The organism is Streptomyces sp. NBC_00670, from assembly GCF_036226765.1.
GTDB lineage: Bacteria > Actinomycetota > Actinomycetes > Streptomycetales > Streptomycetaceae > Streptomyces.
The window spans coordinates 6,551,093-6,607,473 of the sequence record NZ_CP109017.1 but is presented as its reverse complement, the minus strand read 5'-3'; the positions used below and the strand labels follow the sequence as shown (position 1 = coordinate 6,607,473).

51 protein-coding genes (1 of these 51 cut by a window edge) are annotated in these 56,381 nt (G+C 72.8%); 22 read left to right on the top strand and 29 right to left on the bottom strand.

Annotated elements, in window-relative coordinates; genetic code table 11:
- Positions 1–531 precede the first annotated feature (531 nt).
- The 3 genes from OIE12_RS29090 to OIE12_RS29080 all read right to left on the bottom strand — a co-directional run bounded on the left by OIE12_RS29090 (position 532) and on the right by OIE12_RS29080 (position 3,840).
- The gene (locus OIE12_RS29090) at positions 532–1,395 is read right to left on the bottom strand and encodes a carbohydrate ABC transporter permease (RefSeq protein ID WP_329140394.1); all 864 of its coding nucleotides are present in this window, start codon (positions 1,393–1,395) and stop codon (positions 532–534) included.
- Positions 1,392–2,366, bottom strand: coding sequence for a carbohydrate ABC transporter permease (locus tag OIE12_RS29085; RefSeq protein WP_329140392.1), 975 nt, complete (start codon positions 2,364–2,366; stop codon positions 1,392–1,394). The genes OIE12_RS29090 and OIE12_RS29085 overlap by 4 nt, the downstream gene beginning before the upstream one ends.
- A gap of 151 nt (positions 2,367–2,517) precedes the next feature.
- Entirely contained in the window at positions 2,518–3,840 is a 1,323-nt protein-coding gene (locus tag OIE12_RS29080) for an ABC transporter substrate-binding protein (RefSeq protein ID WP_329140390.1), read from the bottom strand.
- A 268-nt stretch (positions 3,841–4,108) separates the two neighbouring features.
- Here OIE12_RS29080 and OIE12_RS29075 point away from each other — a divergent pair, with 268 nt between their 5' ends.
- Positions 4,109–6,589 carry a glycoside hydrolase family 2 protein gene (locus tag OIE12_RS29075; RefSeq protein WP_329140388.1) on the top strand — a complete coding sequence of 827 codons (2,481 nt, stop codon included), beginning with the start codon at positions 4,109–4,111 and terminating at the stop codon, positions 6,587–6,589.
- Positions 6,586–7,614 carry a LacI family DNA-binding transcriptional regulator gene (locus OIE12_RS29070; RefSeq protein WP_329140386.1) on the top strand — a complete coding sequence of 343 codons (1,029 nt, stop codon included), beginning with the start codon at positions 6,586–6,588 and terminating at the stop codon, positions 7,612–7,614. Before OIE12_RS29075 ends, OIE12_RS29070 begins: the two co-directional genes overlap by 4 nt.
- A 325-nt stretch (positions 7,615–7,939) precedes the next feature.
- Here the strand turns inward: OIE12_RS29070 and OIE12_RS29065 are convergent, their stop codons facing one another.
- Both OIE12_RS29065 and manA read right to left on the bottom strand, forming a co-directional pair.
- Positions 7,940–8,884 carry an ROK family protein gene (locus tag OIE12_RS29065; RefSeq protein ID WP_329140384.1) on the bottom strand — a complete coding sequence of 315 codons (945 nt, stop codon included), beginning with the start codon at positions 8,882–8,884 and terminating at the stop codon, positions 7,940–7,942.
- A 165-nt stretch (positions 8,885–9,049) separates the two neighbouring features.
- Positions 9,050–10,255 carry a mannose-6-phosphate isomerase, class I gene (gene manA, locus OIE12_RS29060; protein ID WP_329140382.1) on the bottom strand — a complete coding sequence of 402 codons (1,206 nt, stop codon included), beginning with the start codon at positions 10,253–10,255 and terminating at the stop codon, positions 9,050–9,052.
- Positions 10,256–10,386: 131 nt separating this feature from the next.
- On the opposite strand from manA, the gene OIE12_RS33540 reads away from it, so the two are divergent.
- Complete coding sequence (locus OIE12_RS33540) at positions 10,387–10,614, top strand: DUF6420 family protein (protein ID WP_443053949.1); 228 nt, start codon at positions 10,387–10,389, stop codon at positions 10,612–10,614.
- A gap of 356 nt (positions 10,615–10,970) precedes the next feature.
- On the opposite strand, the gene OIE12_RS29055 is transcribed toward OIE12_RS33540, so the two are convergent.
- Positions 10,971–11,936: a pirin family protein gene (locus tag OIE12_RS29055; protein ID WP_329140379.1), complete on the bottom strand. Its 966-nt coding sequence runs from the start codon at positions 11,934–11,936 to the stop codon at positions 10,971–10,973.
- A gap of 100 nt (positions 11,937–12,036) precedes the next feature.
- Here OIE12_RS29055 and OIE12_RS29050 point away from each other — a divergent pair, with 100 nt between their 5' ends.
- Positions 12,037–12,384, top strand: a complete 348-nt coding sequence (locus OIE12_RS29050) for a tetratricopeptide repeat protein (protein ID WP_329142297.1) — start codon at positions 12,037–12,039, stop codon at positions 12,382–12,384.
- 100 nt (positions 12,385–12,484) lie between these two features.
- Entirely contained in the window at positions 12,485–13,141 is a 657-nt protein-coding gene (locus tag OIE12_RS29045; protein WP_329140377.1) for a peptide deformylase, read from the top strand.
- 561 nt (positions 13,142–13,702) lie between these two features.
- Here the strand turns inward: OIE12_RS29045 and OIE12_RS29040 are convergent.
- Complete coding sequence (locus tag OIE12_RS29040; protein ID WP_329140375.1) at positions 13,703–15,181, bottom strand: dihydrolipoyl dehydrogenase family protein; 1,479 nt, start codon at positions 15,179–15,181, stop codon at positions 13,703–13,705.
- Positions 15,182–15,335: 154 nt separating this feature from the next.
- Between OIE12_RS29040 and trxA the strand changes: the two genes are divergently transcribed.
- Positions 15,336–15,725 (top strand): thioredoxin, encoded by a 390-nt coding sequence (trxA, locus tag OIE12_RS29035; protein ID WP_329140373.1) that lies wholly within the window; start codon positions 15,336–15,338, stop codon positions 15,723–15,725.
- A 303-nt stretch (positions 15,726–16,028) separates the two neighbouring features.
- Here trxA and OIE12_RS29030 read toward each other — a convergent pair whose 3' ends face one another.
- Positions 16,029–17,075, bottom strand: a complete 1,047-nt coding sequence (locus OIE12_RS29030; protein WP_329140371.1) for a LacI family DNA-binding transcriptional regulator — start codon at positions 17,073–17,075, stop codon at positions 16,029–16,031.
- A gap of 130 nt (positions 17,076–17,205) precedes the next feature.
- On the opposite strand from OIE12_RS29030, the gene OIE12_RS29025 reads away from it, so the two are divergent.
- Entirely contained in the window at positions 17,206–17,658 is a 453-nt protein-coding gene (locus OIE12_RS29025) for a type II toxin-antitoxin system PemK/MazF family toxin (RefSeq protein WP_329140370.1), read from the top strand.
- 62 nt (positions 17,659–17,720) lie between these two features.
- On the opposite strand, the gene OIE12_RS29020 is transcribed toward OIE12_RS29025, so the two are convergent.
- Positions 17,721–18,647, bottom strand: a complete 927-nt coding sequence (locus OIE12_RS29020) for a TIGR02452 family protein (RefSeq protein WP_329140368.1) — start codon at positions 18,645–18,647, stop codon at positions 17,721–17,723.
- Positions 18,648–18,917: 270 nt separating this feature from the next.
- On the opposite strand from OIE12_RS29020, the gene egtA reads away from it, so the two are divergent.
- From egtA to OIE12_RS28980, 8 genes are all read left to right on the top strand, one after another.
- Positions 18,918–20,201, top strand: coding sequence for an ergothioneine biosynthesis glutamate--cysteine ligase EgtA (egtA, locus tag OIE12_RS29015; RefSeq protein ID WP_329140366.1), 1,284 nt, complete (start codon positions 18,918–18,920; stop codon positions 20,199–20,201).
- The gene (gene egtB, locus OIE12_RS29010) at positions 20,198–21,547 is read left to right on the top strand and encodes an ergothioneine biosynthesis protein EgtB (protein ID WP_329140364.1); all 1,350 of its coding nucleotides are present in this window, start codon (positions 20,198–20,200) and stop codon (positions 21,545–21,547) included. The genes egtA and egtB overlap by 4 nt, the downstream gene beginning before the upstream one ends.
- Positions 21,547–22,353: an ergothioneine biosynthesis protein EgtC gene (gene egtC, locus OIE12_RS29005; protein ID WP_329140362.1), complete on the top strand. Its 807-nt coding sequence runs from the start codon at positions 21,547–21,549 to the stop codon at positions 22,351–22,353. Before egtB ends, egtC begins: the two co-directional genes overlap by 1 nt.
- A complete protein-coding gene (egtD, locus tag OIE12_RS29000) occupies positions 22,350–23,312 on the top strand; it encodes an L-histidine N(alpha)-methyltransferase (protein ID WP_329140360.1) in 963 nt (320 codons plus the stop codon). Before egtC ends, egtD begins: the two co-directional genes overlap by 4 nt.
- A 99-nt stretch (positions 23,313–23,411) precedes the next feature.
- Complete coding sequence (locus OIE12_RS28995; RefSeq protein WP_329140359.1) at positions 23,412–23,627, top strand: dodecin; 216 nt, start codon at positions 23,412–23,414, stop codon at positions 23,625–23,627.
- 89 nt (positions 23,628–23,716) lie between these two features.
- The gene (locus OIE12_RS28990) at positions 23,717–24,415 is read left to right on the top strand and encodes a response regulator transcription factor (RefSeq protein ID WP_329140357.1); all 699 of its coding nucleotides are present in this window, start codon (positions 23,717–23,719) and stop codon (positions 24,413–24,415) included.
- Positions 24,412–25,992, top strand: coding sequence for a sensor histidine kinase (locus OIE12_RS28985; protein ID WP_329140355.1), 1,581 nt, complete (start codon positions 24,412–24,414; stop codon positions 25,990–25,992). Before OIE12_RS28990 ends, OIE12_RS28985 begins: the two co-directional genes overlap by 4 nt.
- Positions 25,993–26,550: 558 nt before the next feature.
- Positions 26,551–27,924, top strand: a complete 1,374-nt coding sequence (locus OIE12_RS28980) for a carbohydrate-binding protein (protein WP_329140353.1) — start codon at positions 26,551–26,553, stop codon at positions 27,922–27,924.
- 112 nt (positions 27,925–28,036) lie between these two features.
- Here the strand turns inward: OIE12_RS28980 and OIE12_RS28975 are convergent, their stop codons facing one another.
- Entirely contained in the window at positions 28,037–28,825 is a 789-nt protein-coding gene (locus OIE12_RS28975; protein ID WP_329140351.1) for a helix-turn-helix transcriptional regulator, read from the bottom strand.
- Between the two features lie 120 nt (positions 28,826–28,945).
- Between OIE12_RS28975 and OIE12_RS28970 the strand changes: the two genes are divergently transcribed.
- From OIE12_RS28970 to folE, 3 genes are all read left to right on the top strand, one after another.
- On the top strand, positions 28,946–29,494 hold the full coding sequence (locus OIE12_RS28970; RefSeq protein WP_329140349.1) for a DUF2231 domain-containing protein: 549 nt from the start codon (positions 28,946–28,948) through the stop codon (positions 29,492–29,494).
- Between the two features lie 79 nt (positions 29,495–29,573).
- Complete coding sequence (locus OIE12_RS28965) at positions 29,574–30,020, top strand: hypothetical protein (RefSeq protein WP_329140347.1); 447 nt, start codon at positions 29,574–29,576, stop codon at positions 30,018–30,020.
- 1 nt (position 30,021) lies between these two features.
- Positions 30,022–30,678: a GTP cyclohydrolase I FolE gene (gene folE, locus OIE12_RS28960; RefSeq protein ID WP_329140345.1), complete on the top strand. Its 657-nt coding sequence runs from the start codon at positions 30,022–30,024 to the stop codon at positions 30,676–30,678.
- A gap of 16 nt (positions 30,679–30,694) precedes the next feature.
- On the opposite strand, the gene OIE12_RS28955 is transcribed toward folE, so the two are convergent.
- From OIE12_RS28955 to fusA, 6 genes are all read right to left on the bottom strand, one after another.
- The gene (locus OIE12_RS28955) at positions 30,695–31,768 is read right to left on the bottom strand and encodes a serine hydrolase domain-containing protein (protein WP_329140343.1); all 1,074 of its coding nucleotides are present in this window, start codon (positions 31,766–31,768) and stop codon (positions 30,695–30,697) included.
- A complete protein-coding gene (locus OIE12_RS28950; RefSeq protein ID WP_329140341.1) occupies positions 31,765–32,685 on the bottom strand; it encodes a DUF6895 family protein in 921 nt (306 codons plus the stop codon). Before OIE12_RS28950 ends, OIE12_RS28955 begins: the two co-directional genes overlap by 4 nt.
- Positions 32,682–33,662 (bottom strand): DUF6895 family protein, encoded by a 981-nt coding sequence (locus tag OIE12_RS28945; RefSeq protein ID WP_329140339.1) that lies wholly within the window; start codon positions 33,660–33,662, stop codon positions 32,682–32,684. The genes OIE12_RS28950 and OIE12_RS28945 overlap by 4 nt, the downstream gene beginning before the upstream one ends.
- Positions 33,659–34,348 carry a hypothetical protein gene (locus OIE12_RS28940; protein WP_329140337.1) on the bottom strand — a complete coding sequence of 230 codons (690 nt, stop codon included), beginning with the start codon at positions 34,346–34,348 and terminating at the stop codon, positions 33,659–33,661. Before OIE12_RS28940 ends, OIE12_RS28945 begins: the two co-directional genes overlap by 4 nt.
- Before the next feature lie 12 nt (positions 34,349–34,360).
- Positions 34,361–34,549: a hypothetical protein gene (locus tag OIE12_RS28935; RefSeq protein WP_030378491.1), complete on the bottom strand. Its 189-nt coding sequence runs from the start codon at positions 34,547–34,549 to the stop codon at positions 34,361–34,363.
- A 135-nt stretch (positions 34,550–34,684) separates the two neighbouring features.
- Entirely contained in the window at positions 34,685–36,829 is a 2,145-nt protein-coding gene (gene fusA / locus OIE12_RS28930) for an elongation factor G (RefSeq protein WP_329140334.1), read from the bottom strand.
- Positions 36,830–37,314: 485 nt separating this feature from the next.
- On the opposite strand from fusA, the gene OIE12_RS28925 reads away from it, so the two are divergent.
- Positions 37,315–38,337: an MsnO8 family LLM class oxidoreductase gene (locus tag OIE12_RS28925; RefSeq protein WP_329140332.1), complete on the top strand. Its 1,023-nt coding sequence runs from the start codon at positions 37,315–37,317 to the stop codon at positions 38,335–38,337.
- 142 nt (positions 38,338–38,479) lie between these two features.
- On the opposite strand, the gene OIE12_RS28920 is transcribed toward OIE12_RS28925, so the two are convergent.
- From OIE12_RS28920 to OIE12_RS28900, 5 genes are all read right to left on the bottom strand, one after another.
- A complete protein-coding gene (locus tag OIE12_RS28920) occupies positions 38,480–39,262 on the bottom strand; it encodes a lysophospholipid acyltransferase family protein (protein WP_329140330.1) in 783 nt (260 codons plus the stop codon).
- Positions 39,262–40,074: a GNAT family N-acetyltransferase gene (locus tag OIE12_RS28915; protein WP_329140327.1), complete on the bottom strand. Its 813-nt coding sequence runs from the start codon at positions 40,072–40,074 to the stop codon at positions 39,262–39,264. The genes OIE12_RS28920 and OIE12_RS28915 overlap by 1 nt, the downstream gene beginning before the upstream one ends.
- A 274-nt stretch (positions 40,075–40,348) precedes the next feature.
- Positions 40,349–41,098: a succinate dehydrogenase/fumarate reductase iron-sulfur subunit gene (locus tag OIE12_RS28910; RefSeq protein WP_329140326.1), complete on the bottom strand. Its 750-nt coding sequence runs from the start codon at positions 41,096–41,098 to the stop codon at positions 40,349–40,351.
- Positions 41,095–43,080, bottom strand: a complete 1,986-nt coding sequence (locus tag OIE12_RS28905) for a fumarate reductase/succinate dehydrogenase flavoprotein subunit (RefSeq protein ID WP_329140324.1) — start codon at positions 43,078–43,080, stop codon at positions 41,095–41,097. The genes OIE12_RS28910 and OIE12_RS28905 overlap by 4 nt, the downstream gene beginning before the upstream one ends.
- 2 nt (positions 43,081–43,082) lie before the next feature.
- On the bottom strand, positions 43,083–43,754 hold the full coding sequence (locus OIE12_RS28900) for a succinate dehydrogenase (protein ID WP_329142295.1): 672 nt from the start codon (positions 43,752–43,754) through the stop codon (positions 43,083–43,085).
- 130 nt (positions 43,755–43,884) lie between these two features.
- On the opposite strand from OIE12_RS28900, the gene OIE12_RS28895 reads away from it, so the two are divergent.
- A complete protein-coding gene (locus OIE12_RS28895; protein WP_329140322.1) occupies positions 43,885–44,778 on the top strand; it encodes a LysR family transcriptional regulator in 894 nt (297 codons plus the stop codon).
- 231 nt (positions 44,779–45,009) lie between these two features.
- On the opposite strand, the gene OIE12_RS28890 is transcribed toward OIE12_RS28895, so the two are convergent.
- The 8 genes from OIE12_RS28890 to OIE12_RS28855 all read right to left on the bottom strand — a co-directional run bounded on the left by OIE12_RS28890 (position 45,010) and on the right by OIE12_RS28855 (position 55,247).
- Positions 45,010–47,628 (bottom strand): ABC transporter permease, encoded by a 2,619-nt coding sequence (locus OIE12_RS28890; protein ID WP_329140320.1) that lies wholly within the window; start codon positions 47,626–47,628, stop codon positions 45,010–45,012.
- Positions 47,625–48,392, bottom strand: coding sequence for an ABC transporter ATP-binding protein (locus OIE12_RS28885; RefSeq protein ID WP_329140318.1), 768 nt, complete (start codon positions 48,390–48,392; stop codon positions 47,625–47,627). Before OIE12_RS28885 ends, OIE12_RS28890 begins: the two co-directional genes overlap by 4 nt.
- 25 nt (positions 48,393–48,417) lie before the next feature.
- The gene (locus tag OIE12_RS28880) at positions 48,418–48,882 is read right to left on the bottom strand and encodes a hypothetical protein (RefSeq protein ID WP_329140315.1); all 465 of its coding nucleotides are present in this window, start codon (positions 48,880–48,882) and stop codon (positions 48,418–48,420) included.
- A gap of 225 nt (positions 48,883–49,107) precedes the next feature.
- The gene (locus tag OIE12_RS28875) at positions 49,108–49,800 is read right to left on the bottom strand and encodes a response regulator transcription factor (RefSeq protein WP_329140314.1); all 693 of its coding nucleotides are present in this window, start codon (positions 49,798–49,800) and stop codon (positions 49,108–49,110) included.
- On the bottom strand, positions 49,797–51,050 hold the full coding sequence (locus OIE12_RS28870; protein WP_329140312.1) for a sensor histidine kinase: 1,254 nt from the start codon (positions 51,048–51,050) through the stop codon (positions 49,797–49,799). The genes OIE12_RS28875 and OIE12_RS28870 overlap by 4 nt, the downstream gene beginning before the upstream one ends.
- 9 nt (positions 51,051–51,059) lie before the next feature.
- Entirely contained in the window at positions 51,060–53,252 is a 2,193-nt protein-coding gene (locus tag OIE12_RS28865; RefSeq protein ID WP_329140310.1) for a putative bifunctional diguanylate cyclase/phosphodiesterase, read from the bottom strand.
- Positions 53,249–54,061, bottom strand: a complete 813-nt coding sequence (locus OIE12_RS28860; protein ID WP_329140309.1) for an SAM-dependent methyltransferase — start codon at positions 54,059–54,061, stop codon at positions 53,249–53,251. The genes OIE12_RS28865 and OIE12_RS28860 overlap by 4 nt, the downstream gene beginning before the upstream one ends.
- Before the next feature lie 250 nt (positions 54,062–54,311).
- Positions 54,312–55,247 (bottom strand): SCO0930 family lipoprotein, encoded by a 936-nt coding sequence (locus OIE12_RS28855; RefSeq protein ID WP_329140307.1) that lies wholly within the window; start codon positions 55,245–55,247, stop codon positions 54,312–54,314.
- A 213-nt stretch (positions 55,248–55,460) separates the two neighbouring features.
- Here OIE12_RS28855 and OIE12_RS28850 point away from each other — a divergent pair, with 213 nt between their 5' ends.
- Together OIE12_RS28850 and OIE12_RS28845 are read left to right on the top strand one after the other, a co-directional pair.
- Positions 55,461–56,216 carry a hypothetical protein gene (locus OIE12_RS28850; protein WP_329140306.1) on the top strand — a complete coding sequence of 252 codons (756 nt, stop codon included), beginning with the start codon at positions 55,461–55,463 and terminating at the stop codon, positions 56,214–56,216.
- Between the two features lie 48 nt (positions 56,217–56,264).
- Positions 56,265–56,381: the beginning of a bestrophin-like domain gene (locus OIE12_RS28845; protein WP_329140304.1), read on the top strand. 642 nt of this gene lie beyond the right edge of the window; 117 of the gene's 759 nt are visible here — the first part of the coding sequence; it begins with the start codon at positions 56,265–56,267; the stop codon falls past the right edge of the window.

The following is a 56,381-nucleotide window of genomic DNA, read 5'->3' as shown; positions in this document are numbered from 1 at the left end:
CCATGTCTCGCGTGCCGCCGGGGGTGTTGGCGAAGACATCGTCGTCGAATACGGGCCGCACGAAGGGATTGCGGTCAACGATCTTTACCCTTACGGCAGTTGGCGCCCGTTCGAGCGGATCCGCCGATCGTGCCGCACCACAATGAAGCACCAGATGTTGCGACCACGTCAATAGACATGTCATTCACATTTCACAAAGGCGTGTAACAAGAGGCCGCCGCGAGCTAAACCGGTACTAAAATAATGGGCCCGCGCACTACTGGTTGCCCGGCGTTTCTTTTTCTTCTACGGTCTTGCCCATGCCGGACTGTCGGCAATTCCGTCGTACCGCCTCCCGGCGTCCACGGGGCGCGCCCCGTGGACGCCGGACCTGCCGCAAGTACACGCCCTTCGCCCGGCTCCCCTTGCACGACCAGCGCCGCCGGCCCCGCGGTGTTCGCGGGGCCGGCGGCGCTGGTCGGCGGGCGGTCCGGCTCGCGCCCGGCGGCCGGAATGAGGGCAGGCGCGTGGAGCCGGGTGCCTGATGTCTGGTTACTTGGTCGCTCCCTGCGCGAAGCCGTTGTAGATGTAGCGCTGTAGGAACAGGAAGACCAGCAGGGTAGGAACGATCACCAGGACGGCGCCGGCCGAAATTGTCTCCCAGTGGGCGCCGAAGGGGCCCTTGAATCTGAACAGGGCCGTGGAGATGGTGCCCAGGTTCTCCGAGGGCATGTAGAGGAAGGGGATGTAGAAGTCGTTGTACGTGGTGATGCCCTTGATGATGACCACGGTCGCGATCGCCGGCTTCAGCAGCGGAAAGATGATCTTCCGGTAGATGGTGAAGGCGTTCGCACCGTCCAGCCGCGCGGCCTCGTCCACGGAGACGGGGATGCCCCGGATGAACTGTAGGAAGATGTAGATCGACACGATGTCGGTACCCATGTACAGCAGGATCGGCGCCCAGCGGGTGTCGAACAGGCCGAAGCTGTTGATGACCTGGAAGGTCGCGACCTGCGTCGTCACACCCGGCACGAGGGTGGCGATCAGGAAGAGGGCCATGACGAGTTTCTTGAAGCGAAAATCGAAGCGGTCGATGGCGTACGCCGTCATCGAACCGATCAGCACGGTGCCGGTGATCGAGAACAACAGGATGAAGGCCGTGTTGCCGAAGGCCATCAGCATGTGGCCGTCGTTGAAGGCCGTGACGTAGTTGGAGAAGTTCAGCCAGTCGTGCGGCAGGGTCAGGGCACCCTGACCTTCCGAGACCTCTCCGTACGACTTCAGCGAGGTGAGGAACACCACGGCCAGAGGGAGCAGCACGACGAGCGAGGCGACGATGAGCGACAGGTACGTCAGTACGGTGCCGAGGCCGGGGCGCCGGCGCGTTCGCTGCCGGGTGGGGGCGGTGATGGTCATACGAGGTCCACCCTCTCGTCGGGCACGAGGCGTCGCTGGATCCAGGTGATCAGCAGGATGATCGCCAGCAGTACGACGGCGCAGGCCGAAGCCAGGCCGGTCTTGTTGAACTGGAAGGCGAGCTTGACCGTCTGGATGACGAAGGTCGAGGTGCCGGTCGCGCCGGTGGTCATGATGTAGGGGATCTCGAAGACGGCGAGGGAGCCGGAGATCGCCAGGATGACACTCAGGCTGAGCACGGGCCGGATGCCGGGAGCGATGATGTTCCGGAACTGCTGCCAGCGGCTGGCTCCGTCCAGTTGCGCTGCCTCGTAGAGCTCTCCGGGGATCGACTGGATGGCGCCGAGGAACAGCACGAAGTTCAGTCCGGTGAAGCGCCACACGGACACCCCGGCCAGCGAGGTGTTGGCGGACTCCGGACTGCCCAGCCAGGCGTGGTCGCTGTTCGCGCCGAACCAGGACAGCACCGAGTCGAGGGTGCCGCCGTCCTGGAAGAAGTACAGGAAGACGAAACCGATGGCGACGCCGTTGATCAGGTACGGGAAGAACAGGATGCCCTTGAAGAGGTTCCTGAAGCGCAGGTCGAAGCTGAGGACCGTGGCGAAGAACAGGGCGATCGCGATCTGCACGGCGGAGGCGGCGAGGTAGTAGAGGCTCACCGCGAAGACCCGGAACAGTTCGGGCCGGGTGAACAGCTCGGTGTAGTTCTCGGCGCCGACGAAGTTGCGGTCGGGGCTGATGCCGTCCCAGTCGGTGAAGCTGTAGTAGATCATGTTGCCTACGGGCACGTAGGTGAACGTGACCAGCAGGGCGAGGGGGACCAGGAGGAACAGCCAGGGGGTGGCGCGGCGCAGCGCGTTCCGGCGCCAGGAGCGTTCGCCCGGTGCTTCGTGCCGGGAACGCCGCTTCTCGGCCCGGCCCGACAGAGGGGCCTGCGCAGGCGGTGAGGCGGTGGAAACGGTTTTGGTCATTGCGGGGGCCAGGGCCTTTCGTCGTCCGCTGAGGGCGCTGGTGCGCCGGGTTCCGGGCCTGTGGTCGGAGAGGTCCGGCACCCGGTCCTGTGGTCGGGGGGCCGGGTCCCGGTCCTGTGGCCGGGGGACCGGGACCCGGCACGCCGCCGGGTCAGGAGCCGACGGTCTGCCTGGCCTCGGCCCAGCGCTTGTTCAGATCGTCGAAGTAATCCTGCAACGAGCCGTCCTGGGCGCCGCGGGCGATGTCGATGAGCTTCTGCCGGTAGTCCTGCTTGTTCAGGCCGATCTCGGAGGCATCATCGATCGCGTTGACCTCGGCAGTCTTCGCCTCGGAACGCTCCACCATCTCGACATCGTTGTCAACATACCCCTGGAGGGTTGTGGGCATCGTCTCGGACTTCAGGGCGGAGACAGCGCCCTGGGACGCGGAGTAGCCGGACTTCTCGGTGAACCAGTCGATCCAGGCGCGGGCGGCGGCCTTGTGGTCCGAGTGGATGTTCACGGCCTGCTGGTAGTCGGAGACCAGGGTGGCGCAGGACTTGCCGTTCTTCTGGGCCGGGACGGGCATGAAGCCGATGTCGTCGGGGTCCTGGCCGGCCTTCTTCGCGGCGTCCTGCATCTGCGTGATCGCCCAGGAGCCCAGCATCATGCTGCCGATCTTCCCCTTGGCCAGCAGGCTCTTGGAGCTCTCCCAGTTGGTGGTGGTCGGGTCCTTCTCGGAGAGATCGTCGTGGACGATGTCGTAGAGGAGTGTGTCGAGGGTGTTGAGGTCGCTGCCCTTCGCCCAGGGCTTGTCCGTGCCGGCCAGTTCGTCGGAGGCCTTGGCGTCGCAGCTGACGGAGCCGACGCCGTTGGTCCAGGGCGTGGACAGCGGCCAGCCGTCCTTGTAGTTGGTGTAGTAGGGGGTGGCGCCGGTCTTCTTCTTGACCGCTTGCAGGTCGGCGAGGAACTCCTGCGTCGTGGTCGGCCACTCGGTGATGCCGGCCTTCTTCCACAGCGCCTTGTTGTAGACGAAGCCGTTGGCGGTGCCGAAGGTGGCGATGCCGTAGGTCTTGCCGTCGACATTGGTCTTGTCGGTGAAGCGGTAGGTCTTCTTCATCGACGACGTGTTGCCCAGCGGCGCGAAGAACTTCGGGTAGTTGCCCTTGGCGATCACCGAGGGGATCAGCAGGACGTCGCCGTAGTTCTCCGTGTTCATGCGGATCTTCACCTCCCCCTCGTAGTCGGTGATGCCCTCGAACTTGACCTTCACCTTGGGGTAGGTCTTGTTGAACTCGGCCGCGTACTTCTTCATCGTGCCGTCCTGTACCAGGTCGGTACGGTTGGTCAGCACCTTGATGGTCCCTGAGACACTGTCCGGGTTCGCCGGCGCGGCTGCGGTCTCGTTCGCGTTCGCGCTCCCCCCTCCACTGCACCCCGCGACGGTCAGCATCGTGGTTGCCAGCAGAGCGGCGCTCAGCGTCTTCTTCCCCATGTGCCCAACTCCTTCCAAGGATTACGGCTCGGGCTCCGGCGGTTGACGGCACTATGTCAGCCACTGGTGAACCGGTAAAGCTCCCTCTTCCGTCGCGATACCCAATCGTTACCCGCTGTCCGAGGCCTATGCGACGAGAGACGCCGCTTACCTGCACTTATTCAGGTCGGCCCTACCAGTCTGGCCACTAGACCGGTTCATTCATGTCGGGTTAAGTTGAGCTGCGTTGTACACGAAGACCAGGCCAGCCCTGCCGAAGGAGCCGCACATGAAGGAAGTCGTCCAGCTCAACACCGGCTGGAGTCTCCGTCACGACGGAGGTTCGCTGCCCGCGCAGGTACCCGGCTGCGTGCACACCGATCTGCTCAGGGCCGACCTCATCCCGGACCCGTACCTCGGCATGAACGAGCGGGAGGTGGCCTGGGTCGGCCGCCGCGGCTGGACCTACACCCGGGACCTGGCCGCCGACGACGCGGCGGCGGCGGAGCGCCATGAGCGCACGGACCTGGTCTTCGACGGTCTGGACACCGCCGCGGTGATCACTCTCGACGGTCAGGAGCTGGGCCGTACCCGCAACATGCACCGCGGTCACCGTTTCGACGTCACCGGCCGTCACGGCCCGCTCCATGTCGTCTTCGCCTCCGCCTATGACGAGGCCGCATCGGTGCGGGCGCTGACGGGCGAACGACCCAACGTCTATCCCGAGCCGTCGCAGTACATCCGCAAGATGGCGTGCAGTTTCGGCTGGGACTGGGGCCCGACGCTGGTCACCGCCGGGATCTGGCGTCCCGCCCGGCTGGAGCACTGGTCGACCGCCCGGGTGTCGCACGTGCGCCCGCTGGTGACGGTGGAGGACGGTGTGGGCCGGGTGCGGGTGCACATCGATGTGGAACGCACGGAGCAGGGTGCGGATCACCGGCTCGAGGTCCATGCCCGTGTGGCCGGCGTGGAGGTCCAGGGCGTTGTGGACGGGTCGCGGGCGGTGCTGGAGCTGGAGGTGCCCGACCCCGACCTGTGGTGGCCGCGCGGATACGGGGATCAGCCGCTGTACGACCTGGAGGTGACCCTCCTGGACCGGGGCGTTCCGGACGTCGAAGGTGCCGATGCCACGTTGGACGTGTGGCAGCGCCGGATCGGCTTCCGGACCGTGACGGTGGACCGCTCGGCGGACGAGCACGGCACCGGGTTCACCTTCGTCGTCAACGGCGTACGGACCTTCGCGCGGGGCGTGAACTGGATCCCGGACGACGTCTTCCCCTCCCGGGTCACCCCGGAGCGCTACCGCACCCGGCTGCGACAGGCGGCGGAGGCGGGCGTGGATCTGGTGCGGATCTGGGGCGGTGGCATCTACGAGGACGACGCCTTCTACGACACCTGCGACGAACTCGGCCTGATGGTCTGGCAGGACTTCCTCTTCGCCTGCGCCGCCTACCCCGAGGAGCAGCCGCTGCGCGGCGAGGTCGAGGCCGAGGCGCGGGACAACGTTGTCCGGCTGATGCCGCACCCCAGCCTCGTCCTGTGGAACGGCAACAACGAGAACCTGTGGGGTTTCCGCGACTGGGACTGGGAGCCCGAACTCGACGGCGACAGCTGGGGCGAGGGCTACTACCTGGGCCTGCTCCCCCGGATCGTCGCCGAACTCGACCCCACCCGCCCCTACACCGCGGGCAGTCCGTGGTCCGGCTCCTGGGACCACCACCCCAACGACCCGGCCCACGGCACCCACCACTCGTGGGAGGTGTGGAACCGCCGGGACTTCGCCGAGTACCGCGACTCGGTGCCCCGTTTCGTCGCGGAATTCGGTTGGCAGGCGCCCCCGGCGACGGCGACGCTGCGGCGCGCGCTGCCCGGTGAGGTCCTGGCCCCGGACTCCCCCGGCATGCTGCACCACCAGAAGGCCGACGACGGCAACGGCAAACTGAACCGGGGCATCGAACGGCACTTCGCGCTCCCCGTGGACGACTTCGACCGCTGGCACTACCTCGCCCAGGTAGTGCAGGCGCGCGCGGTCGCCGCCGGCATCGAGCACTGGCGTTCCGAGTGGCCCGTCTGTGCCGGCACCGTGGTCTGGCAGCTCAACGACTGCTGGCCGGTCAGTTCCTGGGCCGCCATCGACGGAGACGGCCGGCTCAAGCCGCTCTACCACGAGCTGCGCCGGGTCTACGCCGACCGTCTCCTCACCCTGCGGCCCGGCCCCGAGGGTCCGACACTCGCCGTGATCAACCAGTCCGCCGAGGCGTGGCGCACAACGGTGACCCTGCGCCGTATGCGGGCAGACGGCACTGTGGTGGCGGAACAAGAGCTCGACGTGAGGGTCGGGGCGCGGGAGGTGCACCGACAGCCCGTACCGCAGGGGCTGGCTCCGGACGAGTCGTCCGCGAAGGAGTTCCTCGTCGCGGACGCGCAGGGGCCCACCCTGCCCGAGCGAGGCGGAGAGTCCGAAAGCGGCCTGCGCGCCCTGCACTTCCCGGTCACCGACCGGGAGTTCGCCTATCCCACGCCCGACTACGACATCGTCATAGAGTCCGCGCTCGGCGGCGATGACGGTAGTGTCAAGGTCGTGGTGACTGCGCATTCCCTGGTACGGGACCTTCTCCTGCAGGCCGACCGGCTCGGACCGGACGCCGTCTGCGACACCGGACTGACCACCCTGCTCCCCGGCGAGCGAATCTGCCTGCGCGTGCGGGGCGCCGTCGAGACAGGCGCCAACTCGGTACGCGCTGCCTTGTTCTGTGTGGAACCGGCGTGAGCGCTCCCTCCGAACGCGTCACCATCAAGGACGTCGCCGCGGCCGCCGGCGTCTCCAAGGGGGCGGTGTCCCTCGCCTTCAACCACAAGCCCGGAGTCTCCGAGGCCACCAGGGAACGGATCTTCGCGGCCGCGCGGCAGCTGGGCTGGGCGCCGAACTCCTCGGCGCGCAGCCTGTCCCGGCAGTCCGTCGACACCGTGGGGCTGGCCATCTGCCGGCCGGCCCGGCTGCTCGGTCTCGAACCCTTCTACATGGAGTTCATCTCCGGCATCGAGAGCGTGCTCGCCGCACACGACTGCTCCCTGCTGCTGCGCCTGGTCGGCTCCCTGGAGGAGGAGATCACGCTCCAGGAGACCTGGTGGAGGGAGCGCAAGATCGGGGGCTCCCTCCTGGTCGACTTCCACCAGGAGGACCCTCGTATCGCCCCTCTGCGCAAGCTGGGCCTCCCCGCCGTGGCGGTCGGTCATCCCACCCTCACCGGTGGCTTCCCCTCGGTGTGGACGGACGACGCCACGGCGGTCTCCGAAGCCGTGCGCTATCTGGCGGCCCTCGGCCACCGGCGCGTCGCCCGTGTGGGCGGACCCGGCGGACTGGGACACAGCGCCATCCGGGCGGTCGCGTTCGCCAGGACGATGGAGGAACTCGGTCTGGGCGACGGCCTGCACGTCGAGACCGGCTTCTCCGGTGACGAGGGCGCCCGGGCCACCCGGTCACTGCTGCTGGCCGCCGAACGGCCCACGGCGATCGTCTACGACAACGACATCATGGCCGTCGCGGGACTGGGCGTGGCGGCGGAGATGGGCATCGCCGTCCCCGACGACCTCTCCCTGCTCGCCTGGGACGACTCCCAACTGTGCCGGCTGACCCATCCCACGCTGTCGGCGATGAGCCACGACGTGCACGGGTTCGGGACGCAGGTCGCACAGGTGCTGTTCGACGTGATCGCCGGCCGGGAAGTCGTGTCCCGGCCCGTTGCGACGCCCTCGCTGGTGCCGCGCGCGTCGACCGCTCCGCCTCGCGCGTAGGAGCGGGGCGCGAACGGACGAAGGGCGCGGCACTGTGTGCCGCGCCCTTCTCGTTCGGCGACACCGGCCCCCCGTGGTCTTGTTGCCGTCGCCGTAAGCAGCGTTGCCCGTACGACGCATGCTGAGCGGTTCCGCATGTGCGCGCCGGCCACCTCGGCAGCGTCCGCCGTGGGCGGTGACCCGGAAAGCGGCTGCTCGGGAAATCACCACCCTCGGTGACGGTCAGAAGGTAGGGGCATTCCAACGCTGGCACAGCGTTTCTTACGAAACCGGTTAAGAGAAGTCCCGAACCGTGGCCCGCATCATCGTTCCCGCCGTTGCGGAGCTACCGGCCGGCAGGCCGGACCGGCTCCGTGCTGACCGACTCGCGCGCGGCGGCGGCCGCACCCACCAGGCCCGCGTCGCGAGCCAGCGCGGCGGGCCGCACCTGGAGACCGCGGACGAAGTCGAGCACCGCGTAGTCACGCAGCCGGCGACGGAGAGGCTCGAACAGCGTCTCCCCGGCCTGGGCGACGCCACCTCCGATGACCGCCACCTCTATCTCCACCAGGGCCGCGGCGCCTGCGATCGCCGCGGCCAGTGCCCTGGCGGACCTCTCATATGCGGCCTGGGCCCTGCCGTCGCCCGCGCGTGCCGCGGCGGCGACCGCGGCAGCCGTCGGTTCCGTCCCCTCCGGTGGCTCCCAGCCGGTGTCGAGGGCGTAGCGGGCGATGGCGGTCCCGCTGGCGAACACCTCCACGCATCCCCGTGCCCCGCACGGACAGGGCGGGCCCGCCAGGTCGACGCTGATGTGGCCGACGTGGCCCGCGTTCCCAGAGGGTCCGGGGTGCACCCTGCCATCCAGGACGAACCCGCCTCCCACACCGGTCGAAACCACCATGCACAGCGCGTTGTCCACTCCACGCGCGGCTCCGCGCCAGTGCTCGGCGGCCGTCATCGCCACAGCGTCACCCAGCAGTACCGGCTCGATGCCGTCGAACACCATAGGATGCGCGCGCACACTTTCCACCAGCGGAAAGGCGCGCCAGCCGGGAATGTTCACCGGGCTGACGGTGCCGGACGCAGTGTCGACGGGGCCGGCGCTGGCGATGCCCAGACCGCGCACGGTGCCCCAGGCGGCGTCGGTGGCCAGCGTGTCGATCACAGCGTCGACGGTTCTCGCCAGGTGGGATGCGGACTCCCGTGCCGGTGTGGGCAGTTCGGCCCGTCGCAGGACGGATCCCTCATCATCGATCAGCGCACCCGCGATCTTCGTTCCTCCGATGTCCACGGCTGCGTACACCTGTGTGCCCTTCTTTGCGACCGACGTCGAGACGCCGCTCACCTGAGGGGTGGATATGTCGAGACCCGCGCCTGACAACGTTGTCTCCCTTTCTCTGTACGAATGGCTTTCGCGTGGTGCCCATCGCCCGGTGGACGAGTTCCGCCGCGCCGCTCAGTGCCGGTGGGGTTCGAGCCCGGTGGCCGCCACGAAGAGCGTCGCGTCGCCCTCCGCCACGACCCCCTGGTCGGAGGCGGACAGGAAGCACGATGCGCCAGGACCCAGCGGGAGTTCCTGCCCTTCCGGTCCGCGCAGCAGCACCGAACCCTCCACACAGAGGGCGATCCGAGGTCCGGAAGACGGCACGAGGGGCTCTGGCGAGCCGTTGAGCTGTGTCCGGTAGAGAGCGAACTCCTCCACCGGGCAGTCGTACGTCCGCGTACGCCCGGAGCCGGGGACATCCGTGGGTCGCAGAACGGGGACACGTACCGCCGGGTCGGTGATCCGCAGCAGCTCCGGCACGTTCACCTCCTTCGCGGTCAGTCCCGCCCGCAGCACGTTGTCGGAGTTGGCCAGCAACTCCACCCCCACTCCACTGACGTAGGCGTGCAGGCCACCGGCCGGCATGAACAGCGCGGCGCCCGGCTCCAGTACCTGGTGCCGCATGAGCAGAGAGGCCACCAGCCCCAGATCGCCGGGGTGGGACCGGGCCATACGTACCACCGCGTCGAAGGCGGCCTGATGGGGCCCGGAGGCCGCCGCCAGGCGCACACTCGACTCAACGACGTCGGACACCAGCAGGTCGCGATCGTGCGGCGGCCATTCGAGCAGGATCCGCAGCGCCTCGGTGAGGGCTGTGTCGTTGCCCCGGGTGCGCAGGAACACAGCGACCGGGCGCAAGCTCAGGAGGCCGAGTGCGTCGAGTACCTCCGCAGCCTCCTCACGGGCGCGGAAACCGGCCAGGACTTCGAAACGGCTCAGCGCACAGAGCAGTTCGGGCTTCGGCCAGTCGTCCGTGTACGGCCCGTCTTCCGCACCGACCCGTTGTGCGGCGAATCCCGCCCGGGCCTGTTCCCGGTCGGGGTGGACCTGGATGGACAGAGGCTGCTCGGCGGCGAGGACTTTCAACAGGAAGGGCAGCCGGCCGCCGAACCGGACGGCGCACGCCGCTCCGAGCTCCCGTTCCGGGTTCTCGGCCACCACCGCCTCCAGGGTCGTCGCCCGTCCGCCGCGCGTGATGCCGGCGGGCCCGGCGGGGTGGGCGCCCATCCACAGTTCCGCCTCGGGCCCGGCCGTGGGGACGTCGCGCCCCTGCAACCGGGCCAGTGCCTCACGGGAGCCCCAGGCGTAGGGCTTGATGATCGGTCGGAGTAGATCCACGGTCGTACGGTAATAGGCGGAGGAAGCAATGATTGATCACTCTCGAGCTACGTTATTAAACCGGTATAGTAGTCTTGGGTCGGTCGATCAAGTCACACGAGAGGAGCCCCTTCCCAGTCGCCAGAGGACGAGTGCGCCCTTTGCGGACTACTGTCGCTCCGGTGGCCGCCGACCGCTACGTCACGCCCGGCGGCGGGCCGCTCACCCTCCGCCCGTCCGAGAAGCCCGCCCAATCCGGCGGAAAGCAACGGCCTTCGCCTCGAAGATCGTCTGCTGAGCTGTCGAACCGGCACACGCACGTAACGCATGATCGGCCCGGCCGTCAGTTACCCGGAGGCGTGATCAGATCGGTGTCGTAGAGACCACACAAAACGTGGCTGAGGGTCAGCATCAGCCCGTCCAAGCCCGAGTTGCACGCTGTGGCCGCAGAAGGCTCGATGATCAGAGAACGGCGGCACCGGGCTTGGGAACCCTGGCCGGAAGGCTCTCACGGGCCGCGGAGCAGCACGCAGAGCAATCTGACGCCCCGTCAGGAAAGTCGGCATGGGGTCAGCATCAGTCCGAGCAGACATGGTCACAGCTGACGAAACCCGCGCTTCGGGGGCGGGGCTTCGGGGGTGGCTCGGAGCCGTTTGCGTGTGCGGATTCCGTGGGCCGGGCGAGAGGGTTCACGCCTCGCCCGGCCGCGTTGTGGAGGGAGTCCTGCGGGACCTTGCTAGCGAGTCCTACCTCGGGGTTTGAGGGGGACGGGGGGTAGTTCGGGGGCTGGGAGGGGGGCGCCGTCGTAGCCTTTTACTTCCCCGAAGCGGGAGCTGTTCATCCAGTCCGACCGGGCCTGGGCGATGTCCTGTTGGCTTCTGCCGATGAAGTTCCACCACATGAGGAGTTCCTCCTCGAACGGTTCGCCGCCCAGGAGCATCAGGCTCGCGTCGGACTCGGCGCGCAGGGGGAGGTCGTGGCGGCCGCAGCCCAGGTAGAGCATCGAGCCGGGGAGGAGCGGGACGCCGTCGACGTGGGTCTCGCCGGACATGGACAGGACCGCGTACTCGAAGTCCGCGTCCAGTGGCAGGCGTAGGTCGGCGCCGCGGGTCAGGGTCAGGTCGGCGCCGACGATCGGGGTGTACGTCGTGCCCGGGGAGCGGGTGCCGTCGACCTCGCCCAGGATCAGGGTGGCCTTCAGTCCCGGCGCGGTGACCTCGGGGAGGTCCGCGTGGTACTCGAAGTGCGGGTCGGTGTGGCGGTGGGCATCGGGAAGGGCGACCCAGAGCTGGGCGCCGTGCAGGAAGCGGGCGTGCGACCTGGGGCTCTCCTCGGAGTGGCTGATGGCCCTGCCGGAGGTCATCAGACCGAGCTCGCGGGGGCGGATGGTCCGCAGGCTGCCCGTGGAGTCGCGGTGCAGCACCTCGCCCTCGTGCAGCCAGCTCACCGTCTGCAAGCCCATGTGCGGGTGCGGCGGGACCTGCATGCCGGGCTCGTCGGCGATGTCGTCCGGGCCGTAGTGGTCGACGAAGCACCACGCACCGACCATGCGGCGGCCCAGGTTGGGCAGCAGGCGGCGCACCTCGGTGGACTCGCCGAGCCGCAGGCGGCGGGGGCTGAGGAGTTCGCGTACCGGTTCGGCCACCACGAACCCACGGCCGCCGCACAGTGCGGGTGCCGCCTCGCGGTCGAGATTGCTCATGGCGCACAACCTAACGCCCGGCGGGGGCCCGTGCGCACCCGCGGCCGGCTGGAATGTTCGTTCCGGTGCCGGTGTTGTGCGGCCGATGAAGGAGGTCGGTGTGGAGCAGACGTACTACGACCACGGGACGGCCGCGGAGCGCTGGGAGCGGGCGCGGATGTTCTTCGAGGCGCGGGACTACGCCGGTGCGGCGCGGGTGCTGCGCGGGCTCGTCGAGGAGGTGCCGGAGCAGACCGGGCCCCGGCTGCTGCTGGCCCGTGCGTACTACCACTCGGCGCAGCTTTGGCGGGCCGAGGCGGAGCTGCGGGTGCTGGTGGAGCGGGACCCCGTGGAGCACTACGCCCGGCTGTTGCTCGGCCGGACCCTTGAGCGGCAGGGCCGCAGCGAGGAGGCGGGGCCCCACCTGCGGCTCGCCTCCGCCATGGCCGGTGACTTCGCCGAGCTGTAAGGGGCGACGGGGGCCGGGGGTACGAGGGTGGTGCGGAGGGGCGCGTGCGGTGTCGTGTGCGTGCGCCGGCGCACGTTGTCGGGCCTGTCATGCTGGTCCGATGGCTTCAGACACTGACCGCATCCCTGGCCGCCCGATCGTCGACCTCGTCGAGGAACTGCTCGGCGTGGAGGGGCCGTTGCCGATCGTCGCCGCCGGTGATCCCGTACTGCGGCGGGGCGCGGAACCGTACGACGGACAGCTCGGTCCGGCTCTGCTGGATCGTTTCCTCGCCGCCCTGCGCGCGACGATGCACGCGGCGCCCGGCGTCGGGCTCGCGGCGCCGCAGGTGGGTGTGCCGCTGCGGATCGCCGTGATCGAGGATCCGGCGCCGGTGCCGGAGGAGGTGCGGGTGGCGCGGGGGCGGGTGCCGCAGCCGTTCCGGGTGCTGGTGAACCCGTCGTACGAGGCCGTCGGGGACGAGCGGGCGGCGTTCTTCGAGGGCTGTCTGAGCGTGCCCGGGTGGCAGGCGGTGGTGGCGCGGCACGCGCGCGTACGGCTGCGGGGGCTGGACGCGGGCGGGGCCGTGCTGGACGAGGAGTTCGTGGGGTGGCCGGCCCGCATCGTGCAGCACGAGACGGACCATCTGGACGGCACGTTGTATCTGGACCGGGCGGAGTTGCGGTCGTTGTCGACGAACGAGGCGGTGGGGCGGTGGTGGGGGGAGCCGACGGTTGAGCGGGCGGCGGGGGTGCTGGGGTTCGGCCTCCCCGGCTGACGTGGCCGGGGGGGCCGTGCGTCCGGGGCGCGGCCCCCGCCCCCTTTCGAAGCGGGGGCTGCGCCGCGGCGTTCCGGTGGGGTTCGGGGGGCGGGGGTCGGGGGGTGCGTGTTCGGCTGCGGGTGCGTTGTGGTTGGTCGCGCCCGCGCGGCGGAGCCGCAGATCGGGACAGCCCCGCGCCCCTGGGTGGGCCGGGGTTGCTGGGGTCTAGGAGGTGCCCTCCATCCCCGCGAGGCGCGGGCGCTCCGCGTGTTCGGCTGCGGGTGCGTTGTGGCTGGTCGCGCAGTTCCTCGCGCCCCTGGGTAGGCCGGGGTTGCCGGGGGTCTAGGAGGTGCCCTCCATCCCCGCGAGGCGCGGGCGCTCCGCGTGTTCGGCTGCCGGTGCGTTGTGGCTGGTCGCGCAGTTCCTCGCGCCCCTGGGTGGGACGGGGTTGCCGGCAGGTGTAGGAGGAGCCCCGCAGCGTGGGTGGACCGAGGGTGATCGGGGGCTCAGGAGGAGCCCCCGATCGTCGTGGGGCGCGGGGGGGCGCCGCCCCTGCGAGCCTCCGGGCGGGCTCCTCGTTCAGCCTCGGTATGCCTCCAGTAGGCGGAGCCAGACCTCGCTCAGCGTGGGGTATGACGGCACCGCGTGCCACAGGCGGCTGAGTGGGACCTCGCCGGCGATCGCGATCGTCGCGGAGTGGATCAGTTCGCCGACGCCCGGGCCGACGAACGTCACTCCGCGCAGGATCTCGGCCTCCAGGTCGACGACCATGCGGGCCCGCCCGCGGTAACCGTCCGCGTACAGCCCCGCGGCGGCGACCGACGCGAAGTCGACGTCGACCGCGCGGACCCGGTGGCCCGCCTGTTCCGCCTCCGCGAGCGAGAGGCCCACGGCCGCCGCCTCGGGGTCGGTGAAGACGACCTGCGGCACGGCCCCGTGGTCGGCGGTGGCCGCGTGCGCGCCCCACGCCGCGGACTCCTCCTCCGTGTCCCCCGCCGCCCGCGCCGCGATCGCCGCCCCGGCGATCCGCGCCTGGTACTTGCCCTGGTGGGTGAGGAGCGCCCGGTGGTTGACGTCACCCACCGCGTACAGCCACTCGTTCCCCTCCACCCGCATGCTGTCGTCGACGCTCAGCCAGGAGCCGGGCTCCAGGCCCACCGTCTCCAGACCGATCGCGTCGGTCTTCGGCGCGCGCCCCGTGGCGAAGAGGATCTCGTCCGCCTCGATCCGCTCACCGGTGTCGGTGACGGCCACGACCGTGCCCTTCCCCTGCCGCGCCGACGTGCCCGGAGCGCCGGTGTCCGCATCCGCCGGCCGCTCGCGGGTCACCGACGTGACCGACACCCCGGTGCGCAGGTCGACGCCCGCCTCGGTCAGCCCCTCGGCGATCAGCTCCCCGGCGAACGGCTCCATCCTCGGCAGCAGGCCCTTGCCGCGCACCAGCATGGTGACCTGGGCGCCCAGGCTCTGCCAGGCCGTGGCCATCTCGACGGCGACGACACCGCCGCCGACCACGATCAGCCGGCCCGGCGCCCGGCCGCTGGTCGCCTCCCTGCTGGTCCAGGGCCGTACGTCCGCGAGTCCGGGCAGGTCCGGGAGCGCGGCGCGGGTGCCGGTGCACACGGCGACCGCGTGCCGGGCCGTGAGCACCTGCCGGCCGCCGTCCCGTCCCTCCACGACGACCGTACGGGGGCCCGCGAGGCGCCCGTGCCCCCGGTAGAGGTCGGCGCCGATGCCGTCCAGCCAGCCGACCTGGCCGTCGTCCTTCCAGTCGGACGCCATGTAGTCGCGCCGTCGCAGGACGGCTTCCGTGTCGAGGGGGCCTTGTACGGCCTGGGCGAGCCCAGGCACGCGGCGCGCGTCGGCGCGGGCGATCACCGGGCGGAGGAGGGCCTTGCTGGGCATGCACGCCCAGTACGAACACTCGCCGCCGACCAGCTCGTTCTCCACGACCGCGGTGGACAGGCCGGCCGCGCGGGTGCGGTCGGCCACGTTCTCCCCCACGGGCCCGGCCCCGAGCACCACGACGTCGTACGCGATGGATTCCGTTTCCGTCATGGGCACAGTCTGGTGGGTGGTGTGCGCGGTGGCCACACGGGTACGCGCGCGGGGATGCCCGGGGAACAGCCTCCGGGCACGCACGGGAATAGCCGGCCGGCCCGCGCCGTTGGCGTCGACGGCTCACCCGATACCAGGAAGAGGGATACACGCCATGAGCAACAGCACCGTGGAGCTCACCAAGGACAACTTCGACGAGACGGTCAAGGACAACGACTTCGTCCTGATCGACTTCTGGGCGTCCTGGTGCGGGCCGTGCCGGCAGTTCGCCCCGGTGTACGAGAAGGCGGCGGAGGAGAACCCCGACCTGGTGTTCGGCAAGGTGGACACGGAGGCGCAGCCGGAGCTTGCGCAGGCGTTCGGGATCCAGTCGATCCCGACGTTGATGATCGTGCGGGATCGGGTTGCGGTGTTCGCGCAGCCGGGGGCGTTGCCGGAGGCGGCGTTGACGGATGTCATTGGGCAGGCGCGGAAGTTGGACATGGATGAGGTGCGGAAGGCTGTGGCGGAGCAGCAGGCGGCGCAGGGGGGTGCGGGCGAGTAGGTTTTCGCCCCCGCCGCCCCTACCCTTCCCGTCCCTTACCTGGGGGCTCCGCCCCCAGGCCCCCCGAGGGGTGGGAAGGGCGCGGGAGAGGGAGAGCTCGGGTGGGTGGGGTTGGGGAGCGGGTGCGGGTGAGTGGGGGCTTCTCGCGCAGTTCCCCGCGCCCCTGACGGGGCACGGTGAGTGCTCGCGCGCACGGCGGCGAAGCCGCGCAAAGACACAGTCCCGCGCCCCTATCGGGGCACGGTAAGTGCTCGCGCCCCTGCGGCGGAGCCGCGCAGATAAACACAGCCCCGATGTTCTCTCCTAGCTCGATTCCCTCGGTACCACGTGTGCGCCCAGGACCTGTCTCACCTCCGGTGGGGCCGTGTCGTTCTGGACTGCGTGGTCGACGAGTTCGGCCAGGGTGCGGCCGGACGGGAGTTCCAGGTGGACCGTGGTGAGGCGGGGGCGGAGGAGGCGGCCGAGCATGAGGTCGTCGGCGCCGACGACCGCCGTGTCGTCCGGGATCACGACACCGTTGTCCTGAAGCGCCCGCATCAGCAGCATCGCGTACTCGTCGTTGTAGGCGAACACCGAGTCGAGGTTCAACTCCCGCCAGCGCGAGGCGAGTTCGGTGGCGGCGTCCTCGTCGTAGGCGAGCGGGAGCACCGTGACGGTGGCGTCCTTGCCCTCCACCGCCTGCCGTACGCCCTCCAGCCTGGGCGCCGAGAACGCCTCCAGTCCGGGCTCCTCGGGCATCACCACGCCGATGCGGCGCCGGCCGCGGGCGTACAGGTGGAGGCCGGCGTCGCGGCCAACCTCCGCGTGGTTCATGAGGAGCGCGTGCGCACCCTCGATGCGCTCGGTCCCCATGGTCACCACCGCGCGGGCGCCCGACCGTTTCAGCACCGCGACGCCCTCCGGGCCGAGCCCGCCGCCGGGCAGCAGCACCGCCACGGGGCGCAGTTCGGCCCAGGCGCGCGCGGCCTCGTCGCCCCGCAGGCCGACCTGGCCGTACTGGACGACGGTGTAGTCGAGGCGGCCGAGCGCCCATTGCAGTTCGTTGATGAACTGGCTGTACAGCGGGCCGGCCGGGACCTCGGGGGCGGGCATGAGCACCATGCGGCTGTGGCCGGCGCGCAGGCTGCGGGCGGCGGCGTGCGGGACGTACCCCAGTTCCTTGGCGGCCTCGCGGACGCGCCGGCGGGTGGGTTCGCTGATCCGTACGGCACTGGTGTTGTTGAGGACGTAGGAGACGGTTGCCCGGGACACTCCCGCCAGGCGCGCCACATCCGCGCTCGTCGGTACGGAGCGCGGGGCGGACGGCGGGACGGTGGACCGGTCGGGTATGTGCACCATGACGTACGTCATTTTTCCAGAAGGCCGCGAACGAACGGGGAGCGGGTGAACTTCCCGCGCGCGAAAGGGCGTTCGCGCTGGTGGACGCGTGTTCGAACGGGGACCCACGGTGTGTCGCGCGCCGGGAGGCTACCGTGTGCGCGTGACTGCCTTTCCCGATCAGGACGTTCCCGTACCCGGCCGCTACGGCCCCTCCGCCACCACCGAGGCCGATCCGCGCCAGGTGGGTCCGGTACGGACCGAGTACTCCCCCGCGCACGACGGCGACCCGGACCCCGGGGAGATCGTCTGGACCTGGGTGCCCTTTGAGGAGAACGACGGGCGCGGGAAGGACCGACCCGTCCTCGTCGTCGCCCGTGAGCCGGGCGGGACGCTGCTCGCGGTACAGCTGTCCAGCAAGCGGCACGACGGTGACCGGGAGTGGGTGGCGATCGGGAGCGGGCCGTGGGACCGCTCGGGGCGGGACTCGTGGGTCGACGTGGACCGGGTGCTGCGGCTGCACGAGGACGGCATGCGGCGCGAGGCGTGTGCGCTGGACCGAATGCGGTTCAACTCCGTGGTGCACCGGCTGCGGGAGCGCTACGGCTGGCGCTGAGCGGTCCCGGCACGACGGCGGCTCCGGACCGGCCCGGCCCCGGCCCCGGCCCCGGCAGCCGTCTAACCGAACGTGCGCGCGAACGCGCCGCGCACCGTCGCCCCCTTCGTACGGTCCAGGACCGCGAAGACGACCCGGTCGAAGCGGTCCGCGAACCGGCCGCCGTCCGCCAGGTGGCCCCGGAACGCGGCGGCCACCTGAGCCGGGTCGTTGCGGAACACCCCGCATCCCCAGGCGCCCAGGACCAGCCGCCGGTGTCCGTGCAGGGCGGCGACCTCCAGGACCCGCTCGGCCCGGACCGCAAGGGCGCGCGGCAGCTCGGCGGCGCGCTCCGGCGCACGGCTCAGCAGCACGCCCGCGTTGGGCGCCGCCGCGGTGAGGAACGCGACCCGGTACGGCTCGTCGAGCAGCCGGCCGTCGTCGTCACGGAAGACGGGGACCCCGGGCGCGTGGACGACCCGGTCGGTGTAGAGCGGGTCGCGGTGCTCCCGGTGGTGGTCGTAGAACGCGCGGACCTCGCGCAGGCAGGCGTACAGCGCCGACGAGCGGCACAGCGCCTCCTCCTGCGCCTGGGCGCCGTTGAGGAAGCCGCCGCCCGGATTCCGGGCCGAGGCGAAGTTCAGCACGGCGACCGAGCCATCGGCGGGCTGGGCATCAGCGGCGGCACCGGCGACCAAGCCATCGGCAGCGACATCGACGGGCGGGGCGGCGGCCTCGGCGGAACCCGCACCCCCCACCAGCCGCCGCGCCGCCTCCAGACTGCTCTCCCCCGTGACCTCCACGGCCACCGGCGCCCGCGACCCCTCCCCCGAGGCCCCCGAGGCCCCTTCGGCGAGCCGCACCGCCCCCGGCCCGTACATCCGCGTCCCCGCCCGCGCGGCCTCGACCGCCGCGGCGAGCGGCACCTCGCGGCCCCCGGGGGCCCGGTACCCGCCCCGCTCCACGATCTCCTGCGTCTGCCGCGCGAGGTCGCGCAGGCGGGCGCTCACGGCATCACCCCCGTGGACGCCGTGAGCGCGCCGCGCGCGCCCTCTCCCCGCACGCCCCCTCGGGCGCGCCTCCCCGTCGTGCTCATGCACGCATCGTGGGCGATGCTGGTCCCGAGCGGCAACGGAGTTTCTCCCTACGCCGGTCCCCTGTGCACCGATTCGCCCCCTTGTGCGAACGGCGTCGAGAGGTTTGGGTGGGACGAGCGTTGTCGGCCCGGCCCCACCCGGTACCGGACCGGCGGCATGGTGGAATCTCAGGAGGATCCCGACATGTCCGATGCGGTGAGCGACTGTAGTGACGGTGCGGAGGATCGCACCGCGCTCACCGAGGCGGAGGTGGAGGCGCTGGTCCGAGGCATCTGCTTCAAGACCGGCCCGCCCCGTCGTCTCGGTGTCGAACTGGAATGGCTCGTCCATGAGCCGCTGCGACCGCGGCTGCCCGTACCACCCGAACGTCTCGACGCGGCCTATGCCGCGCTGCGGACCGTGCCCCTGCGTTCGGCGCTCACCGTCGAACCCGGCGGCCAGCTGGAGCTGAGTTCCGCTCCCGCCGCCTCCCTGATGGAGTGCGTACGGTCCGTCTCCGCCGATCTCGACACGGTCCGCGCCGTCCTGCGCGCGGACGGCCTCGGCCTGTACGGCTGCGGTCACGAGCCGTGGAATCCCCCCGTCCGCTACCTCCGGCAGCCGCGCTACGACGCCATGGAGGCCTGTCTGGACCGCACCGGTCCCGAGGGCCGGGCCATGATGTGCTCCTCCGCCTCCGTCCAGGTGTGCCTGGACGCCGGGTACGAGGAGCCGGGCCCGCTCGGCCACGGCAGGCGCTGGTGGCTGGCGCACACCCTGGGCGCGGTGCTGGTCGCCGCGTTCGCGCACTCCCCCGTGGCCCGCGGCCGTCCCACGGGCTGGCGTTCGACCCGGCAGTACCTGTGGACCTCGATGGACCCGGGGCGCAGCGGCGCCCCGCTTCTCGGCCGCGATCCCCGGGGCGCGTGGGCCGAACGGGTGCTGGACGCGCCCGTGATGTGCGTGCGCCGGGACGACGGTCCCTGGCAGGTGCCCGAGGGGCTGACCTTCCGGGAGTGGACCCGGTCGGCCGACGGCCCGACCCGGGCCGATCTGGAGTACCACCTCACCACGCTGTTCCCGCCGGTGCGGCCGCGCGGTCATCTGGAGCTGCGGATGATCGACGCCCAGCCCGGCGAGGACGGCTGGATCGTGCCGCTGGCGGTGACGACCGCCCTGTTCGACGACCCGGAGGCCGCCGAGACCGCGTACCGCACGGTCAAGCCCCTCGCGGAGCGGGCGGACGGGCGCACGGCCCCGCGCAATCCGCTGTGGACGACGGCGGCCCGTGAGGGCCTCGCCGATCCGGAGCTGCGCGAGGCCGCCGCCGTCTGCTTCGCCGCCGCCGCCGAGGCCCTGCCCCGGCTCGGCGCCGACGACGCCGTACGGGCGGCCGTCGCCGACTTCACCGACCGTTACGTGGCCCGGGGCCGCTGCCCCGCCGACGACCTGCTCGCGCACCACCACGGGAAGGAACCGCGCACATGACCGAGTCCACCTCCCCGACACCCCCCACGGACACCGACCCCGAGGCGCTGCGGAACCGCGCGCTGGACGCGCTGACCACCGCACGGGAGCGCACCGCGCTGCTCACCGAGTGCGTCGAGGAACCCGATCTGCTCGCCCAGCACTCGCCGCTGATGTCCCCGCTGGTGTGGGATCTGGCGCACATAGGCAACCAGGAGGAGCTCTGGCTGCTGCGCGCGGTGGCCGGGCGCGAGGCGATGCGGCCGGAGATCGACGGGCTGTACGACGCGTTCGAGCACCCGCGCGCCGAACGGCCCTCGCTGCCGCTGCTGCCGCCCGAGGAGGCCCGTCGCTACGCCGCCGAGGTGCGCGGCCGGGCGCTGGACGTGCTGGAGTCCACCGCCTTCCGAGGCGACCGGGCGCTGACCGAGGCGGGCTTCGCCTTCGGCATGATCGCCCAGCACGAGCAGCAGCACGACGAGACCATGCTCATCACCCACCAGCTGCGCCGGGGCCCGCAGGCGCTCACCGCCCCGGATCCGGCGCCCGTGCCGCCGTACGACGGTCCGGCCGAAGTCCTGGTCCCCGGCGGCCCGTTCACCATGGGGACGTCCACCGAGCCCTGGTCGCTGGACAACGAACGGCCCGCGCACCGGCGCCAGGTGGCCGCCTTCCACATCGACACCGTGCCCGTCACCAACGCCGCCTACCAGCGGTTCATGGCGGCCGGCGGCTACGACGACGAGCGCTGGTGGCACCCGGCGGGCTGGGCGCACATCCGCGCCCACTCCATCGGGGCGCCGCAGTTCTGGCGCCGCGAGGGCGGACAGTGGCTGCGGCGGCGGTTCGGCGTCACGGAGGTCGTACCGCCGGACGAGCCGGTGCTGCACGTGAGCTGGTACGAGGCGGACGCCTACGCCCGCTGGGCCGGGCGTCGGCTGCCGACCGAGGCCGAGTGGGAGAAGGCCGCCCGCTTCGATGCGGCCACCGGTCGCTCCCGGCGTTACCCGTGGGGCGACGCCGACCCCGGTCCGGCCCACGCCAACCTCGGCCAGCGCCATCTGCGCCCGGCCCCGGCCGGCAGCTACCCGGAGGGCGAATCACCTCTGGGCGTACGGCAGTTGATCGGCGACGTCTGGGAGTGGACGTCGAGCGACTTCGCGCCGTACCCGGGCTTTAGCGCGTTTCCGTACAAGGAGTACTCGGAGGTGTTCTTCGGCCCCGAGTACAAGGTGCTGCGCGGCGGTTCGTTCGCCGTGGACCAGGTGGCCTGCCGGGGCACCTTCCGCAACTGGGACTATCCGATCCGGCGGCAGATCTTCTCCGGCTTCCGCACCGCGCGGGACGCCGGGCCGGAGGCCGTCTGATGTGCCGGCACGTGGCGTACCTCGGTCCGCCCGAGCCGCTGGGCGCGCTGCTCGTGGCGCCGCCGCACGCGCTGTACCGGCAGTCGTGGGCGCCCCGCCGGCAGCGGTACGGGACGGTGAACGCCGACGGCTTCGGCGTCGGCTGGTACGCCGACGGCGACCCGGTGCCCGCCCGCTACCGGCGGGCCGGGCCGATCTGGGCCGACCTGTCGTTCGCGGACCTGGCACGGGTGGTGCGCTCGGGCGCGGTGCTCGCCGCCGTCCGGGACGCCACGCTGTCGGGCGCGGACGCGGAGGCCGCGGCGGCCCCGTTCGCCGGTGACCGGTGGCTGTTCAGCCACAACGGCGCCGTCACCGGCTGGCCCGGCTCCCTCGCGGCGCTCGCGCGCACCCTGCCGGCCGAGGAGGTGCTCGCCCTGGCGGCGCGCAACGACTCCGCGCTGGTCTGGGCGCTCGCGCTCAACCGGCTGCGCGGCGGCGACGAGCCCGGCCAGGCGCTGGCCGACACGGTCCTCGACGTCGCCGCGGCCGCCCCCGGCTCCCGGCTCAACCTGCTGCTCACCGACGGCGACACGATCGCCGCCACCGCCTGGGGCGACACGCTCTGGTACCTGACCGAACCCGGCCGGCGCACGGTCGTCGCCTCCGAGCCCTACGACGACGACCCGCGCTGGCGCGAGGTTCCCGACCGCACCCTGCTCGCCGCGAGCCGCACCGAGGTCCTGCTCACTCCCCTCAAGGAGCCCGAGCCCGACCACCCGGTGCCGCCCGCGCCCACCGCACCACCGAAGGAGCCCCGCACGTGAGCCCGTTCCTTCTCACCCGCACCCTCCCCGAGGGCGCCACCGACACCGCGCTCCGCACCGACGTGCGGCGCGGCCTCACCAGTACCCCCAAGTGGCTGCCGCCGAAGTGGTTCTACGACGCCCACGGCAGCGAACTGTTCGAGAAGATCACCGAACTGCCCGAGTACTACCCGACGCGCGCCGAGCGGGAGATCCTGATGGCCCGCTCGGGCGAGATCGCCGCGGCGTCCGGTGCGCGCACCCTCGTCGAACTCGGCTCCGGCTCCTCGGAGAAGACCCGGCACCTGCTGGACGCCCTGACCGAGCTGCGCACCTACGTGCCCGTCGACGTCAGCGACAGCGCCCTGCGCCAGGCGGGCCGGGCGCTGGCCGAGGAGTACCCGGGGCTCGACGTGCACGCGCTGCTCGCCGACTTCACCGCCTCCCTCACCCTGCCGGACACTCCCGGGCCCCGGCTCGTGGCGTTTCTCGGCGGCACCATCGGCAACCTGATCCCCGAGGAGCGGGCGGCGTTCCTCGCCTCCGTACGGGCGCTGCTGTCCCCCGGGGACGCGCTGCTGCTCGGCACGGACCTCGTCAAGGACGAGTCGGTGCTCGTCGCCGCGTACGACGACGCGGCGGGAGTGACGGCCGCGTTCGACAAGAACGTCCTGAACGTCGTCAACCGTGAACTGGGCGGCGACTTCGATCCCGACGCGTTCGACCACGTCGCCCTGTGGGACGCCGAACGCGAGTGGATCGAGATGCGGCTGCGGTCGCGCACCGCCCAGACCGTGAAGATCCGCGCGCTCGGACTGGCCGTCGACTTCGCGGCGGGCGAGGAACTCCGTACGGAGGTCTCGGCGAAGTTCCGCGAGGACGGGGTACGCGGGGAGTTGGCCGCGGCCGGGCTGGAGCTCGGCCACTGGTGGACGGACAGCGGCGGGAGGTTCGCGCTCTCGCTCAGCACGGTCCGCTGACCGGTGGGGCGGCGCCGCCTCGCGGGGTGGCGCCGTCTGCGGCACGGTGGAGTGACGTGTGTGTGCGTGTGTGCGTCACCGTGGAGAGGAGCGATTCGTATGTCCGACAACGTGTACCGGGTGACCGAGATCGTCGGCAGCTCGACGGAGGGGATCGACGACGCGATCCGCAAGGGGGTTTCGCGGGCGTCCCGGACGCTGCGGAACCTGGACTGGTTCGAGGTGACCCAGGTCCGGGGCCATATCGAGAACGGGGAGATCGAGCACTACCAGGTGGGTCTCAAGGTGGGGTTCCGGCTGGACGACGAGGGCTGAGCGGATTGCGCAGTTCCCCGCGCCCCTGAAAAGCCAGGGGCGCGGGTACCCGGACTCCGCCTCCGTTCCGCGTATCGCAGAATGGAGGCGTGAACCCCGTTCGGCTGCTCGTCGTGGACGACGATCCCCCCATCGCCGATCTCGTGGCCACCGTCGCCCGTTACGAGGGCTGGGAGGCGGTCACGGCGTACTCCGGTGAGGAGGCGCTCAGACGTGCCGCCGCGTTCCGGCCGGACATCGTCGTGCTCGACCTGATGCTCCCCGGCGTCGACGGCTTCGGCGTGCTCGACCGGCTGCGCGGCGCCGGCATGTCCGTCCCCGTCGTGTTCCTCACCGCCCGCGACGGCGTCGCCGACCGCGTCGCCGGGCTCACCCGGGGCGGCGACGACTACCTGGTCAAGCCGTTCGCCGTGGAGGAGCTGATGGCCCGGCTCCGCACGGTGCTGCGCCGCAGCGCCGGGCCCGGCGGCGCGCGCGCCGTGCTGCGGGTCGCGGACCTGACGATGGACGAGGACACCCGCGAGGTCCGCCGCGGCGACCATCTGCTCGCGCTCACCCCGACCGAGTACGACGTACTGCGCTGTCTGCTGCGCAAGTCGCCCGCCGTGCTGACCAAGGCGCAGATCCTGGACGACGTCTGGCAGTACGGCTTCGGCGGCCGGTCCAACGTGGTGGAACTGGTCGTCAGCCGGCTGCGCCGCAAGCTGGAGGCGACCGACGGCGGCGCGGTGCCGCTGATCCACACCGTGCGCGGGGTCGGCTACGTGGCCCGGCGGGCCGCCGAGTGAGACGCCGGGCGCGCCGCGGGCTGCTGGGGACGCCCCGGCGGCTCCGCCTCGGCACCCGGCTCGCGCTGGGCGTGGGCGCGCTGTCGCTGGTGGTGTTCGCGGTGGTCGGCACGGCGTTGACGATGTACATGCGGCAGTACCAGGAGCGTCAGCTCGCCGAGCAGATGAAGCTGGTGCAGGTCGTGCAGACCAAGGACGCCAAGGTGCACGGCACGGTGGAGCGGCGGCCGTACTACGGCTGGTACACCGCCGTGTACGAGGTGAAGGACGGCCACGCCGAGCTGCGCCGCCCCGCCGACGTGCCCGCCGACACCGACGCCCTCGCGGCCGTCGCCGAGGCGCAGCCGGCCTCCGGCTCCGAGCATCTGACCCGCACCGCCCGGATCCCCGGCGAGGGCACGTATCTGCTGCGGGCCTGCCCGGTGGAGCACGGGGTGGTGCTGGTCAGCGCGGCGCCGCTGGCGGACGTGCAGGCGACCACGCGGCGGCTGATCACGGTGCAGGTGGTGACGTTCGCGGCGGCGCTCCTCGCGCTGGTGGTGGCCGGGCGTGCGGTGCTGCGGCGCGGGCTGAAGCCGCTGAGCGACCTGGCGGCCACCGCGCACGACATCACCTCGCACGATCTGACCGACTCCGGGCGGCTGCCGGTGCGCGCCGACGGCCGCAGCGGGGCCCCGGAGATCGAGGAGCTGCGCTCGGCGTTCAACACCATGCTGGAGCACATCGACGGCTCGCTCGCGGTCCGCGCGGAGGCCGAGCGGCGGCTGCGGCGGTTCGTCGCGGACGCCTCGCACGAGCTGCGCACCCCGCTGATGTCGGTGCGCGGGTACGCGGACCTGTTCCAGTACGCGCCCGCCCACTCCCCCGAGGAACGGGACCGGCACCTGGCCCGGCTGCGCGCCGAGGCGGCCCGGATGGGCGTACTCCTGGACGATCTGCTGCTGCTCGCCCGGCTGGACGCGGCGGAGGTGGAGGCGCCGCTGCGGGTGGAGGAGACCGATCTGGTGGAGCTGGTGCGGCGGGCGGCGGACGCGTTCCGCGCGAGCCACCCGGACCGTCCGCTGACCGTGACGGCGGGACCGGGCGAGCTGCGGCTGCGGCTCGACCCGGGCCGGATCCGGCAGGTGGTGGACAATCTGCTGACCAACGCGGCGGTGCACACCCCGCCCGGTACGGAGGTGTCGGTCGGGGTGTCGGTGGAGACACCGCGCCCGGCGAAGACGCCGGTACCGGCGCCCCGTCAGGCACCGCACCCGGCGCCCGCACGGACACCGGCCGACGCGCCCGGCGGGCACGGCGTCACCGGCACCGCCCCCGGTCCCGTTACCGCGCCCGCCGGTCCCGGCACCGCCGTCGTCCGGGTCACCGACGCCGGTCCCGGGATACCGGCCGCCGACCGGGGGCGGATCTTCGACCGGTTCTACCGTGTCGACAAGGCCCGCAGCCGCGACCGCGGCGGCAGCGGGCTGGGGCTCGCGGTCGTCCGGTCCCTGGTCGAGGCGCACGGCGGCACCGTCGACGTGACGGGCGGCCCCGGGGCGACCACGTTCACGCTCAGGATTCCGTTGACCGCCTAGACCCGACCCGGGCCACCTCCTCCGGCAGCATCGTCGGGGCCTCCCGCAGCACCGTCTCCGCCACGGGGTAGGCCACCTCGGTCACCCGGCCGGTCGCCGACCCCGTGGCGAGGCCGCCGTCGGCGTGCGCGGTGCCGACGGGGAGGAGCATCAGTCCGCCTCCCATGGCCAGGACGACCGCCCGACGCATCCCCGTACGGGCTTCACCAACCGTCACCTTCGACTCCTTCCGCCTGCCGGGGCGCTCGCCCCGGGCGGGCCCACGCTGGCAGGGCGACCGCGCGACACGCGAACGAAAACCCCGCTCGTCCCACGGACGGAGGAGCTGGGAGCCGTCCCGCTGACGAACGCACGGACCGGCCGTCCTCCGCACGGGCGGACGCACGCGGACATTCATCACACAGCGGACCCCCGCCCGGCCCCGGCGGGCTCTCCCCCGCCCCGCGCCCCCGGAACGGGTCAATCCCGGCATCTTTTGCCGCGTTTGCGGCAATGCCTACGGCTTCGAGAGGTTCCGCGAGGTTCCCCGTTCCGTCGAAGCTGAGGGAGTACCACCTGATGGCCCGTAGACACGTCGGCGCAGGCTGTGCCGTCCTGACCGTGCTCGGTTCGCTCGTGCTGGCGAACCCGTCCCAGGCGACGGCCACCGCCTCGTCCGTGCCGCCCGCCGACGGCCCCTCGGCGGCCCGGACGCTCGGCGCCGACCGGCCCTCGGCCGAGGTCCTGCACGCGCTCCGGCGCGACCTGGGGCTGACCGCGGCCCAGGCCCGGCAGCGGCTGACGAACGAGGCGGAGGCCGGCACCCGGGCGGGCCGGCTGCACAACGCGCTCGGCACCCGCTTCGCCGGTGCGTGGGTGCACGGGAAGACGTCGGCCGGGCTGACCGTCGCCACCACGGACAAGGCGGACGTCGCCGCCATCGAGGCGGGCGGCGCCGACGCCAAGGTCGTCAAGGTGGCCCTGGCCGACCTGCGGAGCGTGAAGACGAAGCTGGACAAGGCGGCCGCCGTCACGAAGGGGCGGCAGACCCCGGTGCGGTACGTCGACATCCGCAACAACCGGGTGACCGTGCAGGCCACCAGCAGGGCCGCGGCGGACGCGCTGGTGAAGGCCGCCAAGGTGGACCGGACGCGGGTCGCGGTGAAGGTGTCCAAGGACCAGCCGCGCGCGCTGTACGACATCACGGGCGGCGACGCGTACTACATCAACGACGAGGCCCGCTGCTCCGTCGGGTTCTCCGTCACCAAGGGCGAACAGCAGGGTTTCGTCTCCGCCGGGCACTGCGGCAGCAAGGGCGACACGACCACCGGGTACAACCAGGTGGCCCAGGGCACCTTCCAGGACTCGGTGTTCCCCGGCCACGACTACTCGTGGGTCGCCACCAACGACGACTGGACGGCCACCCCGCACGTCAAGGGCGAGGGCGGCGCGGACGTGACGGTGTCCGGCTCGGTGGAGGCGCTGGTGGGCGCCTCGGTCTGCCGCTCGGGCTCCACCACGGGCTGGCACTGCGGCACCATCGAGGAGCACGACACGAGCGTGACCTACCCGGAGGGCACCGTCGACGGGGTGACCCGGACGACGGTGTGCGCCGAACCCGGCGACTCCGGCGGCCCGTACGTCTCCGGCAGCCAGGCGCAGGGTGTCACCTCCGGCGGCTCCGGTGACTGCACCAGCGGCGGGACGACGTACTACCAGCCGGTCAACCCGGCGCTGAGCGCCTTCGGTCTGACGCTCACCACCGACACGGCCACCACCGAGACGCCGGGCACCACACCGGAGCCGCAGTCCGGCACCTGGGCGGCGGGCGCGGTGTACGACGTGGGCGCGAAGGTGACGTACGGCGGTGTCACCTATGTGTGCCTTCAGCCGCACCAGGCGCAGGGCGCGTGGCAGCCGGCCACGACGCCGGCGCTGTGGCAGAAGGTCTGAGTTCCGCGCGGCGCGACGGCGTCGCGCACCACCGGCCGGGGCCCGCGGCGCGGGTCCCGGCCGCGTGCCGGTGGGCCCACGGCCCGACCGGCGGCGGCCGGCTCCGCCGGCGTCAGCCGTCCTCGGCCGTCCGGTCCTCGGGAGCCGCCCGCTCCTCACGGGCCGTCCGGTCCTCGTCCTCGGTGTCGCCCGGGGTGAGCCGCACGCAGCACTCCCCGGGCTCGGGAGCCAGGACGGCCCGCACCCCGTTGACCTCCAGCCCGCTCAGGCAGCCGGAGAGGAAGGCCTGGTTCATGCCGCACACCAGGTCGGGCGCCCTGCTCGCCAGCGGGTGGAAGGGGCAGTTGCGCAGCCGGAGCCGGGTGGGGGTCTCCCGGACGGGTTCGTAGCCGTACTCGTCCAGCAGGCGCTCGCACGCGGTCAGTCCGCGCTCGGGGCCCAGCCGTCCCGGGCGGGTCTCCTCCCGCGCGCTGCGGCCCATGTGCCGGCCGCGTCGTTCCGCGCTGCGCACGGCCGCCTGCGCGGCGTTCTCGTCGGCACCCTCGGTCAGGACGGCGTCCAGGAGGAGGTCCGCCAGGAGCTCGTGGCGCCGGTCGGGGATGTTCACGGTGATCTGCGCGTCGGTGGGCTCGTACACCTTGGGCCGCCTGCCGACCTTGCGGATGCCGCCCGGTGCCTCGTAGCGGGCCCGGAGGAGGCCGGCGTCGACGAGCTTGTCGAGGTGGAAGGCGGCGAGCTTGCTGGATATCCCGGCGCTCGCGGCGGCCTCGTCGCGGGTGACGGCGTGACCGGCGCGGCGGATGAAGAGGAACATGCGCCGCCGCGAGTCCTCGCTCAGCGCGCTGACGGAGTCGATGGCGCGGTCGGCCGCGTCGGCCCGTGAGGAGGATTCGTAAGCCACGCGTCCACAGTAACTCCCACGCGCGTAGGCACAAGTGTTCCCAAGGGTCCTCCATCTGGGCACCTTGACACCCCCCAGCAATTAAACCAACAATGGTTGGTGAAACTACTGGAGGTCGTCATGTCCGATCAGTCTCCCCCGCAGGCGAAGCGTCCGGTCAGCGCCCCGCTCGCCGGCCCGTACGGCCATCCGTTCCACCCGATCCTGGTGACCGTGCCGATCGGTGCCTGGGTGACCAGCCTGGTGTTCGACATCGCCTCGCACGTCGTCGACCGGCCGGGCTTCCTGACCCAGGCCTCGGAGTGGCTGATCGCCGTCGGCGTGATCGGCGCGCTGCTCGCGGCCGTGGTCGGGTTCCTCGACCTGTTCGCGATCCCGACGGCCACCCCGGCCTTCCGCACCGCCCTGCTCCACATGACGCTGAACCTGCTGGTGACCGCCGCCTATGTCGTCAACTTCCTGTGGCGGCACGCCGACTACACCGACGGGGGAAGCGTGGGCATCGGCAGGCTGGTGCTGTCCGCGATCAGCGTGGCGGCGCTCGGTGTCTCGGGGTTCCTGGGCGGCAAGCTCGCCTACCGGTACGGCGTCCGCGTCGCCGACGAGCACACCCAGGCCGAGGGGTACACCACCGGCGGCCGCCCGCGGAACGCGCGCCCCGCCGCCTGAGCGGCCCCGGCCCACCTTCCCCGCCCGGCGACCGGGTCCCGCCGGCCGCCCCTCACCCCCGTTCCCCCTGGAGTTCCTCATGGACATCGCCGCACTCATCGCCTGGGTGGTCACCGCTCTCGGCGGCTTCTACCTGCTCGGCACCTGGATCCGGCGTGGCGGCATCCAGCAGCAGCAGTCCGGCACCAGCCGCCTGCCCGCCCCGGTCCTCTTCGGCCACTTCGCCCTGGCCGCCGTCGGCCTGGTGGTGTGGATCGTCTACGTCGTGGCCGACAAGACCGCTCTCGCCTGGACGGCGTTCGGTCTGCTGCTGCCGGTCGCCCTGCTGGGATTCGTGATGCTGGCCCGCTGGATCCCCGTCCACCGCGGCCGTGTCGCGGCCGCCGCCGCCTCGGGCCCGGGTGCCGAGGCGGCCGTTCCGGCCGAACGGCACTTCCCCGTGGCGGTGGTGGTGGCACACGGCCTGCTCGCGGTGGTCACCCTCGTCCTGGTCCTGCTGACCGCCCTGGGTGTGGGGGGCAGCTGACATGACCGAACGCCCCGACCGTGCCACCGCCCGCATACCGGCGCGCGACGCGGAGGAGACCCGGCCGGCCCGGCCCGCCCTCCGGGTCGTCGACGAGCCCCGGGCGCTCGACCTGGCCGCGGCGGAAACCGCGGCCGGGCAGTTCCTGGCCGCCCTCGGCGTCTCCACCGCCTCCGAGAGCCTGCGCGGCACACCGGGCCGGATGGCGCGCGCCTACGCCGAGCTGTTCAGCCCGCGCGCCTTCGACCTGACCACCTTCCCCAACGACGAGCACTACGACGAACTCGTCCTGGCCCGCCGCATCCCCGTGCGGTCCGTCTGCGAGCACCATCTGCTGCCGTTCGTCGGTGTGGCGCACGTCGGTTACCTGCCCGGCGCGCGGATCCTCGGCCTGTCCAAGCTGGCCCGGGTCGTCGAGCACTTCGCCTGCCGTCCGCAGGTCCAGGAACGCCTGACCAAACAGGTCGCCGACTGGCTGGAGACCCAACTGGAGCCCAAGGGCGTCGGGGTGGTGATCGAGGCCGAACACTCCTGCATGACCCTGCGCGGCGTGCGCGCCGCCGGCAGCAGCACCATGACCTCCACCCTGCTCGGTCTGCTGCGCTCCGACGCCCGCTCCCGCGCCGAGTTCCTCGCCCTGACCGGCGCGGCCCCCTGACCCGGCGCGGCCGCCCTCAGGGTGTGCCGGGGGCGGGGCCCCGGACGCCCTCGGCGAGCAGCGCGTACGCGGTCGGTACGAACGGGTCGCGGGCGCGGAACCGGCGGGTGCAGACGGCCGCCAGGGCCGTGCCCGTGTCGGGCCGGAAGCCGAGGAAGGTCTGCTGGCCGAGGGTGGCCCCGGAGTGGAAGTACATCGGCCCGTGGCCGGTGGGGTGCCGGAACCAGGTGAGCGTGTGCTCGTGCCGGTGTCCGAGTCCGCGCCGCAGCACCGGCCGGCGCACCGCGTGCAGTGCCCCGGCGAGGGGGGAGCCGGGCGGGGGGTCGAGGTGGGCCTCCAGGAGGGTGAGCAGGTCGCCGGGGGTGGCCCGGACGGCTCCCGCGGCGCGGAAGCCGCCGGCGTCGAGCGCGGGCACGGGGGTGCCGTCGCCGCGGTGGCCGGTGGCGTCGGCGTCCGGTCCGGTGGCCGTGAGGGCGGTGCCGGTCAGGGCGAGCGGGCGCAGCACCTCCTCGGCGAGGAGGGTGTCCCAGGGGGTCTGGAGGGCGGCGGCGAGGGCGTGGCCGAGGACGGCGACGCCGAAGTTGGAGTAGCGCCAGCGGGTGCCGGGGCGGTGCCGGGGGCGGTGGCGCACGAAGGCGGCGACGACGCGTTCGGCGGAGTAGCGGGCGTAGGGGTTGGTGCGCCAGGCGGGCAGCGCGCGGGGGTAGAAGTCGGCGGGCAGCCGGGGCAGTCCGGCGGTGTGGGTGATCAGGTGGGTGAGGATGACGGGGTCCGGGCCGACGGGGCGGCGGGGGTCCAGGCAGCGGGCGGCGGGTTCGCCGCCGGACAGCCGGCCGGTCGCGGTGAGGTGGGCCAGGAGCAGCCCGGCGTAGACCTTGGAGGCGGAGCCGGTCTCGTACCGCAGGTGTTCGCGGGGTACGGGCGGCGGGGTGCGGGTGCCGCCGTGGTGGACCGTGCGGTGGCCGTGGTGGGAGAGGGCGAGGACGACGTCGGGGGCGTCGACGGCGGTCACGGCGGCGTCGAGACGGCGGCGCAGGGCCTCCTCGTCGTCCAAGGGCGCCGGGCGGTGGGGGCGGGCGGGGGCGCTCATGCCGTGGCACCCGCGAGCCGTGACAGCGACCGTGAGGTGGCGAGCACGGAGGCGAAGGCGGCGACCAGGGTGGGGTGGTAGACGATGTCGAAGACGTCCTCGGGGTCGCCCTCGGGCATGGTGCGCAGGGCGGGCATGGCGCCGTCGGGCTGCTGGGCGGCGGCGAAGCCCGCCCAGGCCCGTTCGTCGAGCGTGGGCCGGGGCAGACAGGCGTCGACGACGAGCAACTCGCCGAGCAGGTCCCAGCGTTGGAGGTCCAGCCAGTCGTCGAGCCAGACCGGGAGCCAGGTGGCGAGATAGTCGGCGAGGCGGGGCGGCAGCCCGTCGGGGCGCTCGCCCCAGTCGGTGAGGTGGAAGACGGTGTGCGTGACGTCGTAGGCGATGTGTCCCTCGACGGTCCACGGTTCGGGGGTACGGCCCAGCCAGGTGCGGCCGACGACCTCGGCCTCCGGCGGGCGCGGCGGGAGCCCGAACCGGCGCTGGAACGCGGAGAGTCCGAGCCGGCGGGTGGGTGTCATCGCGAACGCCTCGGTGCTCGTGAGCCCGTGGTGGAGGCGGGCCGCCGCCTCCACCTCCGGGTGGCGGTAGCCGAGTTCGCGGAAGGGGAGGTACACCTCGAAGGGGATGGGCGAGATCGGCTCGACGCGCCGGCCGCGCACCAGCATCCGGCCGCCGTCCAGGGTGTGGCGCCAGGCGTGGTCGAGGAGCTGGCGGGCGAGCTTGGCCTGGCGGGAGCCGGCCACGCCCTCGCGGAACAGCACGGCGCAGATCAGGGCGAGTTCGCCGACCGGCTTGAACCGCTCCAGGAAGCCGGTCTCGGGGTCGACGTCGGGTTCGAGCCGGAAGCCGTCACGGTGGGCGTGCAGCCACTCGATGGCGCGGACCCCGACGTCGTGCACGAGGCGGGTGCTGGTCATCGCGGCGTGCTCCTTGGGGTCGCGGGTACCGTCGGGGCGGGGGTGTTCTCGTCGTCGAGGCGGGCGACGGTGAGGGCGGCGGCGAAGGCGGCCATGAGGGTGGAGTGGTAGCAGCCACGGAAGCCCGACGGGGCGGGGGCGCCGGCGGTGCCCCCGGTCTCGGGCAGTGCCCCGTCGGCGTGCTGGGCGGCCGCGAGGCGTGTCCAGGCGTCGTGCAGCAGCGCGCGGTCGGGGGCCGTCGGCAGGCTCACCGCGACCGCCGTCAACTCGCAGGCGAGGTCCCACTGCCGGCCCTCGAGGCAGGTGTCGAGCCAGGGCGGGAGCCAGTGGCCGAGGTAGCCGGCGAGGTCGGGCGGTACGCCGTCGGGGGCGCGGCCCCAGTCGGTGAGGTGGAAGACGACGTGGGTGAGCGTGTATCCGGCGGCGCGCTCGAAGGTCCACGGCTCGGGCAGCGCGCCGAGCCAGGTGCGGCGCAGGGCGGGTGCGACGGGTCCGTGGCGCGTCAGGCCGCCGCGGCGCTCGGAGTTGAGGATCCCGAGCCGCCGGTTGGGGTCCTGTTCGGTGGCCCGCCAGCCGCGGGTGCCGGCGACGGTGGCGGCGGCGCGCTCGTACCCGGGCTCGCGCAGCCCGGCCGAGGCGAAGGCGGCGTAGACCTCCAGCGGGTAGGTGGCGAAGGGTTCGAGCCGCTGGAGGGCGGTGAACAGGCGGCCGTCGCCGGTCTGCCGCCAGGCGAAGCCGAGCAGGTCCGCGGCGGTGCGGTGGCGGGGGTCGGCCGGGTCGGTGCGGTCGCGGACGAGGCCGCAGACCTGGGCGAGTTCACCGAGGGGTTTCCAGCTGGTGTTGACGTCGCCGTCCGCGGAGAGGGCCCGCGCGTCGAGCGCGAACCCCTCCCGGTGGGCGGACACCCATGACAGTGCGGCGGCCCCGACGCGGCTGGCCGGGCTCTCCCGGACCACCGGCGGTGTCGTACGTGTCATGCCGCCGCCCCCGTGCGCAGCAGCCGGGCCGCCTCCAGGTGGAGCGTCACGCGCGGCTCCTCCCCGGCCATCTGGGCGACGAACCGCAGTCCGGGTTCCAGGCCCAGCGTGTCGGGGACCCCGTCGAGCAGGGTGAGCCACCGTCCGGCACCGGCCGCCTGCGGCCAGTCGCGGCGGCGCACCGCGCGGACGAAGCCGCGGGCCAGGTCCACCGGGCGGTCCCGGGCGACGCGGGCCACCGGGCAGTCGGCGCCGGGCACCGCGAGCGGGGCCAGGACGGCGAGCTGGTGGGTGAGGGTCTGCCAGGGGGCGGCCCGCAGGCCCTCGGTGCCGGGTTCGGGTGCGGGCTCCGGCAGTTGTGGCGGGCCGGGGTCGAATCGGTGCAGGGTGCGGGCCATCGCGCGGTGGCTCCACACGGAGGCGGGGGCGGCGCCGGGGGGCGGCGGGTAGGCCTTCAGGGCCTCGCGGTAGGTGACGAGGTCCTCAGGCGCGGGCGGCGTGCCGAGCAGCACGCTCGGCAGCAGCGCGTCGGCACCCAGGACCCGGACGGCGGCGAGGGCGGCCTCGCCCTGCCCGGTGCGCAGATACGGCCGCGCGGGGCCTCCGCTCCTCAGAGCGGAGACCACGGCGGTCGTGAGGTCGCGCACCGCGCCCCGCAAGGGCGTCGAGGTGGCGGATTCCTCCATCGGCTGCCTCCGTCAGCCCTTCTTCGGCCGCGGCGTCGGCGGCGAGAGCAGCAGGCTGGTCGACCCGCCGGACAGGGCGAGCGCCGCGCACTCACGGCTGTCCCGGTAGTACCCGTCGGCCTCGGCCGGTGCCAGTGCGGCCTCGACCTCCGTGCCGCGCACCTCGGTCGTGTCGTCGGTCAGATACTCGGTGGAAGCCATACCACCATCCCCTTGCGTGAGACAGAGATTCGGCGTTCGCCATTCGGTCATATCGGGTCGAACGCTGTCACTAGGGTTTCGTGAATCACCTCATTTACACATCAAAGCGACAAAAGCATCGGAGAGGCGACGTCCTCAGCGCGTGCCGGGTGCCGGTGCCGCCGCCGACACCGCCGCCGGTACCGGGGCGTACCCGAGCGGCCGGGTGGTGAACGTGCCGCGCCCCCGGGTACGGCTGCGCAGCGCCGTGGCGTAGCCGGACAGCTCGGCGAGCGGCACGGTGGCGGTCACCACGGCGGTGCCCGCTCCCCCGGTCGTCCCCGCGGTCACGGCCGACCGCGACACCCGGCCGCGCCGGGCGGCCAGGTCGCCCAGCACCCCGCCCGCGGCCTCCTCCGGCACGGTGACCGTGACCTCGGCGACCGGTTCGAGGAGCAGCATCGCCCCCGTGTCCCGCGCCCGCCGGAGCGCCTCGCGCAGCGCGAAACGGCCGGCCGTGCGGAAGGCCATCTCCGAGGAGTCCTTCGGGTGGGTCGCCCCGTCCGTCAGCGTCACGCGCACCCCGGCCACCGGGTGACCGCCGAGCGGGCCCTCGGCGAGGGCGTCCCGGCACCCGGCCTCCACCGCGCGCACGTACTCCTGCGGCACGCGCCCGCCGACGGCCGTCGAAGCGAACGCGAAGCCCGCCGGGCCGTCACCGGTCTCCGCCAGCGGGGCCACGTCCAGCACGACATGGGCGAACTGGCCCGCCCCGCCGTCCTGTTTGACGTGCCGGTACACCAGCCCCGGCACCGGCCGGGCGAGGGTCTCCCGGTACGCCACCCGCGGCCGGCCCACGGCCACCTCCAGGCCGTGGTCGCGGCGGACCTTCTCCACGGCGACCTCCAGATGCAGTTCCCCCATGCCGGACAGCAGGGTCTGCCCGGTCTCGGGGTCGCTCCGCAGGGCCAGGGAGGGGTCCTCCTCCGCCAGCCGGGCCAGGGCGGAGGCCAGCCGGCCGGTGTCGGTGCGCCGGCGGGCCTCCACGGCCACGGAGACGACGGGCTCGGTGGTGCCCGGCGGTTCCAGGAGCAGCGGGGCGTCGGGCGCGCAGAGGGTCGTGCCCGGGCGGACCGACTTCAGCCCGGTGACGGCGACGATGTCCCCGGCCACGGCACGGTCCAGCGGCGCGTGCCGGTCGGCGTGCACGCGCAGGATGCGCGCGATCCGCTCGGTGCGGCCGGTGGTGGCGTCCCACACGGTTCCTCCCTTCTCCATGGTTCCCGCGTACACGCGCAGGAAGGTCAGCCGGCCGGTGGTGCCGGCGCTCACCTTGAACACCAGGGCGGCGAACGGCGCTTCGGGGTCGGCGGGCCGCTCCCGCTCGGCCCCGTCGTGCGTGCCGCGCACCGGCGGCACGTCGGCCGGCGAGGGCAGGTAGGCGGTGACGGCGTCGAGCAGCGGTTCGATCCCGCGGTTGCGGTAGGCCGAGCCGCACAGCACCACCACGCCGTCCCCGCCGCGGGTCAGGTCGCGCAGGGCCGCGGTCAGGGTGGCCTCGCTCAGCCGGGAGAGGTCGCAGAACTCCTCCAGCGCGGCCGGGTGGAGCCCGGCGACCGTCTCCTCCAGGAGCCGGCGCCGCCGCTCCGCCTCGGCCCGCAGCTCCTCCGGCACGGGCCCCGTCGCGGCGCCGTCCCGGCCGTCCGCCCAGCGAAGCGCCCGCATCCGCACCAGGTCGACGACGCCGGTGAAGCCGTCCTCCGCGCCGATCGGCAACTGCACGACCAGCGGCGCCGGGTGCAGCCGCTCCCGGATGGAGGCCACCGCCCGGTCGAGGTCGGCGCCCGCCCGGTCGAGCTTGTTGACGAAGGCGAGGCGCGGGACGCCGTACCGGTCGGCCTGACGCCACACCGACTCGCTCTGCGGTTCGACACCGGCGACGGCGTCGAACACCGCGACGGCTCCGTCGAGCACCCGCAGGGAGCGGGTGACCTCGTCGGCGAAGTCGACGTGGCCGGGCGTGTCGATGAGGTTGATCCGGTGACCGTCCCAGGCGCAGCTGACGGCCGCGGCGAAGATGGTGATGCCGCGGTCGCGCTCCTGCGGGTCGAAGTCGGTGACGGTGGTGCCCTCGTGCACCTCGCCGCGCTTGTGCGTGGTGCCGGTGGCGTACAGGATCCGCTCGGTCAGCGTGGTCTTGCCGGCGTCGACGTGGGCGAGGATGCCGAGGTTGCGGACGGCGGCGAGGGGGCCGCGGGGATCGAGCGGGCGGGTGGTCTGACGGTTCGGGAGGCTTCGCACGGCCTGGCCCTTCGGGAACGATCCGGTCGGTTGACGGAGGGCGCGCGATTCCCGGGACGGCACGGCGGGGCACGGCACGGCGGGGCACGGCACGACACCGGCCGGGTGCACGGGGCCGGGTGTGCGGGTGCGGGGTGCGGGCGTGTTCAGACGTGCGTCACGGGTGTCCGGAGCCGGCCGCGCGGCGGGCACCGGAGCGGCGGGGACACGAGGATCACCTCGTACCGCGCCCGGGGAGCGAGAACAGCGGTGCGGTCACGCACGGCCGGCTCCCCTCGTTCGTCGACGCACCGCCGAGTGCGGTGCGATGTGGTGTGCCTGGAGTGTAGGGAGCGGGGCGGGGCAGGGGCACCGCATTTTTCCGCGGCGCGGGATGCGGGTGCGGATGCGGGGGCGGGGACGGGGGCGCGGGCCGGGAATCAGGGGGCCGCTGTCGTGTTGAACCCTGTGTGAGCAGCTCGGTTTTGGCAGGTATCAGGTTCTCCGTGCTCGACCGGTCGCGGATCCGGGAGGGGCACGACGCGGGTGAGGCGCTGCGGGACACGGTGGAGCTGGCGCGCGAGGCGGAGCGGCTCGGTTTCCACCGCTTCTGGGTCGCCGAGCACCACGGCGTGCCCGGGGTCGCGGGCTCCGCGCCGACCGTGCTGGCGGCGGCCGTCGCCGCGGCGACGGCGACGATCCGGGTCGGCACGGGAGGGGTGATGCTGCCCAACCACCGGCCGCTGGTGGTGGCCGAGCAGTGCGGGGTGCTGGAGTCGCTGTTCCCCGGGCGGATCGACATGGGTCTCGGCCGGTCGGTCGGCTTCACGGACGGGGTGCGGCGGGCGCTGGGCGTGGGCAGGGGGGACGCCGACGACTTCGCGGAGCAGCTGGCGGAGCTGCTCGGCTGGTTCCGCGGCACCTCCCCCACGGGGGTGCACGCGCGTCCCTCGGAGGGGCTGGCGGTGCCCCCGTTCGTCCTCGCCATGGGCGAGGGGGCGGAGATCGCGGCGCGGGCGGGGCTGCCGATGGTCGTCGGCGATCTGCGGGACCGGCAGCGGATGCTGCGCGGTGTCGAGCGGTACCGGGCGCTGTTCCGGCCCTCGGGGTGGGCCGAGCGGCCGTACGTGGTGATCTCGGGGACGGTGGCGGTGGCGGCCACGGCCGCCGAGGCGCGGCGGCTGCTGCTTCCGGAGGCGTGGGCGATGGCGTACGCCCGGACGCGGGGGACGTTTCCTCCGTTGCCGACGGTGGAGGCGGTGGAGGGGCGGGTCATGACGGGGAAGGAGCGGGAGCTGTACGAGGCGGGGTTGCGGGGGCATGTCGCCGGGACGGCGGAGGAGGTCGTGGAGGAGCTGGCGGGGGTGGTGAAGGAGACGGGCGCGGACGAGGTCCTGGTGACGACGAGCACGCACGGGCGTGCGGCGCTGACGGACTCCTACGCCCGGCTGGCGCGAGCGGTGGGTTTGTCCGCCCCCGCCGCCCCTACCCGTCCCGTCCCCGGGGGCTGCGCCCCCGGACCCCGCTAAAAGATTGCGCAGTTCCCCGCGCCCCTTTTAGGGGCGCGGGGAACTGCGCGAAACGGGGCGAAGCCCCGTGCGGGGGTCCAAGGGGCGGAGCCCCTTGAAGGGACGGGAAGGGTAGGGGCGGCGGGGGCGAGGAAACTCGCCGTCAGCCCAGCGCACGCTGTGCCGCCCCCGCCAGCGATCCCCGGTCGGAATCCGAACCCCCCGTCACCAGCCCCCGCACCCCCACCTCGGCCACCAACCCCCGCACCCCCACCACCCGCCACACCGAAGCCACCAACGTGTCGTCCCCGACGAACGCCGCCGCCGACGCCACCCCGCCCCCCACCGGCCCGTACCGAATCCGCACCGGCTGCACCGGCACCCCCGCGTCCAGCGCCGCCTGGAACACCGCCCGCCGGAACACCCCCCGCTCCCGCCCGCACCATGTGCTCCCCTCCGGGAAGGCGACCACCGCCGCCCCCTCCCGCAGCGCCCCCGCGACCGCCGCGACCGCCCCGGGCAGCGCCCGCAGCCGGTCCCGTTCGAGGAACAGCGTCCCCCCGCGCGCCGCGAGCGCACCCGCCACCGGCCACCGCCGTATCTCCGCCTTGGCGAGCATCCGCGCCGGGCGGAGCGCGGCGAGCAGCGGCACGTCGAGCCAGGACGTGTGGTGGGCGACGACCAGTACACCCCCGTCGGGCACGGGCCCGCCGGTGACGCGGACCCGCACCCCGGCCGCCCGTACGACGGCCCGGCACCAGCCCCGTACGACCGCCGCCGGCACCCACCGCCCGAGCGGAAGCAGGACGACACCGGCCGCGACCACGGCCACCACCGCCGCGAGCCGCAGCACGGCCCGCGGCAGCGGGACGGTCGCGTCCGGCGCCGCCCGCCCTACGCACGCCCCGGGGGTGCAGGGGGCCACGGGCAGCCAGCCGCCGGACATCAGGCGGCCGGTGCGGAGGCGGGGAGGAGGGAGAGGAAGTGCCGCAGATAGCGCGGGTCGACCCGGCGCATGGACAGCAGCACGTACAGATCGGCGACCCCGAAGTCGGGATCGTGTGCGGGCTCCCCGCACACCCAGGCCCCGAGCCGCAGATAGCCCCGCAGCAACGCGGGCAGCTCCCGCCGCCCCCCGGCCTCCGTCGTCCCGACCTCACCGGCCGCCGAGCCCGCCTTCGGTACCCACGGCAGCAGCGGCCGCACCCGGTACTCCTCCGGTGCCAGGTTCCTGGTCCGGACCCGGTTCCACGTCGCCGACGCGAGGGTGCCGCCGTCGGCGAGGGGGAGCGAGCAGCAGCCGGCCAGCCACTCGTGGCCGCGGTCGGTCATGTAGCGGGCGATGCCCGCCCAGATGAGGCCGATGACCGCGCCGTCGCGGTGGTCCGGGTGGACGCAGGAGCGGCCCACCTCGACCAGCCCGGGGCGGATCGCGTCGAGCGGGGCGAGGTCGAACTCGCCCTCGCCGTACAGCCGTCCGGCCACCGCCGCGCGCTCCGGCGGCAGCAGCCGGTAGGTGCCGACGACCTCGCCGGTGGTGGTCTCGCGGACGAGGAGGTGGTCGCAGTACGCGTCGAAGGGGTCGATGTCGTGCCCGGGCTGCGGGGTGCTGAGCAGGGCGCCCGTCTCGCCGGCGAAGACGTCGTACCGCAGCCGCTGGGCGGCGCGGACGTCGGCCTCGTCCCGGGCGAGGGTGACGAGGTAGCGGAGGGGGGTGGCGGGGTGCGGGGAGCGGGGAAGCGTGGTGACGCCGGTCATGGCTGTCTCCTGGTCGCGGGCCGGGTCGGCGGGGACGTGGGCGGGGCCGCGTGGCCGCGGTCCGCCGCTCCTGTTGTCCCGACGCCGGTTGGCGTCCACGTGACCTGAGCCGGGAGCGCGGGTGTGGGCTTGTTGAACGCCACGCGCCCCGCAGTACGAAAAGGCTCCCGGACGTACGAGGCAGGGCCCCGCATACGAGGCGGGGCCGGGGAGCACCACTCCCGGCCCCGCCCGTCCGCCACTCGGCGAACGTCCTCTCGGTGCGCTCCCGCCGCTACCGCTTCGCGGCCTTGCGGGTCGCCCGCAGCCACTCCTTGTTCATGCTGGTGATCGACATCAGCGGGATGCCCTTGGGGCACGCGGTCGCGCACTCGCCGGCCAGGGTGCAGCCGCCGAAGCCCTCGTCGTCCATCCGCGCCACCATGTCCAGCACCCGGGTCTCCCGCTCGGGGGCGCCCTGCGGCAGCACGTTCAGGTGGTTGATCTTCGCGGAGGTGAACAGCATGGCCGCGCCGTTGGGGCAGGCGGCCACGCACGCGCCGCAGCCGATGCACTCGGCGTGCTCGAAGGCGAAGTCGGCGTCGGCCTTGGGCACCGGCGTGGCATGGGCCTCGGGGGCGGCTCCGGTGGGCGCGGTGACGTAGCCGCCGGCCTGGATGATCCGGTCGAAGGCGGACCGGTCGACGACGAGGTCCTTCACGACCGGGAACGCGGCGGCCCGCCACGGCTCGATGTCGATGGTGTCGCCGTCCCGGAACGCCCGCATGTGGAGCTGGCAGGTGGTGGTGCGCTCGGGACCGTGTGCGTCGCCGTTGATGACGAGCGAGCAGGCGCCGCAGATGCCCTCGCGGCAGTCGTGGTCGAAGGCGACGGGGTCCTCGCCCTTGAGGATGAGTTCCTCGTTGAGGGTGTCGAGCATCTCCAGGAAGGACATGTCGGAGGAGATGCCGTCCACCTCGTACGTGGACATGGCGCCGTCGGCGTCGGCGTTCTTCTGCCGCCAGACGCGCAGGGTGAGCCTCATGCGTAGCTCCGCTGGGTGGGGTGGACGTACTCGAAGACGAGGTCTTCCTTGTGCAGGGCGGGTGCCTCGCCGGTGCCGGTGAACTCCCAGGCGGCGGCGTACCCGAACTCCTCGTCCCGGCGGGCGGCCTCGCCGTCGGGGGTCTGGGACTCCTCGCGGAAGTGGCCGCCGCAGGACTCGGCGCGGTGCAGCGCGTCGAGGCACATCAGCTCGGCGAGCTCCAGGTAGTCGACGATGCGGTTGGCCTTCTCCAGCGACTGGTTGAACTCCTCGCCGGTGCCGGGGACCTTGATCCGCCGCCAGAACTCGTCGCGGAGGGCGGGGATCCGGTCGAGCGCCTTGCGCAGGCCCTCGTCGGTGCGGGCCATGCCGCAGAACTCCCACAGGAGTTCGCCGAGTTCGCGGTGGAAGGAGTCGGGGGTGCGGTCGCCGTCGACGGCGAGGAGCAGATGGAGCCGGTCCTCGGTCTCGGCGAGCACCTCCTGCACCACGGGGTGGTCCTCGGTGACCGGCTCCGCGTGCGGGTTGCGGGCGAGGTAGTCGTTGATGGTGGCGGGGAGCACGAAGTAGCCGTCGGCCAGGCCCTGCATCAGTGCGGAGGCGCCGAGCCGGTTGGCGCCGTGGTCGGAGAAGTTGGCCTCGCCGACCGCGAACAGGCCCGGGATCGTGGTCTGGAGGTCGTAGTCGACCCACAGCCCGCCCATCGTGTAGTGCACGGCGGGGTAGATCCGCATGGGCACCTGGTACGGATCCTCGTCGGTGATCCGCTGGTACATGTCGAAGAGGTTGCCGTACTTGGCCTCGACGGCCCCCCGGCCCATGCGCTTGATCGCGTCCGCGAAGTCCAGGTAGACGCCCTGGCCCCCGGGGCCCACTCCCCTGCCCTCGTCGCACACGTTCTTCGCGGCGCGGGAGGCGATGTCACGGGGGACGAGGTTGCCGAAGGAGGGGTAGATCCGCTCCAGGTAGTAGTCGCGCTCGGCCTCGGGGATCTCGTTCGGCGGGCGGGTGTCGCCCTTGGCCTTCGGCACCCAGATACGGCCGTCGTTGCGCAGCGACTCGCTCATCAGGGTCAGCTTGGACTGGTGGTCGCCGGTGCGCGGGATGCAGGTGGGGTGGATCTGGGTGAAGCAGGGGTTGGCGAAGTACGCGCCCCGCCGGTGCGCCCGCCAGATCGCGGTCGCGTTGGAGTTCATCGCGTTGGTGGAGAGGTAGAAGACGTTGCCGTAGCCGCCGGAGGCGAGGACGACGGCGTCCGCGAAGTAGGTGGAGATCGCGCCGGTGATCAGATCGCGGGCGACGATCCCGCGCGCCTTGCCGTCGATCACGATGAGGTCGAGCATCTCGGTGCGCGGGTGCATCTCGATGTTCCCGGCCGCGATCTGCCTGCTGAGCGCCTGGTAGGCGCCGAGGAGGAGCTGCTGGCCCGTCTGGCCGCGGGCGTAGAACGTACGGGAGACCTGGACGCCGCCGAAGGAGCGGGTGTCGAGCAGACCGCCGTACTCACGGGCGAACGGCACGCCCTGGGCGACGCACTGGTCGATGATCTCGACGGAGATCTGCGCGAGGCGGTGGACGTTGGACTCGCGGGAGCGGAAGTCGCCGCCCTTGACGGTGTCGTAGAACAGCCGGTGGATGGAGTCGCCGTCGTTGCGGTAGTTCTTGGCGGCGTTGATACCGCCCTGCGCGGCGATGGAGTGGGCGCGGCGCGGGGAGTCCTGATAGCAGAACTGGACGACGTGGTAGCCCTGTTCGGCGAGCGTGGCCCCGGCCGAGCCGCCGGCCAGTCCGGTGCCGACGACGATGACGGTCTTGCCGCGCCGGTTGGCGGGGTTGACCAGCTTGGCCTGGAAACGGCGGGTGTCCCAGCGCTCGTTGATCGGTCCCGCGGGCGCCTTGGTGTCGGCGACGGGCTCACCTGTGGTGTAGTCGAGGTAGCCGGTGCGGCCGGTGTCGGGGGTCGGGGAATGCGACGGGTTCACGGTCAGCTCACCACTCCGGTCATGACGCCCACGGGGACGGCGAGGAAGCCGGCCGTGAGCAGCAGCGCGAGGACGTTGGCGACGGTCTTGAGGGCGCGGTCGCGGGTGCGGCTGCCGGCGCCCAGGGTCTGTGCGGCGCTCCAGAAGCCGTGCCGGATGTGCAGGCCGAGCGCGAGCATCGCGACGATGTAGATGACGTTGCCGTACCAGGTGGAGAAGGTGTCCACCACGTTCTGGTACGGGTGTCCCTCCTGGAAGCCGCCGGAGTGCACGGTGCCGGTGGTCAGGTCCAGGAGGTGCCAGACGATGAACAGGCCGAGGATGATCCCGCCCCACCTCATGGTGCGGGTGGCGTAGCTCGAACGGGCCTTCTTGTGCACGTACTTGCTGGGCCGCGCCTTCAGGTCGCGGCGGCTGAGCTGGTACGCGGAGACGGCGTGCGCGACGATGGCGACGACGAGGACGACGCGGATGACCCACAGCGTCCACTCGTAGTGCATGAACGGCTCGCCGACGGTGCGCAGCCAGTGGGCGTAGTGGTTGAACTCGGCCGCCCCGAAGTAGATCTTCAGATTTCCGATCATGTGGACGACCAGGTACAGCAGCATGATCAGCCCGCTGACGGCCATGACCGTCTTCTTGCCGACGGAGCTGTCCCACACCGTGCGCGTCATGGACGGTCGTCGGTCCGTCCGCGTTGCCAGAGCCATGAACATGACGCTAGGGCCGAAGGGCCCCATCGGTCCAAGACATGGAACGGCTGGATTCGATAGGCGGCGCCTATTCCGGTCGTATGCTGGCGGGGTGCAGTTCCAGCAGCTCCAGTACTTCGTGGCCGTCGCCGAGACCCGGCACTTCACCCGGGCCGCCGATCTCGTGCACGTGGCCCAGCCCTCGCTGTCGCAGCAGATCAAGTCGCTGGAGCGGGAGCTGGGCGCGGATCTTTTCCTCCGGGCGCGGGGCAACATCACGCTCACCGACGCCGGCGAGGCGCTGCTGCCGCTGGCCCGGCGCATCCTCGCCGACGCGGAGACCGCGCGGCACGAGGTGCAGGAGCTGGTGCAGCTGCGGGCCGGGCGGGTGCGGCTCGGGGCGACGCCGAGTGTGTGCACGGGGTTGCTGCCGGACGTACTGCGCGCCTTCCACGACCGCTATCCGGGGATCCGGCTGCTGATCGAGGAGGGGGGCTCGCACGATCTCGTACGGGAGCTGGCGCGTGGGGCGCTGGATCTGGCGCTGGTGGTGCTGCCGTTGCCGTCGCCGTCCCCGGCGTTGACGACGGTGGAGCTGTTGCGGGAGGACCTGGTGGTCGTCTCCTCGCCGGATGCGCCCCGGCCGGGCGGGGGGCAGGGGCGGGGGCGGGCGGTGCGGGTGGCGGAGCTGGCGGGTGAGCGGCTGGTGATGTTCCGGCACGGGTACGACCTGCGGGAGCTGACGGTGGCGGCGTGCCGGGCGGAGGGGTTCGAGCCGGACTTCGCGGTGGAGGGGGGTGAGATGGATGCGGTGCTGGGGTTTGTGCGGGCGGGGTTGGGGGTGGCTGTGGTGCCGCGGATGGTTGCCGCGCGGTCGGGGCGTGGGCTTCGGGTGACACCCCTGGCTTCGCCGGGGCTGTACCGGACCATCGCGCTGGCGCACCGGAGTGATGTGGCTCCGCCGCGGGCCGCTCGGGAGTTGCAGCGGATGTTGTTGGAGAGGTGAGGGTGGGTGCGTGGGGGGGGTGGGTGCGGTGGGGGTTTTCGCCCCCGCCGCCCCTACCCTTCCCGTCCCTTCAAGGGGCTCCGCCCCTTGGACCCCGGGGGTGCGTTTTCGGGTGCGGGTGGGTGGGGGCTGGTCGCGCAGTTCCCCGCGCCCCTTGCGGGGCACGGTGAGTGCCCGCGCCCCCCGCGGCGGAGCCGCGCAGACGACGCAGCCCCGCATCCACACTCCTCCCTACTCCGCCTGTGCCACCGCCACCGTTGGGGGTGTGCGGGCTGCTCGTAGGGCTGGGAGTATGCCGGCCGTGGCCGTAATGAGAACCAGTGCGGCGAAGACCGTTGTCAGTTGGCCCACGGGGAGGGTGTACGGGGCGCTCGTCTGGACGGTGCGGACCACCAGCCAGGAGTACGGGAGGCCGAGGGCCAGGCCGAGGGTGCCGCCGAGGGCGCCGTAGAGGGCGCATTCCGCCGTGACCATGCGGTGCACGGAGGCGGCGCCGAGGCCCAGGGCGCGGAGCAGGCCGAACTCCCGGGTGCGTTCGACGACGGTGAGGCTTGCCGTGGTGGCCACTCCGGCGACCGCCACGAGGACGGTGAGGCCGAGGACCAGGACGACCGTCGTGGCCATGGTCTCCAGGTCGTCCGAACCGCTGTCCTGTCCGGACGCGCTCTCCGCGAGGACGCGGCCGTCGCCACGCTGAGGGCCGGTCAGCGTGGCGGTGATGGCCCGCTGCGCCGTGGCCCGGCCCTCGGGGCCGTCCTGCGCGGCGTTGGCGAGGACCCTGGTGGGGGCCTCGGCCACGCCCAGGCGGGTCAGATCGCCGGCCGGGACGAAGAAGTTGCCGCCGTAGGGGCCCTCGCCCGGCAGGGTCGCCGCCACGGTGAAGTGGACGGGCTTGCCGTTGAACGTGAGGGTCACGCGGTCGCCCGTCGACACCCCGAGCGTGTGGGCGTGGTCGGCGTCGACGACGACGTGGCCGGGGGCCAGGTGGGCGAGGGAGCCGGTGCGGGCGGTGAGGCTCACACCGGACCGTACGGTGGCGAGGTCGAGGTCGGAGAGGGTGGCGGTGCGGCTGCCCTCGACGGCCTCGGCCGTGCGGAAGCCGGTCACGTCGGCCAGTTCGCGGTGGGACGCCAGATCGGCGGCGAGCGAGCCGTCGAGCGGCTTGTCGTCGCGGGAGGTCAGGGAGAAGTCGGCGGGTGCCGCCACCGCCTGCCGGTAGCGGTCGTAGGCCTGAAGGGAGGACAGGCAGGTCAGGGTCGAGCCGATCAGGCAGGCGCCGAGGGCCACGACGACCGAGACGGAGGCCGCCCGGCCGGGGGCGCCGCCGACCCCGGCGACCGCGAGCCGCCCGGCCGCCCCGAGGCGGCGCAGCGGTACGGCGACGGCCGACAGGAGGGGCCGGACGAGACGGGGGCCCAGGACGATCAGGGCGAGGAAGGCGAGACCGCCGGAGACGACCACGAGGGTCAGCCCCTCGAAGCGGTCGTACTCGCCCTCGCCCGGCTGGGGCAGGTCGCCGTAGCTCTGCCGAGCGAGCAGTGCGGCGCCCGCCGCGCACACCAGGCCGAGGGCCGCCCGGCCGAGTCCGCCGGTGCCGCCGTCATCGGAGGCCGCGCTGCGCAGTGCCTGCAGCGGGGAGACCCGCGAGGCGGACAGGGAGGGCGCCATGACCGCGAGGACCGCGAGGAGGCCGGTGCCGAGGACGGTGAGGGCGGCCTCGGTGAGGGGGAAGTGGGCGGGCGCGGACAGGTCGCGTCCGAACGCTCCGGCGACCGCGGGGGCGAGCCGTCCGCAACCCCAGGCGGCCAACGTGCCGGCCGCACCGGCCAGCAGGCCGACCACCGCGCCCTCGACGACGAGCGCCGCCGCCAGCCGGCGCGGGGTCGCCCCGATGGTGCGCAGCAGCGCCAGTTGCCGTACCCGGCGGGCGAAGACGATGCGGAAGGTGGAGGTGGCGACGAGGACGGCCGCGCCGACGGCGACGACGAGGAAGACGGTGACCAGGTCCAGGAGGTCGCTCGCCGCCGTCACGGCCTCGTGGGCCTCCTCGTCCCGCACGTCGTCCCCGGAGCGCACCTCGGCTCCGGGCACCGCCCGGCGGATCCGTTCGGTGAGGTCGGCCGGGGCGGTTGCGGTGTCGGTGCGGACGTCGACGCGGGCGTAGCCGGTCGCGCCGAGCAGACGGGCGAGTTCGGGGCCGGGGGCGTATCCCGTGGGGTGCTCGTCGTTGGTCGCGGTGCTGCGGACGATGCCGGTGACCCGGACCTTCACCTGCCGGGTGCGGTCGCTGTCCTTCGGGTCGGGCCGCACCAGGGTGAGGGTGGAGCCCGGTGCGAGACCGTATTCGCGGGCGGCCCGGGTGTTGACGGCGAGGCGGCGCGGGCCGGAGGGGTACGTGCCCTTGGTGAGCCGTACCTCCGCCAGGTCACCGCGACCGGGGTCCGCGGACAGGTTGAGGTAGCGCTCGACGGCGCTGCCGCCCAGCGGGGAGCCGTCGTCGATCCGGCCGACCGCCTCGGCGACCCCGGGGATCTTCCCGAGCGCGGCGAGGCCGGCGTCGTCGAGGTCCTTCTCGCCGTCGGAGGTGACCACCAGCGACACCGCGTCGGGTGTGCCGTGGAACCGGGCGATCACGGTGGCGCTGAGGATCTGCTGGGCCATGACGGCGCCGAAGACGACGAAGGCCGCGATCAGCAGCGACGCCGCGGTCGCCGTGGACCGGCCGGGCCGCCGGAGGAGCTCGGCCACCTGGGAGCCGAGGACGCCGGCGCGCCACGGCCTGTCCGGCGTGCGCGGGCCGGGGGGAGTGCTCGGCGTGGCCGGCCCGTCGGGGGTGCGCGGTGTGCTCATCGGTGCCTCGCCGTGACGTCGCGGAGGAGAACGGTGTTCCGGTCGGCTGCGGCGGGGCGCTCGTCCTTGACGACGCGGCCGTCCGCGAGGGTCACTACCCGGTCCGCGTACTCGGCGGCCCGCGGGTCGTGGGTGACCATCACGACCGTCTGGCCGAGGTCGTCGACGGACTGGCGCAGGATGCTGAGGACCTCGGTGCCGGACCGGGAGTCGAGGTTGCCGGTGGGTTCGTCGGCGAAGACCACGGCCGGCCGGGCCACCAGCGCCCGGGCGACGGCCACCCGCTGCTGCTGGCCGCCGGAGAGTTCGGAGGGGCGGTGCCCGATGCGGTGGGCGATGCCGAGGACGCCGCAGAGGTGGTCGACGAGTGCGCGGTCCGGCCGTCCGCCCGCCATCGTGACGGGCAGCACGATGTTCTCGTACGCGGTCAGCTGGGGCAGCAGGTTGAACGACTGGAAGACGAACCCGATCCGCTCCCGGCGCACCCGGGTCAGCGCCCGGTCGGAGAGGCCGGTGAGCTCCGTGCCGTCCAGGACGATGCTCCCGGAGGTGACCGTGTCGAGCCCGGCGACGCAGTGCATCAGCGTCGACTTGCCCGACCCGGAGGGGCCGACGACGGCGGTGAACCGGGCGCGTTCGATGCCGACGGACACCCCGTCCAGGGCCCGCACGGGGAGGGTGCCCTGCTGGTAGGTCTTGACCAGGGCGGTGGCGGTGATGACGTCGCCCGGCGCGTGGTCGGGCGCGGGGGTGTGCACACTCATGGCGGCGGTTCTCGCGTTCCGGTGGTCAGGCGCCGAGCGGGGGCATGGTGATCGTGACGCCGGCGTCCGAGCAGTGGCCCCGCGCCTTGCTCTGGAGGTCCTTCACGTCCTGCTTGGTCGGCACCTCGGCGGACCGGCCCGCGTTCTGCTTGGCGGTCTCCACCGCCCAGCCCTCGTAGTGGGAGATGGTGGCGCCGAGGTAGCCGTCCTTCATCTCCTTGCGGCGCTTGTCGCCGGTCCTCTTCGCCCACTGTTCCGCGTCCGGCACGGATCCGGTGGAGATCTGCTGGGCGCCGTTGACGATGTCCTGCGCCAGCTCGCAGTCGGCGGCCGAGGCCTGGCTGGGCTTCTTGTACTCGTGGTACGCGTAGGCGGCCCCGCCGGCCAGGGCCAGAGTGAGGACGGCCGCCGCCGCGCCGATGACGGCGCGGTTCCGCTTGCGGGCCGGGGTGGTGGCGGGCGTGTCGATGAGGGTGGGCGCGTTGTGCATCGGAATCTCCAGTGGCTTCCCGTGTCCTGTCCGCCGCGTTCGGCGACAGTGAGAAGTCTGGTTTCCGGCGCCCTCCCGGACATCGGTCAGGAATGCGAGATCGGAGGCGGCCCTTCTGCCCCGTGGAGCGGGGCGGGTTCTGCACCCCCAGGGGCAGAACGGGGCGGGGCTTCTACACCCCCAGGGGGAGGCCCCGGTGGGAGACCTCTCGGGCGGTACCGGTCCTCACGCGGACGGGCGGACCAGCCCCGACTCGTAGGCGAACGCCACCGCCTGGGCGCGGTCGCGCAAGTGCAGCTTGGCCATGAGGTTGCCCAGGTGCGTCTTGACGGTGGCCTCCGCGACGTACAGCTCCGCGGCGACCTCGGCGTTGGACAGTCCCCGGGCGACCTGGCAGAGCACGTCCCGCTCGCGCGCGGTGAGGACGTCGAGCCGCTCGGACTGTCCGCCCGCCGGGGCCAGCCGGTCGGCGACCTGGTCGAGGAGGAGCCGGGTGATGCGCGGTGCCACCACCGACTCCCCCGCGGCCACGACGCGGATCGCGGCCACGACGTCGGCGGCGGGCGCGTTCTTCAGCAGGAAGCCGCCGGCCCCGGCCCGCAGCGCGGCGAAGGCGTCCTCGTCGTTGTCGAAGGTGGTCAGGACGAGGACGCCGGGCGGGTCCTCACGCCGCATCAGTTCCTCGGTGGCCTGGATGCCGTCCATGACGGGCATGCGGATGTCCATGATGACGACGTCCGCCCGCACCCGGCTGAGCAGGTCGAGGGCCTCCGCCCCGTTCTCCGCCTCGCCGACGACCTCGATGTCGTCCGCGGCGGCCAGCACCATGGCGAACCCGGCGCGGATCAGCGGCTGGTCGTCCACCACGGCCACCCGGATCGGCCGGTCGGGCCCGACCGGCCTCTCTGCCTGCGTCATGACTTCGTCCTCGTAGGAATACAGGCACGTACGTGCCATCCACTGCCCAGCCGGGGTCCGGCCTCGAAGGTGCCGCCGGTGAGCTCCACCCGTTCCCGCATGCCCATCAGTCCGTTGCCGCCGGAGTGCGGGTCGACCCCGCCGCCAGCGAGCGTGCCGGCCCCGTCGTCGACCACGCTGATCAGCAGTGCGCCCTCCTCCTCGCGGAGGCGGATGTCGACCTCGGCCCCCGCCCCGGCGTGCCGGAGCACGTTCGTCAGGCACTCCTGGACGATGCGGAAGGCGGTCATCTCCTCGGCCGGCGACAGCTGTCCGGCGCCGACCTCGACCGACACGTCCACATGCAGTCCGGCGACCCGCGCGCGTTCCGCGACGACCTTGATCTCGTCGAGCGTGACCAGGCGCCGTTCCGTCCCCTCGGCGGCCCGGCCCTGCTCGCCCTCGCGCAGCACCCGGACGATCCGGTGCATGTCGTCGATGGCGTCCCGGCCGGTGGCGGCGATCGTCTTCAGCGCGGACTCGGCCATGTCGGGCGACTTGCGCAGCACCGCCCCGGCGCCGTCGGCCTGGAGGATCATCACGGCGAGGCTGTGCGCGACCACGTCGTGCAGTTCGCGGGCGATCCCGGCGCGCTCCTCGGCCGCGGCCAGCCGCATGCGCTGTTCCTGCTCGCGCTCGGCGTGCCAGGCGCGGGCCGCCTGGCTCTCGGCGTACAGACGCCGGGTGCGCAGGGAGAAGGCGGTCAGCCAGACCGTCAGTGTCAGCCCCCAGAAGTACAGCAGGTCCTCGGGGACCAGGAACGGTTCGAGTGCGGTGCCCGGCAGTCCCACCGTCCCGGCGCCGGTGACCAGCAGCACCGCACCGCCCGCGACGTAGGGCATCCGGGGGTCACGGGAGTGGTGGACGACCGACATCATGGCGAACAGCACGGCGGCGTCGTACGCGGCGGGCGCCGACGCCAGCGGGGTGTCCGGCGCGCCCTCCAGGACGAACTGAACCGTGGCCAGCGCAAGAACGGCCGCCAGCACCGTGACGGGGAACCGCCTGCGGACGAACATGGACAGCGCCATGAGGAAGCCCAGCGGCAGGTCGAGGTCCTGGTCGTACCGGTCCGCCGCGACGAGGACCACCAGTGCGAGCCCGACATCGCAGGCCAGCCCCACGAGGCGCCGGTACCGGCCGGTCAGCTGGATCCAGCCGGACGGCGCCGGAGCCGACTCCGGCGCCGAAGCCGTCCCTTGCTCGCTCAACCCTCGCACCTATCCCGTCGCGTCCACCAGCGCCAGCTCGTGGAGACGCTCGGGCGGGCCCGGGCGTGCGTAGTACCAGCCCTGCGCCGTGTCGCAGCCCAGCACCCGCAGCTGCTCGGCCTGCGCCCCCGTCTCCACACCCTCCACCGTCACGGTCAGGTCGAGGCTGTGCGCGAGAGTGACGATACCCTCGACGATCTTCAGGTCGACGGGGTCCGCCGGGTACTGCTGCATGCCCTGGGTGAACGAACGGTCCAGCTTGAGTATGGAGACCGGCAGACGGCGCAGGTTGGCGAGGTTGGAGTAGCCGGTGCCGAAGTCGTCGAGGGCGATGTCCACGCCCATCTCCGCGAGCCGGCGCAACGGCTTGAGCAGGTCGTCGTCGGCGCCGATCAGCGCGGACTCGGTCACCTCCAGGCACAGCGCGGCCGGTTCGACGCCGGTGCGCTCCAGGATCTCGACGGTGTCGGAGACGAGCCCGGGGTGGGTGAGCTGGCAGGGGGACAGATTGACGTTGACGCGCAGCGGGCAGTCGTCGCCGTGCTGCCGCTGCCAGTCGCGGGCCTGCCGCACCGACTCCTCCAGCACCCAGCGGCCCAGCGGCACGATCAGTCCGGTGTGCTCGGCGAGCGGGATGAAGCGGTCCGGGCCGAGCACGCCGTGCTGCGGGTGCAGCCAGCGCACCAGCGCCTCCGCGCCGTGCACCTGGCCGTCGTCGAGCCGGACCAGCGGCTGGTACTCGATGAAGAACTCGCCCCGGTCGAGGGCGGCGGGCAGCGCCGTGGTGAGGCCGTGCCGGGTGATGGCGCGGGCGTCGGCCTCCGGGTCGGCGAGCTCGTAGCGGTTGCCGCCTGCGGACTTGGCCCGGTACATCGTGATGTCGGCGCTGCGCAGTACCTCCGCCGGGCCGCGTTCGCCCGCCGGTCCCTCGACGACACCGATGCTGCCGCGCACCAGCAGCTCCCGGCCGTCGATGCGGACGGGTCCGGACAGCGCGTTCATGATGCGGTCGGCGAGGTCGTCGACGCCGCGCTGGGTGTCGGGGCCGGTGGTCAGCGCCACGAACTCGTCGCCGCCGAGGCGTGCGACCATCTCGCCGGGCGCGGTGGCGCAGCCCTGGAGCCGGTCGGCGACCTCGACGAGGAGCCGGTCCCCGGCGGCGTGCCCGAGGCTGTCGTTGATGGTCTTGAAGCCGTCCAGGTCCAGGTAGCAGAGCCCGAACCGCTGGCCCTCGCCGGCGGAGAGCGCCTTCTCAAGCCGCTCGAAGAACAGGGTGCGGTTGGGCAGTCCGGTGAGCGCGTCGTGCGTGGCCTCGTAGCGCAGCCGCAGGTTGAGCAGCCGGCGCTCGGTGGTGTCCTCCATCAGCGCGAGCTGGTACTGGGGCGCGCCGTCGGGGTCCCGCAGCAGGGACACCGTCAGATTGGTCCACAGGACGGTGCCGTCGGGCCGGTAGAACGGCTTCTCCACGTGGTAGTGCTCGCGTTCGCCGCGCACCAGCTCCTGGTAGAGCCGCCACACCTGCGGGGCGTCCTCGGGGTGCGACCACTCGGCGACGTTGCGGTCGCGCAGCAGCCCCTCGGAGCCGCCGAACATGCGCAGCAGCGCGCCGTTGACCTCCAGGACGTTGCCGTCGAGGTCGGCGATGGAGATGCCTATCGCCGCGCCCTCGAAGACGGCGCGGAAGCGGGCCTCGCTCGCGTGCAGGGCCTCGGCGACGACGCCCTGGGCCTTGAGCGCGGCGGCGGAGATCGCCTCCTGCTCGGCGAGGGTGCGCTCGCGCAGCGCCTGGGCGAACCCGGCGGCCATCGCGTGCTGGAGGCGGGCGGAGCGGGTGCGCAGCGCCTCCTGCGAGTGCGGGGGCTGCGGCGTCCGCGGGGCGTCCTGGGGCTGCTGGGCGTCGGCGGGGGTGCCCGCGTCGCCGCAGTAGAGCACCAGGTAGGCGTCGACGCAGTCGAGCGTGGCGCTGAGCGCCTCGGGGTCGGTGCAGTAGGTGTCGATGAGGGCGGCGCCCACCGCCCTGGCCTCCGCGGCGTCGAACGCGCGCGCCCGCAGCGCCTCGCTCAGCCGCCGGGCCAGCGGCAGCAGCAGGGCCTCGAACTCGGGCCGGGTGAGCGGCGTCGTGGCCACCGGGAAGACGGCCCGGCTCCAGATCGTCGCGAACCGGCGCAGTCTGTCCTCCGGCCCGTCCGGCTCCGCGCTCACGCCGTGCGCCCCACGCCGGCGAAGCCCGCGAAGGCGTAGGGATCCTCGTCCTCGCGCGCCGTGTCGGGCCGCCAGTCCGCCATCGGCACCAGCCCGGGTTCCACCATGTCGTACCCCTCGAAGAACCGCGCGATCTCCTCGCGCGAGCGCATGATCAGCGGATTGCGGATGTCCTTGTACACGTCGACCGCGCCCTCGGCCCGCTCCGCCGGCAGCGGAATGCCCTCGTACGAGGCGTGCGTGAGCACGAGCAGGCTGCCCGGCGCGAGAGCGTCGCGCAGTTCGGCCACCGCCCGGTACGGGTCGTTCGCGTCCTCCACGAAGTGAAGTATGGCAACGAGGAGGAGGGCTACCGGACGGTTCAGGTCGATCAGGCGCCCCAGTTCGGGGCTGGCGAGGATGTCGCGGGGCTTGAGCAGGTCCGCCGCGACGACGTCCGCGTCCGGATTCCTGCCCAGTACGGCCTGGCTGTGCGCGACCGCCACCGGGTCGTGGTCGACGTAGACGACGCGGGCGCCGGGGTGCGCCTCCTGGGCGACCTCGTGGACGTTGCCGTGGGTGGGGATGCCGGAGCCGATGTCGAGGAACTGGGTGACGCCCTCGGCCACGGCGTACCGTACGGCCCGGCGCAGGAAGGCCCGGTTGGCCCGCATGATCCTCGGCAGGCCCGGCAGGAACTCCATCGCCTTGCGGGCCGCCTCGCGGTCGACCTCGAAGTTGTGCGAACCGCCGAGGTAGTAGTCGTAGATGCGAGAGACGGAGGGCACCGATATGTCGATGTTCCGTGGGGCCCAGGCGGGACGCTCCATCTAGCACTCCAAGGCGGTTGGCGACGACGACTTGTGCCGACTCGTGTCGGCTCGGGCCGGCTTGCGACGGCCGAGCCGATCCGGTGTTCGAGCCGAAGGCTACTGATCGTCCGCCAACAGGGCGAGAGGAAACGGAAATTGCACGTCCGTTCCGGGCCCGTGCGCAGGGCACGTGCCGACGGCAGGCGCGCACACGGAGGCGCCCCCTCCGCGGGGCGGAGGGGGCGGCCTGGGGGGAGGCGACGAGCGGTTACTTCTTCGGCGCACCGACCGGCTTGCCGTCGGGCGCGACCGCGTACCACGTGCCGCCGACGCCCTGCCCGTTGGTGTCGCCGGCGGCCTTGTCGCCGGTGAAGGTGTAGATGGGCCAGCAGTTGACGGTCATCTGCTTGGCGCCGTCGGGGCGGGTGAACGGCATCAGGCCCTTCTTCACGACGCCCTTGGTGTCCGCCTCCTCGACCGGGGCGACGACCGGCCACTTCTCCAGGCAGGCGCCGGTGCAGGCCGACTTGGAGACGGGCCAGGCCTGGTCCTTCATGAAGCGGTAGACGGTCATGCCGTTCTTGTCGACGACGATGTCGCCGAGCTTGGCGTCCTTGCGGACGGAGAGCCCCGGCAGCGTCGCCTTCTTGCCGTCGGCGGCCGTGGCGAACCACTTGCCGCCCACGCCCTCGCCCTTGGTGTCCCCGGCCTTGGTGTCCTTGGCGTAGCGGTACATGGGCCAGCCGGCGACGGTGAGCTGCTTGGTGCCGTCGCTCCGGGTGACCTCGCCGATCAGGGACTTGTCGATGCCGGTGGCGGCCGAGGCGCCCTCCGCGGGCACCGGCGGCCAGGCCTTGGCGCACTCGCCGGCGCAGGAGGACTTCGGCGGCTTGGCGGTGTCGTCGTCGAAGCGGTAGAGGGTCATCCCGGAGCCGTCGGTGACCACGTCGCCGAGGCTCGCGTCCTCGCTCAGGGACAGTTTGCCCGCCGGCTTGGCGGTGATCGCGCTGTCCCCGATCTGCGAGCCTGATCCGTTCGGGCTGGCGGCCCCGGACGGTGAACTGGTCGCGTAACCGCCCGCCGCGGCGCCGACGTTCTGACTGCCGGTCGACTGGCCGCCATTGTCCTGGCCGCACGCCGTCGTCAGCGCCAGGAGCGCGGCCGCCGTCGCCATGAGAGAGGCGCTCCGCCAGGCTCTGTTCATTGTCAACTCCCGCTATCCGCTTGCCACTTGAGTGTCACCGCGGGCTCGTGCGCCGCTTCTGGCCCTAGGTACGCGCGGGAGCACCACCCGTGTTCAACGGCGGCGGGAATTTTTGTGGGCAACGTCAAACCCGGACGGGCCGATATCCCTCCTTCGGGGTATTTGAGCTGATCTTCCGCGTGTATGACCACGGGGCGGCCCATGCTCTGGGTCGTGCATGGATCCGAATCGAGCCGATCGGCCGTCGCCGTGCGGCTGTTGGGCGTGATGACGCTGGTGTGGGCGCTCGCGGGCGCCCCCACCGGCACGGCGTCCGCCGACGCCTGTGCGTACGTCTCGGGCGGCCCCGGCGGCTCGGGCGTGACCGCCGTCGCGGGCGGCGCGGGGGCGGTGGTGGGCTTCGGCGGCGCGGGCCCGGGTTCCGGCCCGGGCGTGATCGCCTCGGCCGACGACGAGGGCGCCGCCGCCTGGATCGGTGGGGGGCGCGTGGTCGCCTCGGCCGGTCCGGGAGGCGCGGTGGCCGTCGTGGGCGGGGGCGGGCACTGGCCCACTCCCCCGCCGTGCCCGCCTCCGCCGCCCCCGCCCTGCCCGACGCCGACACCGCCCCCGGCCCCCACCCCGCCGCCGAAACCGACGCCGCCGAAGCCGACGCCCACTCCGTCGGCACCGAAACCGAAACCGACGCCCACCCCGCCGCCACCGGCACCGAAGCCCGCGCCCCCGCGCCCCGAGCCGGTACGGATTCCGCCGCCGAAGACCGCGGCCCCGCCCCCGGCACCCGCGCCGACGCACCCGGCGAAGCCGAGACCCGAGCCGACCCCCAGCCCCCCGGCGTCCCCCGTGAGCTACCCGGCGTACCACCCGCCGGCGGCGCACCACCGGGTGCACTCGAGCACCTCGCCGGTGGTCTTCATGCTCCTCATCACCGCCCCCGCCGTACTCGCCGTCGCCGCACTCCGTCCGCGCTGACCGAACCCGCGCCGGACCCCCCACCCCACCGCTTACTGGAGGCAACCGTTGTCGGAATGGCTTGTTCTCGCCCTCGCCATGCTGGCCGCCTGTGTCGTCGTGGTCATCGTGACCTTCCTGCGGCACCGCACGGCCGCCGAGGACGACGATCCGTCGGAGACCCCG

What these genes read in the sequence shown, in the direction of transcription:
- OIE12_RS29030 (WP_329140371.1), bottom strand. Translation starts at nt 17,075, where the DNA reads ATGACGTACGTCATGGTGCACATACCCGACCGGTCCACCGTCCCGCCG.
- egtB (WP_329140364.1), top strand. Translation starts at nt 20,198, where the DNA reads ATGACCGAGTCCACCTCCCCGACACCCCCCACGGACACCGACCCCGAG.
- OIE12_RS28950 (WP_329140341.1), bottom strand. Translation starts at nt 32,685, where the DNA reads ATGACCAGCACCCGCCTCGTGCACGACGTCGGGGTCCGCGCCATCGAG.
- OIE12_RS28910 (WP_329140326.1), bottom strand. Translation starts at nt 41,098, where the DNA reads ATGAGGCTCACCCTGCGCGTCTGGCGGCAGAAGAACGCCGACGCCGAC.
- OIE12_RS28855 (WP_329140307.1), bottom strand. Translation starts at nt 55,247, where the DNA reads ATGAACAGAGCCTGGCGGAGCGCCTCTCTCATGGCGACGGCGGCCGCG.
- OIE12_RS28885 (WP_329140318.1), bottom strand. Translation starts at nt 48,392, where the DNA reads ATGAGTGTGCACACCCCCGCGCCCGACCACGCGCCGGGCGACGTCATC.
- OIE12_RS29040 (WP_329140375.1), bottom strand. Translation starts at nt 15,181, where the DNA reads ATGACGGAAACGGAATCCATCGCGTACGACGTCGTGGTGCTCGGGGCC.
- OIE12_RS29045 (WP_329140377.1), top strand. Translation starts at nt 12,485, where the DNA reads ATGGCTTCAGACACTGACCGCATCCCTGGCCGCCCGATCGTCGACCTC.
- OIE12_RS28970 (WP_329140349.1), top strand. Translation starts at nt 28,946, where the DNA reads ATGTCCGATCAGTCTCCCCCGCAGGCGAAGCGTCCGGTCAGCGCCCCG.
- OIE12_RS28935 (WP_030378491.1), bottom strand. Translation starts at nt 34,549, where the DNA reads ATGGCTTCCACCGAGTATCTGACCGACGACACGACCGAGGTGCGCGGC.
- OIE12_RS28995 (WP_329140359.1), top strand. Translation starts at nt 23,412, where the DNA reads ATGTCCGACAACGTGTACCGGGTGACCGAGATCGTCGGCAGCTCGACG.
- OIE12_RS28945 (WP_329140339.1), bottom strand. Translation starts at nt 33,662, where the DNA reads ATGACACGTACGACACCGCCGGTGGTCCGGGAGAGCCCGGCCAGCCGC.
- OIE12_RS28900 (WP_329142295.1), bottom strand. Translation starts at nt 43,754, where the DNA reads ATGACGCGCACGGTGTGGGACAGCTCCGTCGGCAAGAAGACGGTCATG.
- OIE12_RS28940 (WP_329140337.1), bottom strand. Translation starts at nt 34,348, where the DNA reads ATGGAGGAATCCGCCACCTCGACGCCCTTGCGGGGCGCGGTGCGCGAC.
- OIE12_RS28920 (WP_329140330.1), bottom strand. Translation starts at nt 39,262, where the DNA reads ATGTCCGGCGGCTGGCTGCCCGTGGCCCCCTGCACCCCCGGGGCGTGC.
- OIE12_RS28890 (WP_329140320.1), bottom strand. Translation starts at nt 47,628, where the DNA reads ATGAGCACACCGCGCACCCCCGACGGGCCGGCCACGCCGAGCACTCCC.
- OIE12_RS29075 (WP_329140388.1), top strand. Translation starts at nt 4,109, where the DNA reads ATGAAGGAAGTCGTCCAGCTCAACACCGGCTGGAGTCTCCGTCACGAC.
- OIE12_RS28915 (WP_329140327.1), bottom strand. Translation starts at nt 40,074, where the DNA reads ATGACCGGCGTCACCACGCTTCCCCGCTCCCCGCACCCCGCCACCCCC.
- OIE12_RS29085 (WP_329140392.1), bottom strand. Translation starts at nt 2,366, where the DNA reads ATGACCAAAACCGTTTCCACCGCCTCACCGCCTGCGCAGGCCCCTCTG.
- trxA (WP_329140373.1), top strand. Translation starts at nt 15,336, where the DNA reads ATGAGCAACAGCACCGTGGAGCTCACCAAGGACAACTTCGACGAGACG.
- OIE12_RS29055 (WP_329140379.1), bottom strand. Translation starts at nt 11,936, where the DNA reads ATGAGCAATCTCGACCGCGAGGCGGCACCCGCACTGTGCGGCGGCCGT.
- OIE12_RS28880 (WP_329140315.1), bottom strand. Translation starts at nt 48,882, where the DNA reads ATGCACAACGCGCCCACCCTCATCGACACGCCCGCCACCACCCCGGCC.
- OIE12_RS28955 (WP_329140343.1), bottom strand. Translation starts at nt 31,768, where the DNA reads ATGAGCGCCCCCGCCCGCCCCCACCGCCCGGCGCCCTTGGACGACGAG.
- egtC (WP_329140362.1), top strand. Translation starts at nt 21,547, where the DNA reads ATGTGCCGGCACGTGGCGTACCTCGGTCCGCCCGAGCCGCTGGGCGCG.
- folE (WP_329140345.1), top strand. Translation starts at nt 30,022, where the DNA reads ATGACCGAACGCCCCGACCGTGCCACCGCCCGCATACCGGCGCGCGAC.
- OIE12_RS29080 (WP_329140390.1), bottom strand. Translation starts at nt 3,840, where the DNA reads ATGGGGAAGAAGACGCTGAGCGCCGCTCTGCTGGCAACCACGATGCTG.
- OIE12_RS28875 (WP_329140314.1), bottom strand. Translation starts at nt 49,800, where the DNA reads ATGACGCAGGCAGAGAGGCCGGTCGGGCCCGACCGGCCGATCCGGGTG.
- OIE12_RS29090 (WP_329140394.1), bottom strand. Translation starts at nt 1,395, where the DNA reads ATGACCATCACCGCCCCCACCCGGCAGCGAACGCGCCGGCGCCCCGGC.
- egtA (WP_329140366.1), top strand. Translation starts at nt 18,918, where the DNA reads ATGTCCGATGCGGTGAGCGACTGTAGTGACGGTGCGGAGGATCGCACC.
- OIE12_RS28860 (WP_329140309.1), bottom strand. Translation starts at nt 54,061, where the DNA reads ATGGAGCGTCCCGCCTGGGCCCCACGGAACATCGACATATCGGTGCCC.
- OIE12_RS28965 (WP_329140347.1), top strand. Translation starts at nt 29,574, where the DNA reads ATGGACATCGCCGCACTCATCGCCTGGGTGGTCACCGCTCTCGGCGGC.
- OIE12_RS28980 (WP_329140353.1), top strand. Translation starts at nt 26,551, where the DNA reads ATGGCCCGTAGACACGTCGGCGCAGGCTGTGCCGTCCTGACCGTGCTC.